General features: G+C 72.8%; 43 protein-coding genes (1 of these 43 only partly in view). 20 read left to right on the top strand and 23 right to left on the bottom strand.

Going from position 1 to position 51,654, the window contains the following annotated elements; all coding sequences use genetic code 11:
- Window positions 1-183 precede the first annotated feature (183 nt).
- On the top strand, window positions 184-1,047 hold the full coding sequence (locus SMA5143A_RS01700) for a phosphotransferase enzyme family protein (protein ID WP_107461023.1): 864 nt from the start codon (window positions 184-186) through the stop codon (window positions 1,045-1,047).
- Window positions 1,048-1,104: 57 nt separating this feature from the next.
- Here SMA5143A_RS01700 and SMA5143A_RS01695 read toward each other — a convergent pair whose 3' ends face one another.
- From SMA5143A_RS01695 to SMA5143A_RS01685, 3 genes are all read right to left on the bottom strand, one after another.
- A complete protein-coding gene (locus tag SMA5143A_RS01695) occupies window positions 1,105-1,572 on the bottom strand; it encodes a GNAT family N-acetyltransferase (RefSeq protein WP_107461022.1) in 468 nt (155 codons plus the stop codon).
- Window positions 1,573-1,695: 123 nt separating this feature from the next.
- Complete coding sequence (locus SMA5143A_RS01690; protein ID WP_107461021.1) at window positions 1,696-2,421, bottom strand: 3'-5' exonuclease; 726 nt, start codon at window positions 2,419-2,421, stop codon at window positions 1,696-1,698.
- A gap of 204 nt (window positions 2,422-2,625) precedes the next feature.
- Window positions 2,626-3,873 (bottom strand): SAV2148 family HEPN domain-containing protein, encoded by a 1,248-nt coding sequence (locus tag SMA5143A_RS01685; protein WP_107461020.1) that lies wholly within the window; start codon window positions 3,871-3,873, stop codon window positions 2,626-2,628.
- Window positions 3,874-4,172: 299 nt separating this feature from the next.
- On the opposite strand from SMA5143A_RS01685, the gene glgX reads away from it, so the two are divergent.
- The 3 genes from glgX to SMA5143A_RS01670 all read left to right on the top strand — a co-directional run bounded on the left by glgX (window position 4,173) and on the right by SMA5143A_RS01670 (window position 10,196).
- Window positions 4,173-6,347: a glycogen debranching protein GlgX gene (gene glgX / locus SMA5143A_RS01680; protein WP_107461019.1), complete on the top strand. Its 2,175-nt coding sequence runs from the start codon at window positions 4,173-4,175 to the stop codon at window positions 6,345-6,347.
- A gap of 70 nt (window positions 6,348-6,417) precedes the next feature.
- Window positions 6,418-8,751, top strand: coding sequence for a malto-oligosyltrehalose synthase (treY, locus tag SMA5143A_RS01675; RefSeq protein ID WP_107461018.1), 2,334 nt, complete (start codon window positions 6,418-6,420; stop codon window positions 8,749-8,751).
- 167 nt (window positions 8,752-8,918) lie between these two features.
- The gene (locus SMA5143A_RS01670) at window positions 8,919-10,196 is read left to right on the top strand and encodes a M14 family zinc carboxypeptidase (RefSeq protein ID WP_107461017.1); all 1,278 of its coding nucleotides are present in this window, start codon (window positions 8,919-8,921) and stop codon (window positions 10,194-10,196) included.
- Between the two features lie 18 nt (window positions 10,197-10,214).
- Here SMA5143A_RS01670 and SMA5143A_RS01665 read toward each other — a convergent pair whose 3' ends face one another.
- The 3 genes from SMA5143A_RS01665 to SMA5143A_RS01655 all read right to left on the bottom strand — a co-directional run bounded on the left by SMA5143A_RS01665 (window position 10,215) and on the right by SMA5143A_RS01655 (window position 12,717).
- Window positions 10,215-10,622: an SSI family serine proteinase inhibitor gene (locus tag SMA5143A_RS01665; protein ID WP_107461016.1), complete on the bottom strand. Its 408-nt coding sequence runs from the start codon at window positions 10,620-10,622 to the stop codon at window positions 10,215-10,217.
- Window positions 10,619-12,013: a M14 family zinc carboxypeptidase gene (locus SMA5143A_RS01660; RefSeq protein ID WP_107461032.1), complete on the bottom strand. Its 1,395-nt coding sequence runs from the start codon at window positions 12,011-12,013 to the stop codon at window positions 10,619-10,621. The genes SMA5143A_RS01665 and SMA5143A_RS01660 overlap by 4 nt, the downstream gene beginning before the upstream one ends.
- A gap of 152 nt (window positions 12,014-12,165) precedes the next feature.
- Entirely contained in the window at window positions 12,166-12,717 is a 552-nt protein-coding gene (locus SMA5143A_RS01655; RefSeq protein WP_107461015.1) for a DUF1707 and FHA domain-containing protein, read from the bottom strand.
- A 215-nt stretch (window positions 12,718-12,932) separates the two neighbouring features.
- Between SMA5143A_RS01655 and treZ the strand changes: the two genes are divergently transcribed.
- Window positions 12,933-14,678 (top strand): malto-oligosyltrehalose trehalohydrolase, encoded by a 1,746-nt coding sequence (treZ, locus tag SMA5143A_RS01650; RefSeq protein WP_107461014.1) that lies wholly within the window; start codon window positions 12,933-12,935, stop codon window positions 14,676-14,678.
- A 382-nt stretch (window positions 14,679-15,060) separates the two neighbouring features.
- On the opposite strand, the gene SMA5143A_RS01645 is transcribed toward treZ, so the two are convergent.
- Window positions 15,061-16,002: an aminoglycoside phosphotransferase family protein gene (locus SMA5143A_RS01645; protein WP_107461013.1), complete on the bottom strand. Its 942-nt coding sequence runs from the start codon at window positions 16,000-16,002 to the stop codon at window positions 15,061-15,063.
- Between the two features lie 53 nt (window positions 16,003-16,055).
- Window positions 16,056-17,225, bottom strand: coding sequence for a M24 family metallopeptidase (locus SMA5143A_RS01640; protein WP_375136443.1), 1,170 nt, complete (start codon window positions 17,223-17,225; stop codon window positions 16,056-16,058).
- Window positions 17,226-17,633: 408 nt separating this feature from the next.
- On the opposite strand from SMA5143A_RS01640, the gene SMA5143A_RS01635 reads away from it, so the two are divergent.
- Complete coding sequence (locus SMA5143A_RS01635) at window positions 17,634-18,389, top strand: phosphodiesterase (RefSeq protein WP_107461012.1); 756 nt, start codon at window positions 17,634-17,636, stop codon at window positions 18,387-18,389.
- Between the two features lie 90 nt (window positions 18,390-18,479).
- Here SMA5143A_RS01635 and SMA5143A_RS01630 read toward each other — a convergent pair whose 3' ends face one another.
- Window positions 18,480-19,157, bottom strand: coding sequence for a PDZ domain-containing protein (locus SMA5143A_RS01630; RefSeq protein ID WP_107461011.1), 678 nt, complete (start codon window positions 19,155-19,157; stop codon window positions 18,480-18,482).
- A gap of 269 nt (window positions 19,158-19,426) precedes the next feature.
- Window positions 19,427-20,299: a LysR family transcriptional regulator gene (locus SMA5143A_RS01625; protein ID WP_107461010.1), complete on the bottom strand. Its 873-nt coding sequence runs from the start codon at window positions 20,297-20,299 to the stop codon at window positions 19,427-19,429.
- Between the two features lie 117 nt (window positions 20,300-20,416).
- Between SMA5143A_RS01625 and SMA5143A_RS01620 the strand changes: the two genes are divergently transcribed.
- Window positions 20,417-21,175 (top strand): CTP synthase C-terminal region-related (seleno)protein, encoded by a 759-nt coding sequence (locus tag SMA5143A_RS01620; protein ID WP_107461009.1) that lies wholly within the window; start codon window positions 20,417-20,419, stop codon window positions 21,173-21,175.
- A 13-nt stretch (window positions 21,176-21,188) separates the two neighbouring features.
- On the opposite strand, the gene cyc2 is transcribed toward SMA5143A_RS01620, so the two are convergent.
- The 4 genes from cyc2 to SMA5143A_RS01600 form a co-directional block, all read right to left on the bottom strand.
- Complete coding sequence (gene cyc2, locus SMA5143A_RS01615) at window positions 21,189-23,396, bottom strand: germacradienol/geosmin synthase Cyc2 (RefSeq protein ID WP_107461008.1); 2,208 nt, start codon at window positions 23,394-23,396, stop codon at window positions 21,189-21,191.
- A gap of 101 nt (window positions 23,397-23,497) precedes the next feature.
- Window positions 23,498-24,640 (bottom strand): damage-control phosphatase ARMT1 family protein, encoded by a 1,143-nt coding sequence (locus SMA5143A_RS01610; protein ID WP_107461007.1) that lies wholly within the window; start codon window positions 24,638-24,640, stop codon window positions 23,498-23,500.
- Window positions 24,633-25,304, bottom strand: coding sequence for a hypothetical protein (locus tag SMA5143A_RS01605; protein ID WP_258193214.1), 672 nt, complete (start codon window positions 25,302-25,304; stop codon window positions 24,633-24,635). Before SMA5143A_RS01605 ends, SMA5143A_RS01610 begins: the two co-directional genes overlap by 8 nt.
- 115 nt (window positions 25,305-25,419) lie before the next feature.
- Window positions 25,420-27,243: a S8 family peptidase gene (locus SMA5143A_RS01600; protein WP_107461006.1), complete on the bottom strand. Its 1,824-nt coding sequence runs from the start codon at window positions 27,241-27,243 to the stop codon at window positions 25,420-25,422.
- A gap of 390 nt (window positions 27,244-27,633) precedes the next feature.
- On the opposite strand from SMA5143A_RS01600, the gene SMA5143A_RS01595 reads away from it, so the two are divergent.
- Window positions 27,634-28,611, top strand: a complete 978-nt coding sequence (locus tag SMA5143A_RS01595) for a lytic polysaccharide monooxygenase auxiliary activity family 9 protein (RefSeq protein ID WP_258193213.1) — start codon at window positions 27,634-27,636, stop codon at window positions 28,609-28,611.
- Between the two features lie 119 nt (window positions 28,612-28,730).
- Here SMA5143A_RS01595 and SMA5143A_RS01590 read toward each other — a convergent pair whose 3' ends face one another.
- Complete coding sequence (locus SMA5143A_RS01590) at window positions 28,731-29,384, bottom strand: Tat pathway signal sequence domain protein (RefSeq protein WP_107461005.1); 654 nt, start codon at window positions 29,382-29,384, stop codon at window positions 28,731-28,733.
- Between the two features lie 688 nt (window positions 29,385-30,072).
- On the opposite strand from SMA5143A_RS01590, the gene SMA5143A_RS01585 reads away from it, so the two are divergent.
- Both SMA5143A_RS01585 and SMA5143A_RS01580 read left to right on the top strand, forming a co-directional pair.
- Entirely contained in the window at window positions 30,073-30,735 is a 663-nt protein-coding gene (locus tag SMA5143A_RS01585) for a DUF6230 family protein (protein ID WP_107461004.1), read from the top strand.
- Entirely contained in the window at window positions 30,732-31,148 is a 417-nt protein-coding gene (locus SMA5143A_RS01580; RefSeq protein ID WP_107461003.1) for a DUF6114 domain-containing protein, read from the top strand. The genes SMA5143A_RS01585 and SMA5143A_RS01580 overlap by 4 nt, the downstream gene beginning before the upstream one ends.
- Window positions 31,149-31,254: 106 nt before the next feature.
- Here the strand turns inward: SMA5143A_RS01580 and SMA5143A_RS01575 are convergent, their stop codons facing one another.
- Window positions 31,255-31,647, bottom strand: coding sequence for a hypothetical protein (locus tag SMA5143A_RS01575; protein ID WP_107461002.1), 393 nt, complete (start codon window positions 31,645-31,647; stop codon window positions 31,255-31,257).
- A 199-nt stretch (window positions 31,648-31,846) separates the two neighbouring features.
- On the opposite strand from SMA5143A_RS01575, the gene SMA5143A_RS01570 reads away from it, so the two are divergent.
- Window positions 31,847-33,094, top strand: coding sequence for a cytochrome P450 family protein (locus SMA5143A_RS01570; protein ID WP_107461001.1), 1,248 nt, complete (start codon window positions 31,847-31,849; stop codon window positions 33,092-33,094).
- Window positions 33,095-33,365: 271 nt separating this feature from the next.
- Here SMA5143A_RS01570 and SMA5143A_RS01560 read toward each other — a convergent pair whose 3' ends face one another.
- Genes SMA5143A_RS01560 through SMA5143A_RS01540 form a run of 5 tightly spaced genes read right to left on the bottom strand, consistent with a single transcriptional unit; the run spans window position 33,366 to window position 37,419 of the window.
- A complete protein-coding gene (locus SMA5143A_RS01560; RefSeq protein ID WP_107460999.1) occupies window positions 33,366-34,721 on the bottom strand; it encodes a cytochrome P450 in 1,356 nt (451 codons plus the stop codon).
- Window positions 34,718-35,320: a GTP-binding protein gene (locus tag SMA5143A_RS01555; RefSeq protein WP_107460998.1), complete on the bottom strand. Its 603-nt coding sequence runs from the start codon at window positions 35,318-35,320 to the stop codon at window positions 34,718-34,720. The genes SMA5143A_RS01560 and SMA5143A_RS01555 overlap by 4 nt, the downstream gene beginning before the upstream one ends.
- Complete coding sequence (locus tag SMA5143A_RS01550; RefSeq protein WP_107460997.1) at window positions 35,298-35,696, bottom strand: DUF742 domain-containing protein; 399 nt, start codon at window positions 35,694-35,696, stop codon at window positions 35,298-35,300. Before SMA5143A_RS01550 ends, SMA5143A_RS01555 begins: the two co-directional genes overlap by 23 nt.
- Complete coding sequence (locus SMA5143A_RS01545; protein ID WP_107460996.1) at window positions 35,693-36,106, bottom strand: roadblock/LC7 domain-containing protein; 414 nt, start codon at window positions 36,104-36,106, stop codon at window positions 35,693-35,695. Before SMA5143A_RS01545 ends, SMA5143A_RS01550 begins: the two co-directional genes overlap by 4 nt.
- Window positions 36,103-37,419: an ATP-binding protein gene (locus SMA5143A_RS01540; RefSeq protein WP_107460995.1), complete on the bottom strand. Its 1,317-nt coding sequence runs from the start codon at window positions 37,417-37,419 to the stop codon at window positions 36,103-36,105. The genes SMA5143A_RS01545 and SMA5143A_RS01540 overlap by 4 nt, the downstream gene beginning before the upstream one ends.
- Window positions 37,420-37,779: 360 nt before the next feature.
- Here SMA5143A_RS01540 and SMA5143A_RS01535 point away from each other — a divergent pair, with 360 nt between their 5' ends.
- Entirely contained in the window at window positions 37,780-38,736 is a 957-nt protein-coding gene (locus SMA5143A_RS01535; RefSeq protein ID WP_107461028.1) for an AraC family transcriptional regulator, read from the top strand.
- 360 nt (window positions 38,737-39,096) lie between these two features.
- Here the strand turns inward: SMA5143A_RS01535 and SMA5143A_RS01530 are convergent, their stop codons facing one another.
- A complete protein-coding gene (locus tag SMA5143A_RS01530) occupies window positions 39,097-40,140 on the bottom strand; it encodes a GAF domain-containing protein (RefSeq protein WP_107460994.1) in 1,044 nt (347 codons plus the stop codon).
- 709 nt (window positions 40,141-40,849) lie between these two features.
- Between SMA5143A_RS01530 and SMA5143A_RS01525 the strand changes: the two genes are divergently transcribed.
- From SMA5143A_RS01525 to SMA5143A_RS01495, 7 genes are all read left to right on the top strand, one after another.
- On the top strand, window positions 40,850-42,820 hold the full coding sequence (locus SMA5143A_RS01525) for a type I polyketide synthase (RefSeq protein ID WP_107460993.1): 1,971 nt from the start codon (window positions 40,850-40,852) through the stop codon (window positions 42,818-42,820).
- Window positions 42,817-44,448 (top strand): amino acid adenylation domain-containing protein, encoded by a 1,632-nt coding sequence (locus tag SMA5143A_RS01520; protein ID WP_107460992.1) that lies wholly within the window; start codon window positions 42,817-42,819, stop codon window positions 44,446-44,448. Before SMA5143A_RS01525 ends, SMA5143A_RS01520 begins: the two co-directional genes overlap by 4 nt.
- Before the next feature lie 458 nt (window positions 44,449-44,906).
- Window positions 44,907-46,091 carry an NAD(P)/FAD-dependent oxidoreductase gene (locus SMA5143A_RS01515; protein ID WP_107460991.1) on the top strand — a complete coding sequence of 395 codons (1,185 nt, stop codon included), beginning with the start codon at window positions 44,907-44,909 and terminating at the stop codon, window positions 46,089-46,091.
- 267 nt (window positions 46,092-46,358) lie between these two features.
- Window positions 46,359-49,088 carry a sensor histidine kinase gene (locus SMA5143A_RS01510; RefSeq protein ID WP_181361674.1) on the top strand — a complete coding sequence of 910 codons (2,730 nt, stop codon included), beginning with the start codon at window positions 46,359-46,361 and terminating at the stop codon, window positions 49,086-49,088.
- Window positions 49,089-49,187: 99 nt separating this feature from the next.
- Entirely contained in the window at window positions 49,188-49,616 is a 429-nt protein-coding gene (locus SMA5143A_RS01505; RefSeq protein WP_107460989.1) for a roadblock/LC7 domain-containing protein, read from the top strand.
- Window positions 49,609-49,983, top strand: coding sequence for a DUF742 domain-containing protein (locus SMA5143A_RS01500; protein ID WP_099967948.1), 375 nt, complete (start codon window positions 49,609-49,611; stop codon window positions 49,981-49,983). The genes SMA5143A_RS01505 and SMA5143A_RS01500 overlap by 8 nt, the downstream gene beginning before the upstream one ends.
- Complete coding sequence (locus tag SMA5143A_RS01495) at window positions 49,964-50,560, top strand: GTP-binding protein (protein WP_099967949.1); 597 nt, start codon at window positions 49,964-49,966, stop codon at window positions 50,558-50,560. Before SMA5143A_RS01500 ends, SMA5143A_RS01495 begins: the two co-directional genes overlap by 20 nt.
- A 113-nt stretch (window positions 50,561-50,673) precedes the next feature.
- Here SMA5143A_RS01495 and SMA5143A_RS01490 read toward each other — a convergent pair whose 3' ends face one another.
- Window positions 50,674-51,138 carry an ATP-binding protein gene (locus SMA5143A_RS01490; RefSeq protein WP_107460988.1) on the bottom strand — a complete coding sequence of 155 codons (465 nt, stop codon included), beginning with the start codon at window positions 51,136-51,138 and terminating at the stop codon, window positions 50,674-50,676.
- Between the two features lie 347 nt (window positions 51,139-51,485).
- Here SMA5143A_RS01490 and SMA5143A_RS01485 point away from each other — a divergent pair, with 347 nt between their 5' ends.
- On the top strand, window positions 51,486-51,654 hold the 5' end (the start) of the coding sequence (locus SMA5143A_RS01485) for a helix-turn-helix domain-containing protein (RefSeq protein ID WP_107460987.1). It continues 707 nt past the right edge of the window; only the first 169 of its 876 coding nucleotides appear in the window; the start codon lies at window positions 51,486-51,488; its stop codon lies off the right edge, out of view.

The following is a 51,654-nucleotide window of genomic DNA, read 5'->3' as shown; positions in this document are numbered from 1 at the left end:
GACGCTTCGGCGTCGCGGTCGCCACGGTCATGTCCGTCAGGGCTGAGGGCATGACAGGCCGTCAAGACACCGCGCACACGGTCCGACCTGTGCGAATGCGAGACTGACCCGGCAATGGCGTGAACCCGACCTCCCGCGGGGGAGCGTCGGCCGTACGGGCGGGGCCGGACACGGAGGCGACGGATGGACGAGGCACGGGCACGGGACGTACTGGTGGCGTCGGGCGTACTGCCCGGCGCGGCCCGGGACGCGCGGCTGCTCGCGCTGGGCGAGAACGCGGTGTTCGCCGCCGGTGACCTGGTGGTCAAGGTGGGCCGCGACGCCGAGCTCCTCGACCGGGCCCGGCGTGAGCTGCGGATCGCGGCCTGGCTCGCCGGGGCGGGTGTCCCGGCGGTGCGGGCGGCCGAGGCCGAGGCGCTGCTCGTGGAGGGGCACCCGGTGACGGTGTGGCACCGGCTGCCCGACCCCGTACGGCCCGCGGGCGCCCGTGATGTGGCCGAACTGCTGCGGTTGGTCCACTCGCTGCCCTCCCCCGAGGTCGACCTTCCGCGCCGGGAACTGCTGGGCGGGGTCGAGCGCTGGCTGCGTCTCGCGGGCGACGCCGTCGACCCGGCCGACGCCGCGTATCTGCGGGAGCGCCGCGACGGCTTCGCGGCGGCCGCGGCAGCCCTCGTCCCCCATCTGCCGCCGGGGCCCATCCACGGCGACGCCCTGCCCCGCAACGTCCATGTCGGGCCCGACGGCCCGCTCCTGGTCGACCTGGAGACCTTCTCCGGCGATCTGCGCGAGCACGACCTCGTCGTCATGGCGCTGTCCCACGACCGCTACGGGCTGCCGACCGAGGAGTACGACGCCTTCACCGACGCCTACGGCTGGGACGTGCGCGCGTGGGAGGGCTGTTCCGTGCTGCGCGGTGCCCGGGAGACGGCCAGCTGTGCCTGGGTGGCCCAGCACGCGCCGAGCAACCCCAAGGCGCTGGCGGAGTTCGAACGCCGGGTCGCCTCCCTGCGCGACGGGGACGAGACCGTGCGCTGGTATCCCTTCTGACCGCGGGTCTGACCGCGGGTCTGACCACGGGTCTGACCACGGGTCTGACCGCGGGACTCAGGTCAGGGTGAGGGTCACTTCGTCGATCTCGGCCGCTCTCGCCAGGGCGAAGCCCCGGTCGTGTCCGGTGACGGCGAAGCCGCACTTCTCCAGGACCCGGATCGAGCCGGTGTTGTCGGCGGCCGCGTGGGCGTACAGCGGCCGCTCCGGGACGAGGTCCACCAAAGCGGTCAGCGCGGCGGTGGCCATGCCCCGGCCCCAGTGGGCGCGGTCGATCCAGTAGGTGACCTCGCGTTCGTCCGGCGGGCCGAAGACCGCGATCTGGCCGACCACCTCGCCGTCGGCCAGGATCGTTCGCTGCACGATGCCGGTGTCGGCGCGGATCCGCGCCCAATGGGCGTCGAACTCGGCCCGGTCGTAGTGGTACTTGCCGGTGAAGGCGGCGGCGTACTGCGCGTCCGGGTCGGACTGGTGCGCCCAGAAGTGGGGCACGTCGCTGTCATGTGTCTGGCGCAGAGAGATCACCGGCTGCTCGCTCTCCAGGTCGGTCCGTGGTCGATCGGTGCGTCGATCGGTGCGTCGATCGGTGGTGCGTCCGTGTGTCGATCCGTGGTGCGTCCGTGATCGGTCCGTCGGGAGGGAGCGTTCCTAGCGGACCGTCTCGTCCGCCGGCTCGCGCAGGGGCCAGGTCGCGTCCACCACCGCGTCCGCGTTGCCCTTGCGGCGGAGGAAGTCCTGGAAGTCGGCCGCCCATGCGGCATACCACTCGATCTGACGGCGGTGCAGCTCGGCGGGGCCGAGGGCGGCCACCTTGGGGTGGCGGCCGGCTATCGCCCGGGCGAGCCGGGCGGCGGCCAGGGCGTCCGCGGAGGCGTCGTGCGCGGCGTCGAGGGGGACGCCGTACTCGGCACAGACCGCTTCGAGGTTGCGTTTGCCCCGGCGGTAGCGGTCCACGGAGCGGTCGATGGTGTACGGGTCGATGACGGGGGCGGGGTCCTGGCCGCCCAGGCGGTCCCGCAGGGACGGCAGCCCGTGGCGGCGCAACTCCGCGGAGAGCAGGGTGAGGTCGAAGGCCGCGTTGTACGCCACGACCGGGACGCCGGTCTTCCAGTAGGAGACGAGGACGTCGGCGATGGCGTCGGCGACCTGGTCGGCGGGTCTGCCCTCGGCCGTCGCACGGGCGTTGGTGATGCCGTGCACCGCCACCGCCTCCTCCGGGATCTCGATGCCCGGGTCGGCGAGCCACTCCCGGTGGCCGACCGGCTCCCCGTCCTTGACCTCGATCACCGCCCCGGTGACGATGCGCGCCTCGCGCGGGTCCGTCCCGGTGGTCTCCAGGTCGAAGCCGATCAGCAGTTGCCGGTGCCAACCCATGCTGGCCCCCCTTCTTGGTGGTGCTTTCCCCCAGTGGTCACCACCATCGCATGCGCCACTGACAATCCGAGGACCGCGTTCCGCCTACCGCCACCCGGCAGCCGCTCCGGGAGCCGACGCGGGAGCCGACGCGGGAGCCGACGCAGGCCGCTGCGGTGCCGCCGCGAGGGCCGGTACAGGGCCCGTCCGGGGGCGCGGCACGGGTCAGGACACCGGGCGCGAGTCGGCCCAGGCCACTTCGAACTCCTCGCGATACGTATCGAAAAGCCCGACTTCGCCGTTCTCATCCGCCTTGAGCACCCGGTTGCCGCCGCGCAGCACCAGCACCGGCGCCTCCATGCCGCGGGTACGGCGCAGATAGGTCTGGACGACGGCGACGCCGTCCGAACCGTCGCCGTCCACGAGGTAGGCGGTGAAGCGGGGCGTCTCGTCGAAGACCTGGATCTCGAAGGCCCCGGGGTCGCGCAGCCGGGAGCGGACCCGGCGCATGTGCAGGATGTTCATCTCGACGGCCCGGCTGAGTTCGCCCCGCTTTATACCGAGTTCCCGCTCCCGGCGCTTGACCGCGCTGGAGGCCGGGTTGAGGAACAGCAGCCTGACCCGGCATCCGGACTCGGCGAGCCGGACCAGCCGCCGCCCGGAGAAGTTCTGCACCAGCAGATTGAGGCCTATGCCGATGGCGTCGAGGCGGCGGGCGCCACCGAAGAGGTCCTCGGCGGGGAACTGCCGCAGCAGCCGCACCCGGTCGGGGTGGACGGCGACGACGTCGGCGTACCGGTCGCCGATCAGGTCCTCCACCGCGTCGACGGGCAGCCGGCGCGCCGAGGGGACGTCACTGCCCGCGCCGAGTATCTCCAGCAGCTTCGCCGAGGCCCGCTCGGCCTGGGCGAGCACGGCCTCGGACAGGGCCCGGTTGCGGGAGACGACGTTGCGGGTGACCTCCAGCTCGTCGAGGGCCAGTTCCACGTCGCGCCGCTCGTCGACGTACGGCTCGAAGCAGGGCCAGTGCTGGACCATCAGCTCGCGCAGCTGGGGCAGCGTGAGGAAGCTGAGGACGTTGTCGTCGGCCGGGTCCAGCAGATAGCCCTTGCGGCGGCTGACCTCGCGGACCGCGACGGCGCGCTGCACCCACTCCTGTCCGGCGGGGCCCGCGGCGGCCACGACCCAGTCGTCGCCGTGCACCGGTTCGTAGATGGGGCGCAGCACGGCGGCCACGACGGCGCGCAGCCGCTGTTCGACGAGGTTCAGCCAGATGTAGGCGCGGCCGGCCCGCTGGGCGCGGGTACGCACCTCGAGCCAGGCCTCGGCGTTCCAGTCCAGTTCCGGGCCGATGGATCCCGTCTCCATCGGCCGTGCCAGGGACACCGCGCCGGGCGGGACATCTGTGGAGTTCCCCTCGTGACCCGTGTCGCCCGCGTCACCAGGAGGCAGCTCCAGCCCTCCCGAGCCCACCCACGCACCGCCTTCCGCTCCCCCGAGCTCACCCCTACTCAACGATCAAGGAAGGGTACTCCGGGAGCGGGGGGCGGTGCAGCCGGATGGACAGGTCGTTTCTCAACCACCGCATGTCGTACGACGGTTCCGTTTCGTGGGCGGGCCGGGAGCGAGCCGACGGAGATTCTCGCCCCGAGGAGGGGTGACGCACGGCGTCGCGGCAAGAAAGACATATGCCGTCGATGGTTCCCCACTTTGGGGGAGACTCCCATCGACAGTCGCCCCGGCGGCGCGCGACAACGGGAAGAGTCGTATCCATGCAGGTCTGGCCTGGACAGGCGTATCCGCTCGGTGCCACATACGACGGCGCCGGCACCAACTTCGCGGTCTTCTCGGAGGCCGCGGACCGAGTCGAGCTGTGTCTGCTGCACGACGACGGCTCCGAGACGGCGGTGGAACTGCGCGAGACGGACGCGTTCGTGCGGCACGCGTATCTGCCGGGCGTGATGCCCGGGCAACGGTACGGGTTCCGTGTGCACGGCCCGTACGCACCGGAGCGGGGGCTGCGCTGCAACTCCGCGAAGCTGCTCCTCGACCCGTACGCGCGTGCGATCAGCGGCTCCATCGGCTGGGGCGAGGAGGTGTACGGCTACCACTTCGGAGCGCCCGAGCGGCGCAACGACCTGGACTCCGCCCCGCACATGATGACGTCGGTCGTGGTCAACCCCTACTTCGACTGGGGCGACGACCGGCGGCCCCGCACCGAGTACCACCACACGGTGATCTACGAGGCGCACGTCAAGGGACTGACCATGCGGCACCCGGGGCTCCCCGAGGAACTGCGCGGTACGTACGCGGCGCTCGCCCACCCGGCGGTCATCGAGCACCTGACCGAGCTGGGTGTGACGGCGCTGGAGATGATGCCCGTCCACCAGTTCGTGAACGACCACCGGCTGGTCGACATGGGCCTCAACAACTACTGGGGCTACAACACGATCGGCTTCTTCGCCCCGCACAACGCGTACGCCTCCTGGGGCGACCGGGGGCAGCAGGTGCTGGAGTTCAAGTCGGCGGTGCGCGCGCTGCACGAGGCGGGGATCGAGGTGATCCTCGACGTGGTCTACAACCACACGGCCGAGGGCAACCACCTTGGTCCGACGTTGTCGTTCCGGGGCCTCGACAATCCGTCGTACTACCGGCTGACGGACGACCCCCGCTACTACATGGACACGACGGGGACCGGGAACTCGCTGCTGATGCGGTCCCCGCACGTCCTCCAGCTGATCATGGACTCGCTGCGGTACTGGGTCACCGAGATGCATGTGGACGGGTTCCGCTTCGACCTGGCCGCCACGCTGGCCCGGCAGTTCCACGAGGTGGACCGGCTGTCGTCGTTCTTCGACCTGGTCCAGCAGGACCCGGTGGTCTCCCAGGTGAAGCTGATCGCCGAGCCCTGGGACGTCGGCGAGGGCGGCTACCAGGTGGGGAACTTCCCGCCGCTGTGGACCGAGTGGAACGGCAAGTACCGGGACACCGTGCGAGACCTGTGGCGCGGTGAGCCGCGCACCCTCGCCGAGTTCGCGTCGCGGCTGACCGGCTCGTCCGACCTGTACCAGGACGACGGGCGGCGCCCGCTGGCCTCCATCAACTTCGTGACCTGTCACGACGGCTTCACGATGCGGGACCTGGTCTCCTACAACGAGAAGCACAACGACGCGAACGGCGAGGACAACCGGGACGGCGAGAGCCACAACCGGTCGTGGAACTGCGGCGCCGAGGGCGAGACCGACGATCCCGAGGTGCTCGCGCTGCGGGTCCGCCAGATGCGGAACTTCATCGCCACGCTGATGCTGTCTCAGGGCGTGCCGATGCTCAGCCACGGCGACGAGTTCGGCCGTACGCAGCGGGGCAACAACAACGCGTACTGCCAGGACAACGAGCTGTCCTGGGTGCCCTGGCCGTCCGCCGGCGGCGGCGGAGGCGACAGCGCCGGTGGCGGCGGCGAGGGCGAGAGGGGCGACGGGAGCGCCGACGCCTTCGCCGATCTGCCGGCCTTCACCCGCGCGATGGTCTGGCTGCGGAAGGACCACCCCGTCTTCCGGCGGCGGCGGTTCTTCCACGGGCGGGCCGTGGAGGGCACGCACGACGAGCTGTCGGACATCGCCTGGTTCACCCCGGAGGGCCGGGAGATGACCCAGCGGGACTGGGACTCGGCCCGCGCGGGGGCGCTGACCGTGTTCCTCAACGGCAACGCGATCTCCGAGCCGGGCGCGCGCGGGGAGCGGATCACCGACGACTCGTTCCTGCTGATGGTGAACGCCTCGGCCGAGCCGCTGGAGTTCGTGGTGCCCGTCAACCACGGGCGGCAGTGGCAGGTGGTCGTGGACACGGGGCGGGACGACGCGGTTCCCGAGGACGGGCCGAAGGTGGGCGCCGGGGAGCGGGTGACGCTGGTGGACCGGAGTCTCGCGGTGCTGCGCCGGCCGGCGTAGCCGCGGGAAAACCATGTCTCCTCGCGTGTCAGGGTGCTCCGATCCGCCAGGGGCGGGTACGTAGGTCCCTATGACGTCTGTCGTGCCTTCGGCCACTTACCGGCTTCAGCTCCAGCCCGCGTTCCCGTTCGCCGCCGCGGCGGACGCCGTGCCGTACGTCGCCTCGCTCGGCGTGTCGCATCTGCATCTGTCCCCGGTACTGGAGGCGGTACCGGGGTCGGCGCACGGGTACGACGTCGTCGATCACGGGCGGGTGCGCGGCGAGCTGGGGGGTGAGGCGGGCCTCCGGGAGCTGGCGCGGGTCGCCCGGGAGCACGGGCTGGGGCTGGTCGTGGACATCGTGCCGAACCACATGGCGATGGCACCCCGGCACAACCGGCCGCTGTGGGAGGTGCTGCGGGAGGGGCCGGGGTCGCCGTACGCGCGGTGGTTCGACATCGACTGGGAGGCGCGGGGCGGGCAGGTGCTGCTGCCGGTGCTCGGGGGGCCGCTGGGCGAGGAGATCGACCAGTTCGTCGTCGACGGGCAGGAGCTGCGCTACTACGACCACGTCCTGCCCCTGCGTGAGGGCACCGAGAAGCTGCCGCTGCCGCGGCTGCTGGACGCCCAGTGGTACCGGCCGGTGTGGTGGCGGCTGGCCCGTACGGAGCTGAACTACCGGCGGTTCTTCAGCATCTCGGAGCTGATCGGGGTGCGTGTGGAGGAGCCGGAGGTGTTCGACGCGACCCACGCGAAGATCCTGGAGCTGCTGCACGACGGTGTCGTCGACGGGCTGCGGGTCGACCACCCCGACGGGCTCGCCGACCCCGACGCCTATCTGCGGCGGCTGCACGAGGCCACCGGCGGCCGGTGGACCGTCGTCGAGAAGATCCTCGGCGACGGCGAGGCCCTGCCGGCGGCCTGGCCCGTCGCCGGGACCACCGGCTACGACGCGCTGCGGCACGTCGACGGGCTGTTCACCGACCCGGGGGGCGCGGGCGAGCTGCTGGACCGGTACCGGCGGTTCACGGCCGCCGAGCCCGACCGGGGCGGCGACTGGGCGGCGACCGCGCGGCGCGCCGCGTACGAGGTGCTCACCCACGAACTGGCGGCGGAGGTGGACCGGCTCACCCGGGTGGCGCACGGGCTGTGCGAGCGCTCCCCGGAGCTGGTGCTGCGCGACCGCGCGCCGTGGGCGCTGCGCACCGCGCTGTGCGAGCTGCTCGTGCGGATGGAGGTCTATCGGCCGTACGCCTGCGAGAACGCCTCCCTGGTCGTCACGGAGGAGGCCGCCGCCGAGGCGCGGGCGGCGTTCGTGGTGCCCGAGGAGGCGCGGGCGGTCGACGTGGTACGGGATCTGGTGCTGGGGCGGTTCGGGGACGGGCCGGAGCAGGTGGAGTTCCGGTCGCGGTTCGCGCAGACGTCGTCGGCGTTGCGGGCCAAGTCGGTGGAGGACACGGCGTTCTACCGCCATGTGCCGCTGCTGTCCGCGAACGAGGTGGGCGGGAATCCGGGGAGCCCCGCCGTCTCCCCGGAGGACTTCCACGCCTACTGCGCGCGCGTGCAGCGGGACTGGCCGGTCACCGGCACCGTGCTGTCGACGCACGACACCAAGCGCAGCGCCGATGTCCGGGCGGCGGTCGCGGTGCTCGGCGAATGCCCCGGGCGGTGGGCCGACACGCTGGCGGAGGTGACGCGGGACGGGGCCGGGGCGCCGGACGCACAGCTGGCGTGGGCCGCGTGGCAGACCGCGTTCGGGCTCGGGCCCGCCGACGCGGAGCGCCTGGAGGGGGCACTGCTCAAGCATGTGCGGGAGGCCGGGCTGCACACCTCCTGGACCGAGCAGAACCCGGCGTACGAACGGGCGGTCGCCGAGTTCGTGGCGCGGGGGCCGGGGGCGGACACGGAGGTCACCGGGCGCCTGCGCACCGAACTGGAGCCGTACATTCGCGCGAACGCCCTCGGTGCGGCCCTGGTGCAGCTGACCATGCCGGGGGTACCGGACGTCTACCAGGGCACGGAGGGCGAGTACCGGGCGCTGGTGGACCCGGACAACCGGGCGCCGTTCGCGGCGCGGGGCGGGGACTCGGACAAGCACCGGGTCACCGTGGCCGCGCTGCGGCTGCGGCGACGGCGACCGGAGGTGTTCGGTGACGCGGCGACCTACACGCCGCTCGCGGCGGCCGGGCCGGCGGCCGGGCACTGCGTGGCGTTCGCGCGGTCCGGCGCGGTGGTCACGGCGGTCACCCGGCTGTCGCTGCGGCTCGCCGGGGCCGGCGGCTGGGCGGACACCCGGCTGGCCCTTCCGGCCGGCCGGTGGTACGACATCCTCGGCGGGGAACGGGAGTTCGTGGGGGAGGTACCGGTGGCGGACCTGTTCGAGAGGCTGCCGGTGGCGCTGCTGGAGCGGGTCGACGGGGACTAGTCGGCGCGGAGTGGTCGGCGCGGAGTGGTCGGCGCGGATTGGTCGGCGCAGAGTAGCGGCGAGATCCGCACCGGTCGCCGTGAATGCCTCCGGGCGCCCCTGGGAGCCGCCCCGTGCGCCGACGGACACTGCATGCATCCTCGCGCTCGATCAGGTCGGACGCGGGGATGTGGACACAGGTGGACTGGACGGGGGTGGGTCTGCTGTTGGAGCCCGGTTATCCCACGGTGGCGGAGCTGGAGTCGCGCGCGCAGGAGCTGACGGTTCGCCGGCCGAGCCTGTGCGCCCTCAGAAGAATCGGTCTCTCGCGGGCCGGGCGGCCGCTGCGGCTGCTGTCCGTCGGTCATGCGAGACGTGCCGTCCTGGTCGTCGCGGGCGCCCACGCGAACGAGCCGACGGGCGGTTCGACGGTGCTGGCGCTCGCCGAGCGCGTGGCGCGGGACCGGGAGTTGCGGACCGGGGTCTCCTGGCACTTCGTGCTGTGCGCGGACCCGGACGGGGCGAGCCTGTACACGGCCCCGGCACCGCGCACCCTCCTCGACTACCACCTGGGATTCTTCCGGCCGGCCGCGCCGGAGCAGCCGGAGTGGTCGCCCGCGGTGCTGCCGCCGGACCGGCTGCCGCCCGAGACCCGGGCGCTACTGACGGTGCTCGACGAGCTGCGGCCCTACCTCCAGGTGACCCTGCACGGCACGGATCTCGGCGGCAGCTGGGTGCAGTTGACGAAGAACGTGCCGGGGCTGGCCGAGCCGTTCGCCAAGTCGGCGGCGGAGCTCGGCATACCGGTGGAGACGAGCGCCTCCGACGCGGCGGGCTGGTCCGCCTCGGGCCCCGGGGTGTTCGTGATGCCGGGCCCCGGACACGCGGCGTTCCCGAGCCTGCCCGACGACGCGCGGCACAGCACCTGGTACCACGCCCACCGGTACGGCGGGCTCACCGCGATCGTCGAGGTCCCGATGTGGGCGAGCGACCTGGTGGACGACACCGCCCCGCACCCGGCCCCGACGGCGGCGCTGCGGCAGCTGTCCCGGCGGCTGCTCGACGAGGCGGGCGAGGTGGAGCGGATCCTCGACGAGGCGCTGCCCCGGCTGCCGGGCCCCGAGGGGCCTCTTCTGCGGGCCGCCCGGTGGGCGCTGGCGCTGGTGCCGGGGCTGGCCCGCGACTGGGTGGCGGGGCCGCCGCCCGATGTGTCGCGGGCGTATGTGGGCAGCGTGGACGCCTTCGGGCGCCGGCTGCCGCTGCGGGCGGCGGCGATGCTGCGGCGGGTGCTGGTGGACGCCGGGGATCCGGGGGCGCCGCTGCTGGAGCAGCTCGTCGGCGAGTGGAGCGACTCGTTCGCCGACCGGTTCCGGGCGCGGTGGGTGCCGGTGCGCGACCAGGTGGAGCACCAGATGCGGACGGTGCTGGCGGCGGCTTCCCACGCCCGGGGTGACGACGGTCCCTGAGCACCCTGCGCGGTGCGGTCAGCTCGGCAGGGCGAACACCGAGCCCGTGCGGGCCGCCATCACGCAGCGGTTGGCGAAGGTGTGCCCGTAGGCGACGGGCCGGCCGTCCCACACGCCGCGCGCGGTGACCCGGACGGGGGCGTAGACCTGTACGCACATGCCGTTCTTCAGGGGGATGCGGCCGACGTCGCCGCCCGCCCTGTTCAGTTCCGCGCAGGCCTGGGCGGCGCGGGCGTGGCCCTGCGGCGGGTCGCACAGCAGCAGCGCGCCGCGGGTGTCGCCGGAGCGGGCGTCGCCACGGGTGACGGTGACGTAGAGCCAGTTGCCCGGGAGGGGGGCCTCGGCGGGCGCGGCGGCGCCGAGGGTGAGCAGGGCGAGGGCCGCGAGCAGGCCGCCGCGGACGGTGTGGAGGGTGGTGTGCGTCATTCCCGGTGCATCGGCACGGCGGGCTCGGAACTCCATTCCGGCTCACCCGAACGGGACTCGGCGTGCGGTTCACCGCGGGAGGGAGCGCCACGCTCCCGGCGGGCGGCCAGCTCGAACGCGGCGAGGACGACACGGGTCTGGTACTCCGTCTGGCGGGCCACCGGGATCCAGCGCGCCCCGTAGCGGTCGCGGTAGTCGGCACACCACTCGTCGAGGAGCCGGTTCAGCTCGGGCAGCGCGCCCGCCGGGTCGTGTCCGGCGCGGGTCACCAGCTGGTGCAGCAGCCCGGCGGTGCGCAGGGCGACCCGGCGGCCGGAGATGGCGAGGGTGGTGAGCCGGGCGGTGTCGAGCGGGGGCAGGGGGCGGGCGGTGCCGTCGTGGACGTCGGGGTCCCAGGCGTCGGCGAGGCCGGGTCCGACCAGTACGTAGTCGTCGACGGGGGCGAGGAGCCGGGCGGCGTCCGGGCCGCGGCTCACCGAGGGGCGGACGCGGGCGAGGATGCCCTCCAGGAGCCGGGTGTCGCGGCGCAGCGCCCGGCTGACGGTGCGCAGGACCGCGTGGGCGTCGGGTGAGGGCGAGCCGTCCTCCACGGCGGCCACACCCCACATGGGGGCTTCGACGACCGCGGTGAGGGTGCCGTAGCGGTGCGGGTGGTACCAGGTGGACTCGACGGCGGCCTCGGTGATCGCGGCGGCCAGGTCGCCGCGGCGCGGGGGCGGGATGCGGTACACGGCGGGGCCGAGGCGCGGCCAGTACAGGGTGTCGTACGGGCTCAGCTCGCGGGGCACGGCGAGGCGGCCGGCGATCCGGGCGACGCACTCGGCGAGGCCGGGCAGGTCGCGGGTGAGTTCGACGAAGCCGCCGCCGACGTCGACGCCGTGCAGGGAGCACTGGAAGAAGGGGCGCAGCTCGTCCTGGAGGGCGAGCAGGGCGCGGGTCTCGGGCAGGGCGGCGGCGGCCGCTCCGTCGGGCAGCCATTCGGGCTGCTCCAGGAAGCCGGGGCGGAAGAAGTGCCGGAAGTAGTGGCCGAGGGTGTAGGGGCCGGACAGCCAGTCCTCGTTGCGTCGGGAGCCGTCGGGGTCGAGGCAGAGCAGCAGGTTCCAGGTGGTGTCGACGTCCTCGGTGAACCGGGGGTCGGCCAGGGCGCGTTCGGCTATCCGCAGGACCGTGGCGCCGCCGACGGGTTCGTTGGGGTGCGGGCCGGCGACGACGAGGGCCTGGCGGGTGCCCCGGCCGACGGACAGCAGCCACATCGGTGTGCCCGCCCGTGAGGTGCCCACGCGGCGCAGTCGGGCGCGGTGCGGATGTCGGGTGACGAGGGTCGCGGCACGGGCGGACAGCTCGTCCACGGTCGGGTAGCGGAGGAGTGGCGGCAGGGCACACCTCCCCAGAGTGCGACGCCGTCGGTTCACCTGCTGTGCATGGTGTACGCACAGTCAGTCATGGCCGAGAACGTACGTCAACACCCCGGAACACAAGGCATGTTCGGAAACTCGCTGCGTAAATCCCAGGCCAGAGCTTTGCGGTGGCTCGGCCGGCGGGGTCACTCGGAGGAGAGGCGGAAGGTCATGCGGCCGAAACCGACCTGGTCCCCGTCACGGACGACGGCCGCTCCGATGACCCGACGTCCGTTGACGGTGGTGCCGTTGGTGGAGCCGAGGTCGCGCAGGATCCACATGCCGCCCTGCCGGGTCAGCTCGGCGTGCACCCGGGAGACCGTCTCGTGGCTGAGCCGCAGCCCGTTGGCGGGGTCGCGGCCGATGCGCAGGGCGTGGCCGCTCGCGGGGTGCGGCAGCTGGAGCTTGGGCAGCCGCTCGGCCTGCCAGGCCCGGCGGAGCTTCACCCCGAAGCCGGAGACCGCCCCGACGGTGCCGAGGACCAGCCGGGACCAGCGGCTCTCGACGGGCAGGTCGGCGGTGAGCGCGGCCAGCTCGTCGGAGCGGCGGGCGGTGAGCGCCAGCTCCATGCGCCGGATGAACGTGTCATGGGAGAGGCGGCCGAGGGCGACGCCGTCACGGAGCACCCTCAACGCGTGGTCGCGCTCGGCGTCCGACAGCCGCGCGGGGTAGGTGTTGAACTCGAAAGACGACGTCACGCGTGTGATTGTCGGTCAGTGAAGCCGGGGTGTCCAGAAAACCGGTAAACGGTGACGATCCTCGGACATGGCGAGCGAGAGTGCGACGCGCGGGGCAAACACGCCGATCCGAGGGCGCCTTGATCTCGTTTGTCGCACGATGGACGGGAAGGCTCCATGACGACTCCTGACCGTCCCCCGACCATCACGACCGGCAGCCGAGGGAGAACCGTTCCGTGCAGTTCGAGGTGTGGGCACCGCAAGCCGACCGGATGACGCTCCACTGTGAGGGCGCCACGCACGCGATGGAGCGCGATCCCGGGCGCCCGGGCTGGTGGACGGCCGACGCGGAGGCGACGGACGGCACGCGCTACGGGTTCGCCGTCGACGACGGGCCGGTCCGGCCCGACCCGCGCTCGCGCCGTCAGCCCGACGGCCCGGACGGACCGAGCGCGGTCGTGGACCACGGGCGGTACGCGTGGCGGGTGCCGTGGGAGGGGCGCGGACTGCCGGGTGCGGTGCTGTACGAGCTGCACGTGGGCACGTACACGCCCGAGGGCACGCTGGACGCGGCCGCCGAGCGGCTCGGGCATCTCGCGGAACTGGGCGTCACCCACGTCGAGTTGATGCCGCTGTGCCCGTTCCCGGGGACGCACGGCTGGGGGTACGAGGGGGTCTCGCTGTGGGCCGTGCACGAGCCGTACGGCGGTCCCGAGGCCCTCAAACGGTTCGTGGACGCGGCGCACGGGCTGGGCCTCGGGGTCGTGCTCGACGTGGTCCACAACCACCTGGGCCCGTCCGGCAACTACCTGCCCGTCTTCGGCCCGTACTTCACCGAGCGGCACCACACGCCCTGGGGTGCCGCGGTCAACCTGGACGCGCCCGGCTCGGACGAGGTGCGGGCCTACTTCCTCGGCAGCGCGCTGGCGTGGCTGCGGGACTACCGGCTCGACGGGCTGCGCCTGGACGCGGTGCACGCGTTGCGCGACACGCGCGCGTGCCACTTCCTGGAGGAGCTGTCGACGGCCGTGGACGCGTTCGGCGCCGAGGTGGGGCGGCCGTTGTTCCTGATCGCCGAGTCCGATCTGAACGACCCTCGGCTCGTCACCCCGCGCGCGGAGGGCGGCACCGGGCTGCACGCGCAGTGGAACGACGACTTCCACCACACGCTGCACACGACCCTGACCGGCGAATCGCAGGGCTACTACGCGGACTTCGCGCGGGCGGGGCTCGCCGGACTGGCGAAGACCCTCACCGGCGGGTACTTCCACGACGGCACGTACTCGTCGTTCCGTGGCCGGTCCCACGGCCGGCCCCTGGACCGTACGCGGGTCTCCGCGCACCGGCTGCTCGGCTACACCCAGACCCACGACCAGGTCGGCAACCGGGCCCAGGGCGACCGGCTGTCGGCGACGCTCTCCCCCGGTCTGCTGGCGTGCGCGGCGGCGCTGACGCTCACGGGGCCGTTCACGCCGATGCTGTTCATGGGCGAGGAGTGGGCGGCGGGCACGCCCTGGCAGTTCTTCACCGACCACACCGATCCGGAGCTGGCCGAGGCGGTACGGCGGGGGCGGCGCCGGGAGTTCGCGGAGCACGGCTGGGCGGAGGAGGACGTGCCGGACCCGCAGGACCCGGCGACGCGTGACCGCTCGTGCCTGGACTGGTCCGAGCCGTCGGTCGAGCCCCACGCGCGGATGCTGGCCTGGTACCGCGACCTGATCGCCCTGCGCCGCTCCCACCCCGACCTCTCCGACCCGGACCTGTCCGACGTCAAGGTCGCGTACGACGAGGACGCCCGCTGGTTCGGCTTCCGCCGCGGCGACGTCCGGGTGGCCCTGAACCTCGGCAAGGAGCCGGCGGCCATCCCCCTGGGCACGGCGCAGGCCCGGATCCTGGCCGCGTGGGACCCGGTGAACCCCCCGGGCCCGGACGGCCTCCTGACCCTGCCGGCCGAGTCCTGCGTGGTACTGACGGTGCCGTGACGCTGCCGCGGACGGCCGGGGGCGGGGGCTGCTCGACGGGTCGACGCCCTACGCCGGGCCTGCACGGCGGGGGCCGGCGCGCGGCGGGCGGCTGCGGGTCCGTCGGGGCCGGTCGCGCAGTTCCCCGCGCCCCTGGAAAGCGACCGGGGCTGCGCCCCGTGCTCTTCGACGGCGACACCTGCTGACGCCTCGCCGCAGGCCGCACCCTTTCGGGGGGAGGGCGGGCGGCAGGCCCGTTTCTCCAGGGGCGCGGGGAGCTGCGCGAGCGACCACGGACCAGCCGCGGTCGCCGTGCCACGCCCGCCCCGAGCTCCTGCGCGACCCTCGGCCCGCGCCCCCGGACGCTCCCCGCGGTGAGCGGCCCCGCCACTCCGCACGACCCTCAGTCCTCCCCCCGCAGATCGGTCACCCGCTCCAGCAGGATCGGCTCCCACGCCCGCCGCAGCCGCTCCCGCAGCGCGGGGAGCGGCGCGGCCGCGCCCCGCCCCTGCGCGGCCGCCGCGAGAGCGACGACCGTGTCGCAGCGGGCCAGCCAGAGCCCCCGCAGACAGGGCCGCGCCCCGTACCCGGCGAGGGTCGCCGCGCGGACCGCCGCGGGCGCGCCGACCGCCGTCGCGAGGCGCGCGATGTCCTCGGCGGGGTCACCGACCGCCGCGTCGCTCCAGTCCAGTACCCCCCGCACCCGTCCGTCGGCGCCGACCAGCAGGTGTTCGCCGGTCAGCGCGTGGTGGACGAGCACGGCCGCGGGAGCGGTGAGCTGCGCGGCGTTGGGCGCGGTGAGCTGCCCCAGCCGCGCCGGATCGAACTCGTCCGCTCCGGCGAGCTGCTTGGCGGCCCGTCCCGCCGCCGTCCGCAGGGCCTCCAGTGAACGCGCCGGCAGCCGGGGCACCCCGAGCGCCTCCGCCTGCCGCTGCGGCACCTCGCGCAGTCCGGCGAGGAGCCCGGCCAGGTCGTCCTCGCCCACGGCGGACACGTCGTGCACGGCGGCGGCGGTGCCGGGGACGCGCGTGTCGAGCGTGTAGGTGAGGCCGCCGGACCATTCGCCGTGCGCGACGCTCACCGGGACGGCGACGCCGACGTGCGGCCGGACCAGGTCGCGCAGCCGCAGCTCGCGCCGCTGCCGTACGACGGCGTGCCGGTCGGGGGCGAGGCGCAGCACATGGCGGGTGCCGACCCACCAGGTCCACGGACCGCTCTCCTCGGTGACGGGCCGTACGTCGGGGCCGTCGCCGCCCGCGCCGCCGGCCCTCCCCCCGCCGTTCTTCATCAGGGAACGGACCAGTCGGCGGACGGTGTCCGCGGTGGGTTTCGGTGCCTGGGTCATGGTCGCGCCGTTGTCGTCCGGAGGGGAGGGGGTTCTGGGGCTCCTCGGAGGGGTCAGTGCACTGTCGCCATGTCGCGCGGGGTGGTGTTGAGGCGTCGCCCGCCGTCCTCGGTGACGGTCACGATGTCCTCGATCCGCACCCCGAAGCGGCCCGGCAGATAGACGCCGGGTTCGACGGAGAAGCACATGCCGGGCACGAGGGGGCGTTCCTCGCCCTCGACCATGTACGGCGGCTCGTGGGTGGTGACCCCGATGCCGTGGCCGGTGCGGTGGATGAAGCGGTCGCCGTACCCGGCGTCGGCGATGACGGCGCGGGCCGCCCGGTCGACGTCCTGGCAGGCGGCGCCGGGCCGGACCGCGCGGAACCCGGCCTCCTGGGCGGCGCGTACGACGTCGTGGACCTCGCGTTCCTCGGCGTCGGGTTCGCCGACGTGGACGGTGCGGGAGGTGTCGGAGCCGTAGCCGTCCTTGAGTCCGCCGAAGTCGAGGACGACCATGTCGCCGTCGGTGATGACGCGGTCGCCGGCCTCGTGGTGCGGGTTGGCGCCGTTCGGCCCGGAGGCGACGATCGTGAAGTCGACCTGGGAGTGCCCGAACCGCCGCAGCAGGTCGGCGAGATCGGCGGCGACCTCGGTCTCCCGGCGCCCGGCGAACCGGACCCGCAGGATCTCCTCGTACGCCCGGTCGGCGGCCGCGCCCGCCGCCGCCATCCGCTCCAGCTCCGCCGCGTCCTTGACGGCGCGCAGCATCGGCAGGGCCTCGGACAGCCCGACGTACGCCGTGCCGGGCAGTCGCCCCTGCAGGCCGAGCAGGTGCAGCGCCCAGGTGTTGTCGCTGACGCCGAAACGGCCGCGCGGCCCGAGGAGGGGCACGGCCGGGTCGTAGGGATCCTTGCCGTCGGTCCAGTCGCGCAGGTCCAGCGCGGGGCCGCCGGGGGCCTCCGCGGCGTCCGGGGCCTCCAGGGCGGGCACCACCAGCACCGGGTTCTCGCCGTCCCGCAGCACCAGCAGGGTGAGCCGCTCGGTCTCCGGCGGCCGGTACCCCGTCAGCCACACCAGGTCGGGGCCCGGCGCCACCAACAGCCCGTCGAGGCCCGCGTCGGCGGCGGCGCGGGCGGCCCGCCGCATCCGGGCGCGGTAGTCGTCGACGGTGAAGGGCGTCAGGGGGCCGGACGGGCCGTCGGCGGTCAGTGGCGCGGATCCATGGCCAGACGTGCCGGTCATCCATGCCTCCGTGTGCTCGGAGTTCCCTGGGGCAGGGCGCGGCACGCCCTACGGGCAGCATCCTGCCCGCCCGCGGCAGCGCACGCGACCCCATTGCCGCAGGGTGTCGGCGCGCGTGCGCTCCGGGGCGCCCGTAGACAGGGCCGCGCCGAGAGCTCTCCAGGGCGAGGTGGGCGCCGAGGAGCGGCAGCACGCCGCCGGGTCGCCCTTCGCTCGGCGCGCCTGCCACAGGGTCTGCACGCCGAACACGACGAGGACCACCGCGCCCCGCGCGCCTGCCGCGCGGCGACTCCTTGATGATCAGCACGACGCTGGGGCGTTAATGGTTGCCGATTGCCCATCCGTTAGCACTAATGCTTAGATTCCTCTGTTCCATTAAGTCAGTGGGCCCAAGGGAGGCGTACGGCGATGCTCGTACTCGCGCACATCAGTGATCTGCATCTGGACGGGACGGACCGGGCCACCCGGCGGGCCGAGCGGGTGCGGGACCTGCTGTGGGGCCTGCCCGGCCGGGTGGACGCGCTGCTGGTGACCGGGGACATCGCGGACCACGGCACCGAGGCCGAGTACGAGGAGGCGGCGCGCCTGCTGGGGCTACGGGACGGGGACGCGCCGTTCCCGGTGCTCACCTGCCCGGGCAACCACGACAGCCGGGGGCCCTACCGCAAGGCGCTGCTCGGCGAGCCGCCCGCCGACGGGCCCGTCAACAGCGTGCGTCTCTTCGACGACGCGGCGGTGCTGATGTGCGACTCCAGCGTGCCGGGGCGGGACGAGGGCGAGCTGGACGCGCAGACGTACGCCTGGATCGAGGAGACCCTCGACGACCTCGACGGGGACCGGCCGGCGCTGCTGGCCTTCCACCACCCGCCGGTGGCGCTGCACCACCCGCTGCCGGACGCGTACCGACTGGGCCGGCCCTCCGCGCTGGCCCGGCTGCTGGAGCGCCGGACCGAGATCGCGGGGATCGTCACCGGGCACGCCCACACGCCCGCCGCGACCGTGTTCGCGGGGCGGCCGCTGGTCGTCGGGCCGGGGGTGACATGGACGCTCCGGCTGCCCTGGGAGGGCGACCCGGTCGCCGACCGGGAGGCGCCGCCCGGACTGGCGTTCCATGTGCTGGACGACGAGGGCCGCCTGACCAGCCACTTCCGGGTGGCGCCGTAGGGCCGGTTCCCGTCGGTGAGGGCCGGTGGGTGCGGCTGCCGTCGAGGGTCGGCCGCCCGGTGCCGGCCACCGGGGAGCGCTCGGCGCGGCTCAGACGGCCACCCCCGGTACGGCCACCAGGTAGCGGCGGGTGCCGTTCGCGTGGCGTACCAGGAGTCTCGCCGGGCTGCCGGGGCGCGCGGCGGCGATCGCCCGCGCGAGGTCGGCCGCCGATCCGGTGCGGGTGCCCCCGACGGCGAGGACGACATCACCCCGGACCAGGCCCGCGCCGTAGCCGGGGCCGGGCACATGCACGCCGACGACGAGCGCGCCCGTACCCCCGGGGGCGTCGACGGCCTCGACACCGAGGGTCGCGCGGGCGGGGGCCGAACCGCCCATGGTTGAACCGCCGATGGCCGGGGCCTGGCCGGGGGCCGCGGCCAGCGCCGGTACGGGGGTGGTCGGCAGCACCCCACCGCTGACGGGGCGCGGGGAGGCGGCCGGGTTCCGCCGGGCCTCGGCGAGGGCGCCCACACCGGTCGCCGTGAGGCCCAGCGCGCCGAGTCCGACGCCCGACAGGACCAGGACCACACAGGTGACCAGGGCGAACACCAGGGTGACCACCCGCTGCCACGCACGGCGGGGCGCGGCATGCGGTCGCCGGGCCGGGCCGGACGGCCGGTCCTCGTCGGGCGCCTGGTCGGGCACCTGGTCCGGAACCTGGTCGGGTACGTCGCCGCCGGGCCCGTCGCCGGGCCTGGCCTTGGGGCTCAACGCGGTCTGCTCCATGGTGCGCGCCTCCGGTCCGCGGTTCGGTCGGGCGGACATCTACCCGGCGCACGACGGCGCGACGAGCCACGAAAGAGTGAGACTGACACCCCATCAGCGCCGCGCACATCCATCAGCGCCGCACACACCCATCAGCGCCGCTCGCGCCGGTCACCGCGCCTCACGCCGGTCACCGCGCCCCACGGAGGCGCCACCCCTCGCCGCCGTCTCCACCCCTCGCCGCCTCGCCGCCAGCGGGTCACCCCTCTCCCCGCGCGCGTGCCCCGCCCTCACTCCCCGTGCCGCTCCGTCAGTTCGCGGGCCAGGGTCGCCGCCGGGCCGCGCAGGGCCGCGCCGTGGATCAGTTCCGTGCGGTGCACCAGGCGGGGCTCGACGAGGGGGACGGCGACCGCGCCCGGTACGTCCGTCGTGAAGCTGCGGGGCAGGACCGTCAGGCCGTGCCCGGCGGCGGCGAGGGTCGTGAGCGTCCGCAGGTCGGTGCCCTCGTAGCGCAGGGCGGTGCGGACGCCCCCTACCCCGCCCGCGGTGTGGAGGCGGTCCAGGGGCAGGCCCGCGCCGGGCGCGTCCAGCCAGCGGGCGTCGACGAGGTCGGCGAGGCGCAGTCCGGGGCGCCGGGCGAGGGGGTGGGCGGCCGGGAGGAGGACACAGACGGGTTCCTCGGCGACGCCGTACGTGGTCAGCGGCGCGACGTCGGGCAGCCGCAACGGGTCGCTGGGCGCGGCGAGCCCGTCGACGAGGCCGAGGTCGGCGGCGCCGGTGGCGACCGCCGCCGGGATGTCGGCGCGGCCGAGGGCCCGCAGGGTCACACCGGCGGCGGGCAGCGCGGCGACGGTCCGGGGGCCGAGGGCGGTCGGGGTCACGGCGAGGGTCAGCCCGTGCTCGGGCGCGGACGCCATCCGGACCACGTCGGCGCGGGCCGCGTCGAGCCGCAGCAGCAGCGGCCCGGCGTGTTCGAGGAGCCGCTCCCCGGCGGCCGTGGGCGTCACCGGACGCCGGGTCAGCAGGGCGGCGCCGAGGTCCTGTTCCAGCGCGGCGATGTGCTGGGACACCGCGGACTGCGTGTAGCCCAGCTCGCGCGCGGCCTCGGAGAAGGAGGCGAGGCGCGCCACGGCGACATAGGTGCGGAGCAGATGCGGATCCATGGCCGCCATGATCCCGCGACGCGCCCGAGACGCACCCGAGCAGCATCAGCATTGCTTATCGCGGGTCCGGAAATCATCGTTGGACGTGAACGCGGGCCCGCGCCGAGGATGGCGGACATGACGAACAGCCCGGCGCAGGCCGCCTCCTCCGCTTCCCGTTCCGCCCGGCTCGCCCTGGTCGGCGACCGCTCCCCCGACGTGGTGTCGCACATCCGGATCCCGCGGTTCCTCGACTCCCTCGCGGAGCGGGACCGGCTCGTCGTGGACGCCTACTGGATCCACTCCGAGGACGCCGCGGCGGACCCGGCGGTCGTGCGCGGCTTCGACGCGGTGTGGGTGGTGCCCGGCAGCCCCTACCGCAGCGAGGCGGGCGTGCTGTCCGCGATCCGCACGGCCCGTGAGGAGGGCATCCCGTTCCTCGGCACCTGCGGCGGCTTCCAGCACGCGCTGCTGGAGTACGCGCGCACGGTGTGCGGGCTCACCGGGGTCGCGCACGCCGAGAACGACCCCGACGCCGAGGACTTCCTGATCGAGCCGCTCGCCTGCTCCCTGGCCGGCCACGAGGCGGCCGTGCGCGTCGAGCCCGGTTCGCTCGCGCAGTCCGTGCTGGGCGCCGAGCGGAGCGTCGAGCGGTACTCCTGCCGGTACGGCCCCTCCGCGCACCTCGACACCCTGCGGGCGCACGGGCTGCGCTTCTCCGGGCACGACGAGGACGGCCAGGTCCGGATCGTCGAACTGCCGGGCCACCCCTTCTTCCTGGCCACCCTCTTCCAGCCCGAGCTTTCCGGCGACGGCAGCCGCCCGCACCCGTTCGTGCGCGGGCTGGCCCGGGCCGCGGTCGATCACGCGGCCCGGGCGGCACACCTGCCGGTGTGAGCCGTGCGGGGCGTCAGCCGACCGGGGCCGGGGCGAACGGCGGGGCCGGGGCCCGGCCGGGGACGAAGCCGTGGGCGCGGCGGGCCAGGAAGGCGGGCTTGTAGCGGTCGACCTGCCGGTGCCAGTTCAGGATGCCGGCGAGCCAGTTCCGCAGGTCGTCCACATAGCCGTCCATGATGTCGCGCGCCTCCCGCGACAGCTCGAAGTCGTCGTAGACGACGGGGAGTTCATGGGCGACGACATGCTCGAACTGCCGCATGCGCTGGGTCATCAGGTCGTGGACCACGCCCAGCGCGGTCGGGTAGTCGCAGCCGAAGAAGTTCTGCACGACGAGGATCGCGTTGTGGACCTCGCCCTCGTACTCGATCTCCTTCTGGTACGAGAACACGTCGTTGATGAGGCACCCGTAGTCGATGGCCGCGTTCTCCAGGGAGCGGACGGGGCCGCTGCGGTAGACCTCGGGCGGGATCTGCGGGCCGTGGCCCATCCGGCACATGCTCAGGGTGAGGTCGGAGCCGAAGGTGGCGCGCCGCATCTCCAGGTAGTCGACCGGGTCGGGGACCCGGTTCTGGAGCTGGTTGAACACCTCCCACACCCAGCTCTCGGTCATGACGTCGACGGACGCCTTCAGGGTGCGCCGCTCGTCGGGGGTCATCTCCGCGGTGGTCCGCGCCCACAGGTCGATCAGGCCCCGTTCCATCCCGTTCATCGGGACGGGCACCGCCTCCCCCTCGACGGGCATGCAGTCGGAGAGCCGGGCGGTCGTGAGGCGCGCGGCGGCCACATCGCGGCGGTGGCCGAAGACGAGGGGGTAGTAGTCGTCGCCGTAGGTGCCCCAGGCCAGCCACTGGGAGCTGAGGTCCAGTTCCTCGGGGGTGGCGTCCGGGTCGAGGCCGGCCGCGCACAGGGGCAGGTCGGCGGCGGCCAGCCGCTCCTCGTCCCAGACGCCCTCGCTCAGGATGCCCACCGCGTGCGACCAGGCCGTCAGGCGCGGGCGGGCGGCGTCCAGGTGCGGGCACAGCTCCACCTGGAACGGCATGTGGAAGTCGGGGATCAGGGAGGGTCCGACCTTCTGGTACGGCAGGTGCGCGCGGGTGCGCAGCCGTTCGGCGGCGGCGGAGGCGAACAGCGCCCCCACGTCGGCGGCGGACGTGCCGAACCCCGCCCCGCTGACCAGGGCCGGGCCGGACAGGAGCGCGCCGCCGAGGTCGAGCGGGCCGCGCGAGGAGGTCGCCCCGTCGTTCATGTAGCGGCTGGACCGCATGTGCCACTCGTGGCCGCCGGCCTGCCAGTCCTGGAGGCCCTTGGTGTACGCGGCGACGGCGGCGACCTCGGGCGGGGTGAGTCCCTTCTCCAGGGCCAGCGCGGGGACCTCGGTGAGCGCGGTGTCCTCGAACTGGTGCAGCCGTGAGGTGAGGATGTCGTTGACGGTCTCGGCGGCCTGCTGCGTGTCGCAGCCGAAGAACGTCTCCAGGACGAGCACGCCGTTGCTGTTCTCCCCCTCGTCCTCGACCTCCCGCTGGTAGGAGAACAGGTCGTTGCGCAGGTGGACGGCGTCCGAGAACGTCTCCATCAGGACCCGCAGGGGCCTCGACCCGGCGACCGCGGCGGGCACCTCCGCGGTCGCGTACTCGACGAGACCGGCGGACCAGGGGGCGCCGCCGACCTTCCGGCGCATCTCGATGTACTCGACGGGGTTGGCGATCCGCCCCTCGTTGATGTTGGACAGCTCCCACAGCGACTCGTTGAGCAGATGCTCGGTCGCCACGGCGAAGCGACGGCGCCAGTCCATCGACATCGCCGGCACCGTGCGCGCCCAGAGGTCGGCGAGCCCGGCCTCCACCGGGTTCCGCGGCTCGGGGACGGGGGTGGCCAGGTCCAGCGGCATGAACAGCGGGAGCCGGTCGAGGTGGGCCTTGCCGCCGGCGCGGTCCTGGGAGCGCTTGAAGAGTTCCAGGAAGTGGTCGTCGAAGAAGAACACCCACACGTACCAGTCGGTGATGAGCGAGAGTGCCGGGCCGTCGCAGTCGGGGTGCGTGTACGCGCACAGCAACCCGTAGTCGTGCGCGTCGAGGTCCGCCTGTTCCCAGACGCCGGAGCCCTCCAGCATGCCCATCTCCCGCGCCCACGCGCTGGTGTGGGCACGGGCCTCGTCGAGGTGGGGGTTCAGCCGCGCGGGGTACGGCAGATAGAAGTGCGGGAGTTGGAACGGCTGCGTCATGGCCGGGCCCTACCCGTGGCCCCCACCCGGCATCCGGGCGGCGGAACATGATCACACCATCGCGTGAATCCCGGGCGCTTTCGTCGCGGCGCCCGGATCTCTCAGTTCGTACCGGCGTTCACCTGGATCACCGCGTGGGCTCCGCCGGTGCGCCACCGCTGCCCCTCCGCGGCCACCAGCGCGGCCTCGGTGGCGGCGTCCAGGCCCACGATCACGTCGGACTTGAGGGTGCGCAGGGCCGCCACCGGACCGGGGAAGTACGCGGTGACCGAGGCGAAGGACGTGGTCGGCGGCCAGAGCCGGTCGCCCACCAGGCGCCGGTAGTTGAGGTCGCCCTTGAAAAGGGTGAGGTCGGCGGAGGCGAACTCCTCGCGCAGGTCGTCCGGCATGTCCGCGTACGGCAGCGGGGCGCAGGAGAAGGGGTGGGCCCGCAGCACGAGCCGGCCGTCGGTGAGGGCGGACCACAGCCGTCGCCCGGCGGCGTTCTCCGCGGCGACGAGGTGGCGTACGGCGTCGAGGGCGTCGGCGGTGGTGGCGTCCGAGACGAAGTACGGGTACGGCTTCAGATGCAGCAGGGCGCGCTCGACGCTGCCCCGGGCGAGGAGGTCGTCGACGAGGAGGAGGTCGGGGATCAGTTCGCGGCCCGCGTTGTCGGCGACCAGGCAGAGCGTTTTGCCGCCGGACAGCAGGGACAGCAGTTCCTCGCTGTCGTCCGCGAGCAGCCGGGAGTCCGCCGCGGACTCGGCGGTCTGGATGCGGAAACCGAGGTCGGCCCGGTTGCCCCAGAGCGAGCCGTGCAGCAGGGCGGACAGCCGTTCGCGCGGGGGCCGTTCGGCGAGGGCGTCGGCGGCGGTGAGTTCGGCCGCCGCCTCGGGGGTGTCCAGCTCCGCGAGCTTGAAGGGGCGGAACGGGTCGACGCCCTGCCAGGGGCCGGGGCCGAAGAAGCCGACGGCGTGCAGGAGCCGGCGGTAGAAGCAGCTCTCGGCGACGAGGAACGGCAGGTCGAACCAGGACCGGCCGGCGTGGCGGCGTACGTCCCAGGTGTCCCACCAGGGGTCGTCGTCCGGGGGTGCGAGGACGCCCTCGGTCGCGTCGCGCAGCAGGGCCGCGAGGGCGTGGCGCTGCTCGGGGCCGTAGGGGGTGGCGTCGAGGACCTTGCGGATGAGGGCGGGGTGCCGTTCGGCGAGGACGGCGTGCGCGAAGGAGGCCGGGTCGGTGCCGTGGATCAGGGAGGCGTCAGGCATGGTCGTGGGTCCCTCCGGGGCCGGTGGGCGCCGCGGACGGCAGGGCGACGTCCTTGACCTTCTTGTCGAGCTGCCGGCCGTAACCTGCCTCGGTCCACACGTACTTCTGGAACTGCTCGGGGGTCAGGGCGCCCTGCCACGGGGTGCCCGCCGGGTAGAAGACGGCGCCGCAGGCGGAGCAGTGGTGGGCGGGCCGCCAGAGGACTTCGGCGCGGGGCTCTCCCCGCGTGACGGCTTTCCGCTCGCGCAGCTCGCCCCGGACCACGGCGAGGGTGCCGACGAACAGCGCGACGGCGAGCAGGGAACCGGCGATCGTGTGGACGGGCTTGTCGTTCTGGAGGCCGCTGCGGGCGAGATAGGCGCCCATGGCGACGAGGATCATGCCCTCGATGAAGTGCAGGACGGTGTCGAAGCGGGACGGTACCCCCGGGGAGCGCGCCAGCCGGTCGGTCAGTCCCGCGGTCCGGGACTCAGGGTCGGCGCAGGTCTCGGCGACCGTGCGCACCGAAGGGCCGGACCCGCCGCAGCCGGGGCACACCGCCGCGACCGGTGCCGGGCCCTCGCCGGTCCGCTCCGGCCGGGTCCCGTCGAACCTCCGCGAGGGGGCCCCCTCGGTCTGCTCCGGGTGGGTGCCGTCGGGCTTCTCGGTCTTCTTCGTCGACATGCGCCTACGCTAACGGCCCGCCGACGGCACGCCGGAAAAGGGCCGGCGGCCGACCGATGCCCGCTCGCATCGGTCGGCCGCCGGCAGTGGGGGGTGGCGGTCGGTGGGGCTGACGTCAGAAGGTCAGCTTCCAGCTGTTGAGCCGGCCGGTGTCGGAGGACGCCACGTCCTGGACACGCAGCTTCCAGGTGCCGTTGGCGACCTCGCTGGACGCGTTCACCGTGTAGGTGGTGTTCACGTTGTCGGCGGAGTCCGAGGAGCTGGAGGCCTTCAGACGGTAGGTCGAACCGTCCGGGGCCACCAGGTCCAGGACCAGGTCACCGCGGTAGGTGTGGGTGATGTCCACACCGACCTGGAGGGTGGAGGGCGCGTTGCCGCTGCGCCCGGTGACGGAGATCGAGGACTCGATCGCCGAGCCGTTGTCCGGAATGGAGACGGCGGTGGTGTTGGTGAAGGTGGTGCCCCCCGTGGAGCCCCCGCCGGAGCCTCCGGACACCGCCTGCACCGTCTTGGCCGCGTCGGCCAGACCCGCGCCGCAGCCGCCGGAGCAGGAGCCGGGCAGAGCGCGGGCGTTGGCCTTGATCGCGGACTCGATCTGGGCCGGGGTCAGCGAGGAGTTCGCCGACTTCAGCAGCGCGGCGAGGCCCGCGATGTGCGGGGTGGCCATGCTGGTGCCCTGGTAGTAGGCGTACGACTCCGAGGTGGGCGTCTTCGTGCCCGCGTTCAGCGTGGACAGGATGCCGTTGGCGGTGCCGGTGCTGGTCTGGCCGCCGGGCGCCGAGATGTCCACGAGGGAACCGAAGTTGGAGTACGAGGCCTTGGCGCCCGTGCGGTTGGTCGCCGCGACCGAGATGACGTTGTTGCAGTTGCCGGGCGAGTGGTTCGCCACGTTGTCGTTCTCGTTGCCGGCGGCCACGACGACGGTCGTGCCGCGGTTCACGGCGGCGGTGATGGCGCTCTGGGTCGCCGTGGTGCAGGCGCCGTCGCCACCGAGGCTCATGTTGATGACCTTGGCGACGTTGGTGTTGGCCGGGACGCCGGAGACGGTGCCGCCGGAGGCCCAGGTGATGGCGTCGATGATGTCCGAGTCGTAGCCACCGCACTTGCCGAGGACGCGGATCGGGGAGATCTTCGCGCCGTACGCGATGCCGGCGATGCCCTTGCCGTTGTTGGTGGCGGCGGCGATGGTGCCCGCGACGTGCGTGCCGTGCCACGAGGAAGTACTGGCGGCAATGCCGGAACCGCACTCGTTGGCGTTGTACCAGTCGCCCGGGTCGGCCGGGTTGCTGTCGCGGCCGTCGCCGTCCACGGAGACCGCCGTGTCGGCGATGAAGTCGTAGCCGCCGACGATGTTCGCGGCGAGGTCGGAGTGGGCGACGTAGCCGGTGTCGATGACGGCGACGGTCACACCGGTGCCGGTGGTGACGTCCCAGGCGCCCGGCACGCGCATGCCCGCCGTGGACTCGAAGAGGTCCCACTGCTTGCCGTACTCGGTGTCGTTCGGGTCCGCCTTGGGCTTGTTCAGGCGGTCGGGGACGACATAGGCGACCTGCGGGTCGGACCGGTACTCGGCGATGACGTCGGCGACGTCCGTCCGGGTGAGGTCCTCGCCCAGGTCGACGAGGGCGGCACCCGTGCCGAGGCGGCGCTGGAAGTCGAGGTTCTCGCCGGCTTCCTTGCCCTTGGCCTCGGCGTCGGCGGAGGCGGCCTTGTTCGACGTGGCCTCGGCCGCACCGGACTTGTAGCCGACGATCAGGCGCTCGGCGACGGTGCCGGGGGCGGCCTCGGTGGCTCCGGCGAGGGCCGGGGCGGTGTCGGCCTTGGCGGAGGGGGCCTGGGCGACGGCGACGGAGGTGGTCATGCCGGCCACCAGGGCGACGGAGACCGCGGCGACGGATATGAGCTTCCGTCCGGTGGTGCGTGGGGTGGAGGTACGCAAGGGCTTCGCCTTTCGTGGCCTGCTCATGTCAGGGGAGGAGCGGCAGCGTGTCGCTTCTTCGTCGAAGCGGCGGGGGGTCCAGAAAGGGGGTGTGGCGCAGAGGCCGGCCAGGCGCAAGCTGTTCACCAGGGGTTACCTGTGGTTCAGCTGTGGCAGCACAGTAGGCAAAGCACTGGTCATGGGGATACGGGGAAAACCCTCGACCCCCCTGAGGAACTCCCCTATCCCGCAGGGCAGTCGGGGCGGATATGCCGCTTCGCCGGGTTTGCCGAGGCGATGTCGGGAGCTCCACGGATGGCTGGATCCGACCGGTCGAACAGGGTCGGGTCCCGTTGAACGCGCTCCCGCCCGGTCCCGTACGACTCGGTGGACCACCCACCACCGAACCCCATGGATCGGACGTACCGGATGTACCGCTTGTCCGCCCACCGCGCCGCCGCTCTGCTCGTGGCGGCCCCCCTGCTCATGACGGCGGCGGCCGTCACCCCCGCGTCCGCGCACGGCGCGCCGACCGATCCGGTGAGCCGGGTGTCGGCGTGCTCGCCCGCGGGCGGCGCCCGGGCGAACTCGGCGGCGTGCCGGGCGGCGATCGCCGCGAACGGGGCGCCCTTCACCGCGTGGGACAACCTGCGGGTCGCCGGGGTGAACGGCCGTGACCGGCAGGTCGTCCCCGACGGGAAGCTGTGCAGCGGAGGGCTCGCGGCCTACCGGGGGCTGGACCTGGCCCGCTCCGACTGGCCCTCGACACGCCTGGCCCCCGGCGGCACGCTGAAGCTGACGTACCGGACGACGATCCCCCACACGGGGACGTTCAAGCTGTTCCTGACGAAGCCGGGATACGACCCGAAGAAGCCGCTCACCTGGGCCGATCTGCCCGAGCAGCCGTTCGCCTCGGTCACCGACCCACCGCTGCGGGACGGCTCGTACCGCTTCTCGGCGAAACTGCCGGCCGACCGCTCCGGCCACCATGTGCTGTACACGATCTGGCAGAACACGAGCACGGTGGACACGTATTACTCGTGCTCGGACGTGGTGTTCCCGGCGGCCGCGAAGGCAGACCCGGACGCCGGTGGGAAGCGGGCGGAGCGGACGCCGGACGCCCCGGACGCCGCCGGGGAGTCCGCGCCGGGCGGGAAGCCGAAGGCCGGGAAGGCCGGGCAGCCCACCCCCACGCCCACTCCCTCCCGCGAGCCGTCCTCGGCGGCCGGGGAGGTCGCGGCCGACGGCGGGGCGGAGGTGCCCGGCAGCCCCGTGGCCTCCACGACCGACGACAGCGGCACCTCCGTTCCGCTGGTGGCGGGGGGCGCCGCGGCGATGGTGCTCGCCGCGGGCGCCGCCCTCTTCCTCCGCGGACGCAGGCGCCGCTGACGGTGGCCGTGTCGGCCGGTGAGTACTCGGTCGGTCGGCCGGATCGGTGAGTACTCGGGGGTCCGGCCGGTCAGTGAGTACTCGGCCGGCCGGACCGGGTGGGTGTGCGCGGGTCGGCGTCAGTTGACGAAGACGGTGGCGCCGCCCTGGTCGCCGTCGGTGACGGGCGAGTACTTCGCGGTGAAGTAGCCGGTGCTGAAGCACAGCGACGAGCCCGAGGTCCGGGTGAACGGCTGGGCGGTGAAGTTGATGCTGTTGTCGGTGTTGCTGGCCGTGCCGCTGATGCTGGGCGCCTGGTACACGCAGTTGATGGTGCCCAGCAGGGTGCGCAGGACGACGGTGGTCTGGATGACCGAGCCGGCCTGCGGGCTGACGGTGACGACACCGTCCGAGGTCACGGTCGTCGTGTAGGGCAGGTTGTTGACCGTGATGCCGTTGACGCCGGTCACACCGAAGACGTTGCTGGTGCAGCCGCCGAAGGTGTGCGCGGTGACGGACTCGGTGGCCGTGCCGGGCGCCGCCGGGTTGTCGGTGACGGTGGCGGTGAAGGCCGACTGGCCACAGGAGATGCCGCTCGTGCCGGTGGCGCTGGAGCGGAACGTGGCGGCCGTGCCGGAGGCGAGGGTGGCGTTGAGGACGTCGCCGACCGCGACCGCGTCACCGGCGAGACCGCCGGTGGTCAGCACGGTGTCGGCGGCGGAGGCGGGGCTGACGGCCGCGACCATCAGGGCGGCGGTGCTTCCGACGAGGGCAAGGAGGGATCGCGTACGCATGGGGAGTGCCTCTTCTCAGGAGGATGAGAACTGCGGGTGAGTGCGCGCGGGTGGACACCGTTCGCGCGGGGGAACGCGGCGATGCCGCTCGGCGCCGTTCGGTCGCTGCCGATCCGTGACACGCCTTCTCCGTACGTGACGGATCGACAGCGACGGGTCCGGGATCCGGGCACGGCCCAGTGGAGGGGAAGGCGACCGTGCCCGGCACCGGCGAGGGGTGGTACCGCGTCGGGCCGCGCAGCGCTTTCCGTGTCACCCGCACCCCGTCGGCGACGGGGGCTCGGGACGGTGACGTGCGCTGCGCGTCGGATCCGGCGCCACGGATCCGTTGGGGGAAACCCGGGAGAGTTGTAGACCTGAGCGAGAGTCAACGTCAAGGCATCGTAAGGAAGTTGGGTGCCGGGAAACGCCGCCGGACATGCGGCGGGGAAGATCGGGGAAGGACAAAACCAAAGGTGAGAGATGTTCACCTTTCACAGGGGCGGCACAACCAACATCCTTTTGCCACAAGCACCTTGACCCTTGAATGTAACCACCGGTAACTTCCGGATTGGCTACTGCGGCGTAGCAAGTAAGCCCTTGCACCCTCGGGAGGTGTGCTCAGGCGTGCGCCGCAACCGCTGTCCGCGCCAGGACAACGTGCCGTCGAAGCCCCATCTGCAATGACTTAAAGGTCCAGGGAGCACACATGGCCTCGTCCTCGGACGCCACGGCGTCCACCAACGAAAGACCCGAGGGTTCCGAAACATCCGGCAGACGTGGGCGGGTGCGCCTCAAGCGCGCCGCCGTGATGGCGGTGCCGGCCACCGCGGTCGCCGCCGGTCTGATGATCCTCACCGCGCAGGGCGCCCTGGGCGTCCAGTTCGCCATCTCCGGCATGCCGTTCGTCGTCACCGCCGACAAGCTCGAAGGTGAGGGCTTCGCCCAGTTCGGCGCGCTGGACCACATGATCGAGAACAGCCCCAACGAGGGCGACACCGGCGGCCAGGTGCTCGTCGTGACCTCGGTCGTCAAGAACGGCAAGCTCACCAACCTGTGCCAGAGCGTCGACCTCGGCGGCATCCAGCTCGTCCTCACCGCGGGCAACAAGTCCACGCCGGTGAGCGTGAAGAACCTGGCGATCGACTCCGACGACATCAGCGGCGACGCCTCGTTCAACAACATCGAGATCGGCCGTGACTCCAGCACGTTCGACAAGGTCGGACAGCAGGGTCCCCCCGGTGTCTACGGCCAGCAGGCCGACTCGGTCACCATCACCGACCTGTACCAGCACAACTACGCCGCCACCGCCGCCGTCTTCAAGCTGCCCGACCTGCACATGAGCTTCAAGAGCGAGGGCTGCCCGAAGTGAGCGCGTTCCGGGAGTGGAGAGGACACCGGCCCTTCGCGGGCGGACTGCTGCTGTTCCTGGGCGGCGCGGAGATCCTGCTGACCATGAAGGCACCGCTCCCCGTCATCCTCAAGGTCGGAATGCAGGGCCTGGCGGGTTATCTGCTGCCCTCGCTGATGATCGTGTGCGGGCTGCTGATCATCTTCAACCCGTCCCAGCGGCTGTTCTACTCCATCCTCGGGATCCTTCTCTCCCTGGGCACCTGGCTCACGTCCAACATCGGCGGGTTCGTCGTCGGCCTGCTGATGGGCGCCATCGGCAGCACGCTCGCCTTCGGGTGGCTGCCGGACCAGGAACCCCGGCGCACCCGCAAGGACCGCGCCCGCGACCGGGCCGCGAAGCTGCACCAGCAGGAGCAGCCCGCCGAGGCGTGACACCCGCGGTACGAGAACCCCGCGTCTCCAGGGTCTGTCGTTTGGATCATGCCGGCTCCGGGCCACGGCACCCATGCCGGCCCAGGCGTGATCCAGACGACAGGCCCTAAAGGGGCGCGGGGAACTGCGCTGCCGAGGTCAGGGCCGCGCCCAGACGGGCCGTGTCGGTCCAGTAGCGGTCGTGGGAGAGCGGCACCCGCCAGTAGAGGCCGGGGCCCGAGGTACGGCGCAGGGGCGGGACCGCCACATGGCAGCCCGCTCCGAGGACCTGGACGCCCGCCATCCGCCAGTCGGCCCCGTCGCCGGGCGGCACCAGCCAGTACATGATCCCGCCGAAGCCGTCCTTGATGACGGCTCCCGTGGCGTCCCCGAGGGCCGTCAGCGCCGGTGCGCCGAGGGCGACCGGCACCCGGACCGCGTTCCACCAGCGCCCGGCGGGCACCGTACGCACCTCGGGGCTGTACGAGCACATCCAGCGCGGGGCCCAGCTGACAGTCATGGCACTCACCGGCTCTTCAAGGGGGGGGTGGGCCCGATCCTAGGAGCCGCTCCCGCACCCGACTTGCGGGAACGCGCAGGGAAGTTGTGCGCGTACGCAGCGCGTCGCCCGTGAACTCGCCCCGCGACACCGCGGAGCCGTAGCGTGACCGGGTTTCCACGGTGCGCCGTGGCAGTGTTCCCGACCGCAGGAGGGCCCGATGGGCAACCCCAGCCCGTTAGTCATTGACGCGTCCGGCCGTGACGTCCACGGCGAGGCCGACCGGATCCGCGCGCACGGTCCGGCGACCCGTGTGGTGCTCCCCGGGCCGCCCGCCGTCGAGGCGTGGGCGGTCAGCAGCCCCGAACTGCTCAAGCGGCTGCTCACCGACCCCCGTGTGTCGAAGGACGCGCGGCGCCACTGGCCGCGGTTCGCGGCCGGTGAGATCACCCCGGAGTGGCCGCTGTTCACCTGGGTCGCCGTGCAGAACATGTTCACCGCGTACGGCGGCGACCACAAGCGGCTGCGGACCCTGGTCGCCAAGGCGTTCACCGCGCGCCGGACGTCCGCGATGCGGCCCCGCATCGAGAGGATCACCGAGGAACTGCTCGACCACGTCGAGGACGGGCTGCGCGGCGGCGGAAGCGTCGACCTGCGGGAGGAGTTCTGCTACCCCCTGCCGATCCGGGTGATCAGCGAGCTGTTCGGGCTGCCCGAGGAGCGGGCGCCGGAACTGCGGGAGTTGGTGGACCGCCTCTTCGACACGTCCGCCGACCCCGGTGAGATGACCGCGGCCTACGAACGGCTCTACGGCGTCCTCGGCGAACTCGTCGCCGCGAAGCGGGCCACGCCCGGCGACGACCTGACCACCGGGCTGATCGCGGCCCGCGACGAGGACGACGCGCGGCTCAGCGAGCAGGAACTCCTGGACACGCTGGTGCTGATGATCAGCGCCGGTCACGAGACCACGGTGAACCTCCTCGACCAGGCCGTGCACTCCCTGCTCACCCACCCCGAGCAGCTCGCGCACGTCCGTGAGGGCCGGGCGACCTGGGACGACGTGGTGGAGGAGACCCTGCGGTACGAGGCGCCGGTGGCGAGCCTGCCGCTGCGGTACGCGGTGGAGGACCTGGACCTCGCCGCGTTCGGCGGGCCGCAGGGGGTGGTGATCGGCAAGGGCGAGGCGATCCTCGCGGCGTACGCCGCCGCCGGGCGCGATCCCGAACGGCACGGGAAGGACGCGGGCGTCTTCGACGTCACCCGCGTCGACAAGGAGCACCTCGCGTTCGGGCACGGGGTGCACTTCTGCGTGGGCGCTCCGCTGGGGCGGATGGAGGCCCGCATCGCGCTGCCGGCGCTGTTCGAGAGGTTCCCGGCGCTGCGGTTGGGGGCGGAGGGGGACGCGTTGGGGTACGTGGAGTCGTTCATCTCCAACGGGCATCGGCGGTTGCCTGTACGGGCTGGGTGAGGGCCGGGCGCGGTTCGTAGGTGCGGGGTGGGGGGTGCGTGGGCGGCTGAGGGTGAGTGGGGGCTGGTCGCGCAGTTCCCCGCGCCCCTGGAGGGACGGGCCTGCGGGCCCGCCCTCCCCCGGAAGGCGTGGGCCTGCGGCCCACCCTTCGGCCTGAAAAGCACGGGGCGCAGCCCCGGGCGCTTTTCAGGGGCGCGGGGAACTGCGCGACCGGCCACGACGGACCCGCAGACGCCAACGCACCCCGCGCCCCCGAGCTATGAGGCGCCCCCTACTCCCCCCGCCACCAGGACAACAACCGCGCCCACCCGTTCCTCCGCCCCGCACCCCCGCGCTCCGTCGCCGCACCCGCCGCAGGCGGGCCGGGCGGCATCGGCGGGACGGCGCGCGCCGACGCTGCCCGCACCGCCGCCGGGGTCGGCGGGAACGTGACCGGCAGGGCCGTGAGCGCCCGGTGGAACGGGCCCGGGCGCCACTCCAACTGATCCGCGCGCACCGCGAGTTCGAGGTCCGGCAAGCGGTCGAGGAGCTTCTCCACCGCGACCGAGGCGATCAGCCGGGCCTCGCTCTGCGCGGGACAGTTGTGCGGGCCGGCGCTCCACGCCAGATGGGCCCGGTTGCCCGCCCGCCGGTCCCCCGTCAGCGCGGGATCCGTGTTCGCGGCGGCCAGCGACACCACCACGGGGTCCCCGGCCCGCAGCGCCGCGCCCTCGTACACGACGTCCCGGACCGGGTAGTGCACCGCGTAGTTGGCCATCGGCGGGTCGGTCCACAGCACTTCGTCGAGCGCGTCCTCGACAGGCAGGCTGCCGCCGGACAGCTCGCCCGCGAAGCGGTCGTCGGAGAGCAGCAGCCGCAGGGCGCCCGCGATCAGGTTCTGCTGCGGCTCGGTTCCGCCGCCCATGAGCACGACGAGGCTGTGCACCATCTCCTCGTCGGTGAGCGCCGCCGGGTGCGCCAGCAGCCAGGAGGTGACATCGGGGCCGGGGGTGCGCCGCTTGAGGTGGACCAGGTCGAACAGGGTGGTGGTGAGCAGTTCGTCGGCCCGCTCGGCGTCCACCCCGTCGAAGATCCCGGACATGCCCTCGACCAGCCTCAGCCCGTGGTCGGCGGGGCAGCCGAAGAGGTGGTTGAAGACGAGCAGGGGGATGACCTGCGCGTACTCGCCCAGCAGATCGGCCTTTCCGGTGGGCGCGAACCGGTCGACGAGGGTGTCGGCGCTGCTCTCGACGTAACCGCGCAGGGTGTGCGGCTCCACACGGGCGAGGCTGTCGGTGATGGCGCCCCGCAGCCGCCGGTGCTCCTCGCCGTCGGTGAACAGGGCGTTGGGCCGGTACATCATCATCGGGACGACGGGGCTGTCCATGGGGACGGTGCCGTCGGCGAGGTCGTTCCAGCGGCGCGGGTCCTTGGAGAAGGTCTCGGTGCTGCGCAGCACGTGCAGGGCGGCGTCGTACGAGGTGACGAGGGTGGCCCGGACCCCGGGGGCGAGTTCGACGGGTGCGGTGGGGCCGTGTGCGCGCAGCCGCCGGTAGGCGGCGGCCGGGTCGGCGGCGAAGTCGGGGCCGTAGAGGGGCTCGTGGGCCGGGCAGCCCGGGGGCGGGCCGGGCGGCGTCTCGGGGGTCACGCGTGCTCCAGTTCGGCGTCGCGGCTCAGCAGGTACGCGGCGAGCGCGATCAGCGCCCGGGTGGAGGAGTCCGGATCGCGGGCGTCGCAGCGGACGAGCGGGGTCTCGGGCAGCAGGTCGAGGGCCTCGCGCACCTCGGCCAGGTCGTGCACCGGGGCGCCGTCGAAGTCGTTGACGGCGACGGCGTACGGCAGGCCCAGGTCCTCCAGGGTGCCCATCACCTCGAAGGAGTCGGACAGCCGTCGGGTGTCGGCGAGGACCAGCGCGCCGAGGGCGCCGCTCGTCATGTCCTCCCAGAGCCGGGTGAAGCGCCGCTGTCCCGGAGTGCCGAACAGGTAGAGGACCAGGGACGGGTTGAGGGTGAGACGGCCGAAGTCCAGCGCGACCGTGGTGGTGGTCTTGTCGCGGGTGCCGGCGAGATCGTCGACGAGGGCGCCGGCCTGCGTCAGGACCTCCTCGGTGCGCAGCGGCCGTATCTCGGAGAGCGTGCCGACGAACGTGGTCTTGCCGACCGCGAAGTGCCCGACCACGAGCACCTTGAGCGCGCGCCGCACCGTCGGCCGCAGATACACGTCGTCAGAGGCGGGCGCGAAGCCCATCGATGACCTCCTGGAGGATGCCGGCGTCGAACCGCCGGACGGCCGAGGGGCGTTCCCCCTGCTCGAAGGGGTTGCGGAACCCGGGGGACGGTGTGCGGGTGACGATGTGGCCGCTGTCCATGAGGTCGGCGACCAGCACCTTGGTGACGCTGACCGGAAGCGCGAGGTGCCCGGCGACCTCGCCCAGGGAGAGCGCGCCGTGCCGGCACAGCTCCGTCACCCGGCGCTTCTCCGGGGTCAGCCCGGTCGGCGGCAGGTCGTCGGCGGCGGTCAGCAGGGTGATCAGGTCCAGGGTGTTGCGGGTGGGGCGGGCGCGGCCGTCGGTGACGACGTACGACCGCACCAGGCGCCCGCCGGGCCGGGGGCGGGGCGTCATGTCCGGCTGCCCGTGGCCGGCCTGGCCGGGGTGGACAGCTCCTTGCCGAGCCGGTCGACGAGTTTGTGCATGCGGTAGGTGACGGCCTCCATGTCCACCTCGACGCCGGTGGAGACGGCGAGGTAGGCGCCCTCGCCTGCCGCGACGAGGAAGACGTAGCCGTGCCCGAACTCGATCAGGGTCTGCCGCCAGGGGCTGGTGGACGGGCCGCAGAACTCGGCGGTGCTGCGGCTGATCGACTGGAGGCCGGAGAGGCCGGCGGCGAGGCGTTCGGCGTCGTCGCGTTCGATGCCGGCGGAGTGGGCGCGGAGCATGCCGTCGGCGGAGAGCAGGATCGCGTTCCGTGCCTCGGGCACCTTCAGCACGTCGTCGAGCATCCAGCCCAGCTCGTTGGTCATGGGCTCGCTCATGCGCGGGGGGTCCCTTCGTTGTCGTGGGGGGTGGAGGGCTCGGGGGCGAGGATGTCGTCGTCGAGGATGCGCCCGGCGGCCCGGCCGAAGCGGGTGCCGCGGGCGAAGGCGCCCATGATGCGGGCGTTCTCCTCGGGTGACCGGCCGGGCGGCTCCTCGGTGTCGAAGAACTCCGGCTCGGGGACCACGTGCCGTCTGGGGGTACGGCGGCGGCGTTTGGGGAGGCCGCCCTCGGTGGTGCCCTCGGTGACCGCCGGGCGGGGGGCGTCCTCAGGGGCGGGCGCCGGGCGGGCCGGGGCCTCGGGGGCGGCGGGCTCCAGGTGGGTGAGCAGCGCGGCCGGCAGGAGTGCCACGGCGCGGACGCCGCCGTAGGGGGAGCGGGTGTCCACGGAGACGCTGAACCCGTAGCGCCGGGCGAGCACCCCGATGACGGCGAAGCCGAACCGGGGCGGGTCGCCGAGGCGGGTGACGTCCACGGCCCGGGCTCCGTCGAGCAGCCGGCCGGCGCTCTCGACGGCCTGGGCGTCCATGCCGACGCCGGCGTCGTCGACGATGACGCAGGCGCCGTTGTGCACGGTCTGCACGGTGACCTCGACGGTGGTGTCGGGCTGCGAGTGGCGGGCGGCGTTGTCGAGCAGTTCGGCGAGGGCGAGGACGACGGGTTCCACGGCGCGGCTCTCGACCGCGATGTCGACCTGGCCGTTGACCCGGATCCGCCGGTAGTCGCGAATGCGGGAGGTGGCGCCGCGGACGACGTCGATCAGCGGGGAGGTGGCGCGCTGGCGGCCCGGCCAGGATCCGCACAGGACGGCGATGGCCTGGGCGCGGCGGCCGAACTGGGCGTTGGTGTGGTCGACCTCCAGCAGATCGCGCAGGACGTCGGGGTCGTCGTGCCGGTCCTGCATCTCGGCGATGGAGATCTGCTGCTCGTTGGCGAGGGCCTGGAGGGAGCGCATCGACGCCTGGAGGGCGGCCTTGGCGGAGCGGTCGGCGCGGGAGCGGGCGTGGTCGACGGCGACGGAGAACAGGGCGAGGACCCGCTCCAGGTGTTTGCCGTACTCGGTGGCGGCGATCCGGGCGTCGCGCGGTCCGATGCCGGGGACGTCCTGGCCGGGGTGGTCGGCGAGCGCGGGCAGCCGGACCGAGACCAGATGGCGCAGCTCCTCCTCACGCGCCCGGACCTCGCGGACCAGGTCGGCGTTCCGTCTGCGCTGCCGCGCGGTGATCCCGTGCTGGCGCAGCAGGAGCACGGCGGTGGCGAGCAGGGCCGCGGCCAGGCCCCAGGTCACCGCCTGGGGTATCTGATCGGTCATGAAAGTCCACGAGTCCTTACGTCCTCAAGTCCCGGAACGTCCTCAGGTCCCGGACGGTGAACGCGGGTTGACGGAGCGCCCGACGTTAGTGATGCGGCCCCGGCGTGTCTTCCCGTGGCGCGCAGGGAAGTTGTCACAGGGCGCACGAGTGGCGCAAGGGGTGTGAAGGGGCCTGTGACCTTCCCTTCCGCATGATCGACCGACCGCACGGCACGGCAATCGCTTGCCGCGTTAGGGTGCGTCCACGGCCCGATCGGACTCCGAATCGTCTTTGATCATGCACCAGTTGAAGCTTTCGCGGTCAGGAATCGTATGAGATCGCAAGGAAGCCGTCGGGATCGATGAACGGGAGGAGTGGCGTTGCCCGCGGGAAGCTATGCCGTCGACGCGCTGAACACCGAGGAGTTGGAGCCGCGGGAGCGGGCCGACTTCTGGACCGAGCACATCGGCACGTACCACTCCCGGATGGGTTTCAGATACGCCCGCGCGGAGAACTTCCGCGGGCGGACGGTCCGGCAGCGCACCGACACGTATCAACTGGTCAAGTACCGCTCGGACCGGATCGAGTACAGCCGGACCCCGCACCAGGTGCGGCAGGACCCGGACGAGGACTACCGGCTGCTGCTGCCGCTGGGCGGGGAGATCGTGCTGCGGCAGGACGGCGAGGAGGCGCGGCTGACGCCGGGCACCGGGGCGCTGGTCTCCTTCGCTTCGCCGTTCCAGTGTCTCCAGAGCGACGCCGTCGACGCGTTCATCCTCACCGTTCCCGCCCGTGAGGTGAACGGCCGGCTGGGCTGCCGGTCGCCGGTGTCGGCCGGGCTGGACCTGACCCGGGGGCTGGGGCGGATCGTGGGCGGGATGCTGACCGCTCTGCACGAGGAGCGGGAGCATCTGACGGACCCCGAGTTCGACGCCGTCTCCGACCGGGTGGTGGAGCTGGTGTGCATGCTGGCCGCCGGGGACGACCGCCCCGATGTGCCGGGGCAGTTGGGTGAGGTGGAGGCGATGGTGCGCCGCTATGTGCGCGACCACGTGGCCGACCCGGGGCTCACGGGGACGACGGTGGCGCGTGCCCTCGGCTGGTCGCTGCGGCAGATACAGCTCGCGTTGCAGCAGGCGGGGACCACGCCCCGTGAGCTGATCCGCGAGGAGCGGCTGCGGCTGGTGCGGGACCGGTTGCTGTGCGCGGAGTGCGAGCACCAGTCGATCACGGACCTGGCCTATTCCGCCGGTTTCTCCTCCGCGAGCGCTCTCAGCACGGCCTTCCGGCGGCGCTACGGGGTGAGCCCGCGGGAGATGCGGCAGAGCCCGCGCTGACCGTGCGGCGGTGGAGGCGGCCCGGCGAGCGGCCTTCTGGAGGTCCTCGGACCGTCCGGTGACAGGTCGCTCACAAGCCACACGGCACGGACACGGAATGTGCGAGATGCCGGACGTCTCCCGTCAGATGTCCGGATTCCGGGGTTGCGGAACTTGGCCGAGATTGCCCGTATGTGGCCCATACAGCTTCCGGATTTCTTCGCCGATGACCGGACCGGGCCATGTGAGGTACGTCTCACCATGCGCCCGGTCCGTCGACGGGGATCCGGCCACCGAGCGGAGCCCGGCCCGTCGCCTGCCGGTGCGGCGAGGGTGCGTGCCGGGCGCCGCGGGTGCTGTGCGGGACTTTCACAACACCGCCTACGGCCGCTGTCCCGGGAACGCGCCCGCGCCGAGCTGCTCGAAGCGCTCCTGCACGTTGGCGGCGAAGGCCTGCTGCTCGGGACCGGCGAAGCCCTGCTGCTCGGGACCGGCGAAGGCCTGCCCGGTCACGTTCATGGCGACCGTCAGCACACCGCTGATGGGCGCGCCGGGCGAGGTGCGCACGGGGGTGCACAGGAAGTCGAACTCCTGGGGCTGCGGGTAGTCGTACGTGCCGAGACGCGCGCGGGAGAGGGTGACCGCGCGGCCGCTGTGGAAGGCGTCGTCCATGGCGCTGAAGACGCCGACGGCGTCCAGGTGCGGCAGGGCGAGCCGGCCCGGACTGAACTGCGGGACCATGCCGAAGGCCTGGCCCTGCCTGCCGTTGGCGTAGCGCAGCAGGTGGCTGGGCCCCTCGGTGAGCATGATGGGGAAGGGGGCACCGTCGAACACCGCGAACAGCTCCTGCTGCTGGGCGAGCAGGCTGTCGCGCAGCTTGAAGTCGGCGAGCAGGGTCTCGGAGAGCTCCTGCATGGCCTCGCGTATCCGACGGTCCCACTGGCGGGGCTCGAAGTCGGCGACGCAGAGGGTGCCGAGGATCATGCCGGTGTTGTCGCGCAGGGGGGTGCCGAGGTACGAGCGGACGCCCAGGTCGTTGACGAGGGGGTTGCCCTTGAACCTGGGGTAGTCGAAGACGTCGTCCAGGGCGAGCTGGGACCCCTGGGCGACCACATGGGGGCAGAAGCCGTAGTCGCCGGGCGCCTCACGGGACAGTTCGCTCAGGTCGAAGGGGACGGCCGGGCTGTCCGGGCCGACCTTCTCACCGGGGGACGAGGGCGGGATGTACATGCCGCGGAACATCTGCCGCTCGTCGTTGATGAAGTTCACCATGGCCAGGGGCGAGCGGGTGAAGCTCGCGGCGAGCCGGGCCACCCGGTCGAAGGTGGCTTCCGCTTCCACGCTGTTGAGGCCGAGCACCTGCAGCCGGAGCCTGCGCTGTTCGCTCGCGCGGAGTGCCTGGTCGGACGAGGTCTGGGGATCCATACCGCAGATGAAAGCAGAATCCAGGACTCCGCGGCTCACCACGGCCGTTAATTTCTGTCCCGGATGCCTCACAGACAACGGTGGTGGCTCTAGGCTGACTTGATGGACAGTGCCACGGACGGCCCTGACGGACCCCCTGCCTCACGGGCCCCGCCCTGTCGGCCAACCCGGGATCCTGTCCAAATTTCTCCAAGTTTCAACCTTCGGCGATCACTTCCCGCCAAACCTTGAACGACAATCGAGCGGAAACGATTTTGCGTACGACAATCGTGCGATGGTCCGGTTTTCGACGGTCGTGCGTGCGCTTCCGGCTGAACGAGAGGGTGTCGAGCGGTGGGGCGAGTGCGGTTCGGGCTGCGGACCCCCGGTCTCACATGTGGGCTGGAACACCCTTCCGCCTACGACGTTTTCACGCCAAGATCCACTGAGCGCACAGCGCAGCAGTACAGCATCCGGGGCGGTCGGCCACCGTTCCGGTTAGGGACCTGTCAACGACAGGTTCCGGGGCCTGTCGTCGACAGGCCTGAGTGAGGGCGCCCTGCCCCGCTGTTCCACGGGGGACCCGGTACGAGGACGTCCGGGTGGCCACTTCAGACTCGTGAACCTGAAACATGCTCACCATCCGCCGGACTCGGCGCCCCCGGGGCCACGTGGAGGTCGAGCGCGCCATCACACAGGCACATCGACGCAACTGCGAAGGAGAGGTCCGTTGAAGAAGTCGGACGTGGACGCACGGTCCGTGGCAGTGATCGGCATGGCCTGCCGACTCCCGGGGGCCGCCGGGACCGATGAACTGTGGAAGCTGCTGCGCGACGGCGTGGACGCCACCAGCGAGACCCCACCGGAACGTTACGACGTGGACGCCCTGCACGATCCCCGGCCGGGCCCCGGCAAGCTGGCCAGCAGGCGGGCCGGGTATGTGGAGGCGGCGGAGTTCGACGCCGAGTTCTTCGGACTGTCCGCCACCGAGGCGGTGGAACTCGACCCGCAGCAGCGCCTGTTGCTGATGACCACCTGGGAGGCGCTGGAGGACGCGGGCCAGCGGCCGGACGCCCTGGCGGGCAGCCGTACCGGCGTCTTCGTGGGCAACACCCGCGCCGATTACCTGGAGCGTGCCCTGCGGCTCGGCGCCGACGGGGCGACCGCCGCCCAGTTGCACAACTTCCGCTCGCTGCTGCCGGCCCGGCTCTCCCACTTCTTCGACCTCCGCGGCCCCAGCCTGGTCGTGGACACGGCGTGCTCGTCCTCGCTCACCGCCGTGCACAGCGCCGTGCAGAGCCTGCGCGCCAAGGAGATCCCGCTCGCCGTGGTCGCCGGTGTGAACCTCAAACTCCGCCCCGACGAGGGCCAGGTGATGACCGCGGCCGGGGGCATGTCCGCGGACGGGCGCAGCAGGTTCGGTGACGCGAGCGCCGACGGGCACGCGCCCAGCGACGCCGTCGCCGTCGTCGTGCTGAAGCCCCTCGCCGACGCGGTCGCCGACGGGGACCGGATCCGCGCCGTCATCCAGGGCAGCGCCGTCGGCAACGACGGCGGCACCAGCGACTCGGTGCTCGTCCCCTCCCTCACGGGCCAGCTCGACGTGCTGCGCTGGGCGTACGAGGACGCCGGGATCGACCCCGCCGACGTCGACTACGTCGAGGCGCACGGCTCCGGCTCTCCCGTGTTCGACCCGCTGGAGCTGACCGCGCTCGGCACGGTGCTGGGCGAGGGGCGCCCGGCGGAGCGGCCGCTGCTCGTCGGCTCGGTGAAGTCGAACATCGGTCACGCGGAGGCGGCGGGCGGACTGGCCGGGCTGATCAAGGCGGTGCTCTGCCTGGAGCACGGCGAGATCCCGGCCAGCCTCCATGTGGAGACCCCCAACCCCGCGGTCGCCTGGGACGAACTGCCGCTGGAGATACCCCGCTCGCCGCGCCCCCTGGGAGACCACGGCCGTCCGGCTGTCATGGGCATATCCGGTCAGGGTTCCTCCGCGCTCAACGCCCATGTCGTCCTGCGCCAGGCCGAACCCGCCAAGGAGACCTTCAAGGAACGGCTCATGGCGGCGCTGTCGATCACCACCTATGTGCTCCCGCTCTCCGCCCGGACGCCCGCCGCGCTGGACGCGCTGGCCCGGTCGTACGCGGAGTACCTCGACACCGGCGGGGCGGGCGCCGGGTACCCGGTGCGGGACATCTGCTTCAGCGCCGCGCTGCGCCGCCGCCACCACGAGCACCGGATGGCGGTGTCCGGTGCCACGCACGCGGAACTGGTGGCCGCGCTCACCGGAACGCCGGGCGCGCACGCCGCGCACTCCACCCGTGAGGTCGCCGACCGCTACCGGGCGGGCGAGGAGGTGGACTGGGAGAAGGAGTTCAAGGAGTTCAAGAAGGGCGCCCACTTCGTCCCCCTCCCCCACTACCCGTGGCAGACCAAGCGGTACTGGCCCGGTGAGAGCGCCCGCGGCGGGGACCTGGAGAGCGATCTGTCGTCCTGGCTGCTGCGGGAGCACGCCCGCACCGGCTTCGACGACGGCTCCACCCTCACCGAGATCGGCATCGACTCGCTCGCCCGGCTCCGTATCGTGGTGGAGCTGACCAGACGCTCCGGCCAGGAGGTCGACCCGGAGGAGTTCGGCCGCCTGCGCACGGTCGGCGAACTGCGCGAGTGGACCCGCGAGTTGGAGGCCGCGGCCCGATGAGCGCCCGCCCCGGGGTCGGCACGCCCGCCCCGAACAGACCCGGCGGCCCGGCGGCGCCCGGGCCGAGCACCGACCCGCAGACCCTGTACGGCTGGTTCGCCCGCTCCGCCGAGGAGTTCGCGGACGAGGTCGCGCTGGAGGTCGAGGACCGGCGGCTGACCTACGCCGGACTGCGGCGGCTCGCCGAGGGGATCGCCGCCCGGCTGCTCACGGCGGCGGGGGGTGAGCGGCCCCGGCGGATCGGGCTGCTGGCGAGCCGCTCGGTCGCCGCGTACGCCGGGTATCTCGCGATCCAGCGGGCGGGGGCCACCGCCGTCACCCTCAACCCGGAGTACCCGGCGGGCCGCACCGCCGGGATCGTCCGGGCGGCGGAGCTGGACCTGGTCATCACCGACACCGAGGACACGGACCCGGGGGTGCCTCGGCTCGTCCTGGACGAGCCGGCGCTGGCGGCGATCGCCGCGGAGCCCCGCCCGGACGGGGAGTGGCCCCGCGTGGGCCCGGACGATCTGGCGTACATCGTCTTCACCTCCGGTTCGACCGGGGCGCCGAAGGGCGTGCCGATCACTCACCGGAACATCTCCGCCAACCTCGGTCATGTGGCGCCCCGGTACGGTGTCGGGCCCGGCAGCCGGATGTCACAGACGTTCGAGCTGACCTTCGACGCCTCGGTGCACGATCTGTTCGTGGCCTGGGCGGGCGGGGCGACCCTGGTGGTGCCGGCCCGCAGTCAGCTGCTGTCACCGGTGAAGACCGTCAACGCCCTGCGGCTGACGCACTGGTTCTCGGTGCCCTCGCTCATCACGTTCGCCTCCCGCCTCGGCACCCTGAAGCCGGGCAGCATGCCCACCCTGCGGTGGACAATCTTCGGGGGCGAACCGCTGTCGCTGGCCGCGGCCCGCGAGTGGCGGGAGGCCGCCCCGAACAGCGAGCTCGACGTGCTGTACGGGCCGACGGAGCTGACCATCTCCTGCACCGGCTACCGCTTCCCCGCGAACCTCGCCGACTGGCCGGAGACCCCGAACGGCACGGCGCCGATCGGCCGGTGCTTCCCCACCCTGGACTTCCTGCTCCTGGACGAGGACGGCGAGCCCGCCGACACCGGGGAGCTGTGCATGCGCGGCCCGCAGCGCTTCCCCGGCTATCTCGACCCGGCGAACGACGCGGGCCGTTTCCTCCCCGCCGACAACGGCACCGGCGCAAGCACGGGAACGGGCACGGGCACAAGCACCGGCACCGGCCCGGTCACCGAGGCCGACTGGTACCGCACCGGCGACCGGGTCGCCCTGCGGGACGGGCAGCTGATCCACCTCGGGCGCACCGACCACCAGGTGAAGATCCGCGGCCATCGCATCGAGCTCGGTGAGATCGAGGCGATGCTGCGGGAGCAGGACGGAGTGCGCGAGGCCGTCGTGCTCGCGGTGCCGGCCGCCGACGGCGAACCGGAGCTGGAGGCCGCCGTCAGCGGCACCGGCTGCGCCCCCGACCGGCTGTTCGCCGGACTGGGTTCCCGGCTCCCTCCCTATATGCTGCCGCGCCGGATCACCGTCCTCGACGAACTGCCGCTCAACCCCAACGGCAAGATCGACCGCCGGGCCCTCCTCACCGAACTCACCCGCCCCCGCTGACCCTTCCCCGACCCCTCACGACATCTCCCCGCCCTCCTCAAAACCCTCACCCGAACCGGAAGCGACCGCGCCACCCCGTTGGGGAGCGATGAAGGGGACGCTCCCCTTCCGGCCTCCTCCCGTCTCCCGCCGCTCGACCCCCGCCCACCCCGACCGCACGAACCGTCCACCCACCCCTGGGGCCGGCTTGACCCCCGGCCCCGACCTCACCCGACTCTCCGATCCCGTCACCCATGAACCCCCGAAGTCGCCCGATCCCCCCACCCGCCGCGCACCGCCCCCTTCCCCGGGGCGTCCGCACGCGGCCCGGGGGTGTCCGCACGCGCTTCTCGGGGGTTCTCGCGTTCCCGGAGGGACCGGCCGCTCCCGGCGTGCCGGTCCCGCACCTCGCCGGTGCCCCCTCCCACCGCCGGCCCGTCCGCTCCCCTTCCGACATTCACCCATGTAGTGAGGCCCACATGTTCGACGCCATCGTGGTAGGGGCGCGCTGCGCCGGAGCCCCGACCGCCATGCTGCTGGCCCGCGCGGGCCACCGCGTCCTCCTGCTCGACAAGGGGGCCTTCGGCTCGGACACCCTGTCCACCCACCTCATCCACCAGCCGGGGGTCGCCGCCCTCGCCCGCTGGGGCCTCCTCGACGCCGTCCGCGCCACCGGCTGCCCACCGCTCGACCGGGTGAGTTACGAGGTGGCGGACATACGGCTGGAGGGCTGCGCCCGCGGTGTGGAGGGACAGCGCGCCGCGTACGCGCCCCGGCGCCGGGTCCTCGACCCGGTCCTGGTGGAGGCGGCGGTCACGGCCGGGGTCGAGTACCGGGAGAAGTGCGTGGTCACCGGCCTGCTGCACGACACCTCCGGCCGGGTCGTCGGTGTGGAGGGCGCACACGACGGACGGCCCTTCAGCGAACGCGCCCACCTGGTCGTCGGCGCCGACGGCATGCGCTCCACCGTCGCCGATCTCGCGAAGGCCCCGTTCACCGTCGAGGACGCGCGGCTGACCTGCGCGTACTACGCCTACTACACCGACGTTCCGGCCTCGCTGGAGCTGTACGAGAGCACGGGGTCCTGGGTGGCGGCCGTCGCCACCAACGACGACGCGACCCTCGTCCTCGCCTACTTCCCGCAGGCCCGCTTCGACGAGATCCGCTCCGACGCCTGCTCGGCTTACCGGGAGCAGGTCCGCACCACCGCGCCCACCCTGTACGAACGGATCGCGGACCGGGAGCCGGTGGAGCGACTGCGCGGAACGGGCGACCAGCGGAACTTCTTCCGGCAGGCGGCCGGGCCCGGCTGGGCGCTGGTCGGGGACGCCGGCCACCACAAGGACTCGATCACCGCCCGCGGCATCACTGACGCGTTTCAACAAGCGGAATCCCTGGCGAAGCACGCCGGCCCCCGTCTCGGCGGCGACCTGGCGGCCCTCGACGCGGCACTCGACGCGTACGCCGAGGAACGTGACGCCGCTCTCACTCCGGGGTACGAGGCGACCCTGGGGGTTGCCCGACTGGAGCCCAACGAGCAACGCTTGTCCCTGTTGCGGGCCGTGCGACAGGACCCGGAACTGACGTCCATCTACTTCGACACGGTGGCCGGTATCGGCACGGCGAGCGCCTTGTACACCCCCAAGCTGCTCACCCTTTTGTGATCTTCGTCAACTCGCGCCCACGAGCGGTTGGTTGCGGTCAAGCGGATGCTGACGGCCAGGCACGGGGCCTGATACGGTTCCCCACGGCCGCTGACATTTGCCGACGGCGTGTCAAGTCGGCGCACAGGGGGGATGTCGGACACCACGCGCCACCCCTGACCGCCATCGGATTTTCGCTGTCGTACGAGGAATCAGATGCCAGGCACCCGCGACCGGCGGACACGTCATCGGTCCGCCTCTCGCACATCCCTCCGGTACTCGTTCGTCGTGCCGTTCGTCGTCCCCGCGGTCCTCGCCACGGGAATCTGGGGCTACACGGCGGCCGGACTCGTCGACGAGCAGATCCAGTTGTGGGCCGAGTCGGACCGGGCCACCTCCGTCGCCGCGCCCGCGCAGACCGTGCTGTCCCGGCTCCAGGAGGAGCGCCGACTCACCGCCGTGTGGCAGACGAGCCGGGCCGGGTCGGACCGTTCGAAGCTGGACGATGCCCGCGAGAAGACGGACACCGCGGTCACCTCGTACCGCAAGGCGTCCATGTCCGCGTTCGACACCCACCGGTTGCGGAACCTGGCGGAGAAGCTCGACGACGCGCTGGACGACCTGGCGGCCCGGCGTTCCGCGATCGACGACCGTGAGCTCGGCGGCGACGGCGCCTTCCAGTACTTCACCGGTGCCGTGCAGGCCGGGGTGAACCTGTTCGGCGCGGCCGTGAGCAGCGAAGACGGCAGCCGCGCGCACTCCGCCGAGGCCACCACGGCGGTCGTACGGCTCACCGAGATGCTCTCCCGCGAGGACGCGCTGATCTCCGGCGCGCTGCCCTCGCGCAAGCTGACCCCGCAGGCACGCACCCGGTTCTCCCAGTACCTGGCGATCCAGCAGGAGATCCGCGCGGCGCTCAACGCCCGTGATCTGCCCGTCGGCGGCGCCGCCTCCTACGGGGAGATCACCGACAGCGCACAGTGGACCACCATCGGCGTCGTCGAGGACGCCATGACCAACGGCGAGGGCACCGCACTGCCCCGGCAGGCACCGACCTGGCCCGGTGCGAGCGAGGGTGTCATCGGCGATCTCCAGTCGCTGGGCGCCGAGTCCGTCCGGGGCGTCGCCGCCGCCGGTTCGCAGCGTGCCGACGACCTGCTCCTCGCCACCCTTCTGGGGTCCGCCGCCACCCTGGTCGCCCTGACCGCCGGGGCGCTGCTGGCCGCCCGCGGCCGGCGCTCCACGCTGCGCCGGATCGCCGACCTCCAGCGCAGGACCGAGGAGCTGTCGGACGTCTGGCTGCCGCAACTGCTGGCCCGAATAGAGCGCGGCGAGCGGATAGAACCCGAGTCCCTCGCCGCCGGCCGGCAGCCGTCGGCGGACGAGATGGAGCGGCTCGCCGGCGCCATCGAGCACCTGGGGCGGGTCGCCGCCGAGAGCGCGGTGCGCCAGAGCCTCGGCCGGGAGGGCTCCGAGAAGGTCTTCGCCCAGCTGATCCGCCGGACGCAGATCCTGATCCACCGCCTGATCTCCCTCCTGGACGACCTGGAGCGCAAGCACGAGGACTCCGACCTGCTGAAGGACATCTTCAAGGTCGACCATCTCGCCACCCGTGTCCGCCGGCACGCGGAGAACCTGGTGATCCTCTCCGGGTCGCCGCCCACCCGCCGGATGACGGCGCCCGTCTCCATCACCGACGTGATGCGCAGCGCGGTCGCGGAGACCGAGGCGTACACCCGCGTCAAGATCAAGAACCAGCCGGCCGACCGTCGGCTCGCCCTGACCGGGCGGGCCGTGTCGGACGTGACGCATCTGCTCGCCGAACTCATCGAGAACGGCACCAGCTTCTCGCCGCCGGACACCCAGGTGTTCATCAGCGCCACCAAGGTCGCCAAGGGCCTGGCCATCCATGTCGAGGACCACGGCCTGGGTATGCCGGAGGAGTTGCGGCACAAGGCGAACCACCTCCTCGCCCACCCGCCGAAGCTCGACATGACCGCCCTGGGCGCGGACCCGCGCCTCGGGCACTTCGTGGTGGCGCGGCTCGCCGAGCGCAACAACATCAAGGTGGAGCTGCGCGAGTCGGTGTACGGCGGCACGCTCGTCGTCGTACTGCTTCCGGCGGACCTCCTGGAAGAGGTGGACTCGCCGGTCCTCGACCAGCTCACGTCGGCGGTGGCCGCGTCGAACATGGCGGCGGTGTCCTCCGATACGGGCGAGCGGAGGGGGCTCGGCGGGGGCGGGCGCGCCGTCTCCGACGTGTCGGAGCCGCAGAGTGCCGGGGTGCTCGCCGGGGTGGGCGCCGGCGCCCTCTCCGGTGGCGCCGACCCGCTGGCGGCCCCCGGGAGCCTGCTGACGGACACCCGGATGCCGGACCACAGCGGATTCCCCGATTACGGAGGTGCCGGACTGCTGCCCCCCGAGTCGGCGCCCCCGGTGCCCTCGTCCCCGGGCACCCCCGACTGGGCTCCCCCGCAGGAGCCCGCCACGCACCACACCGCGCCCGCGGGGCAGACCACCGCGCCGCTCACCACCATGACCAGTGGTGGCGGCACGCCCGGCGCGGCGCACCAGGGTCCGGGCGCCGGATACGGCGGCGGATCCGAGTACGGCTCCGGCACCCGGACGAGTGCCGGAACGGAGTACGGGACCGGAAGCGGACCCCAGTACGGAAGCGGAGGCGGTGCCGGGCTCGGGCCCGCCACCTCCGGGTCGGGTGCCATGACCGGGCACTCCTCCCCCGCCGCGTCCGGCCGGGGCACCTCCTCCGGTCCCCTGACCACACCCCAGGTCCTGCCCCAGCGGACCCGGGGTGCGAGCCTCGCACAGCAGCTCCGCAAGGAGGCAGCGGACGGTCTGCGGAAAGGCGACACCGAGGCGGGACTCTCCCCCGACGCCTCGGCACGCGCCATGATCGCAATCCAGCAGGGGCTGAAGCGGGCCCGGCTCTCCGAGCCGGGCGGGCCGGACGGCAACGACGACCGGCAGGCACCACCGCGCGGCCCCGGCGCCACATGACGGGTGCTCCCCCGGCGCCCCACCCCCCGGCGCAACCCCCCTGGCGCCACCTGACCGGCGCTTCCCCTGGCGCCGACTAACTGTGAGGAACATTCAGCAATGACTGAGCAGGTACAACCCGGTCCCCAGCTGGACTGGCTCCTGGACGGACTCGTCGAGCGGATTCCGGAGATCCGCTGCGCCGTGGTGCTGTCCGGGGACGGCCTTCTCATCGGGAAGTCGAGGGACATCCGGCGTGACGACGCCGAGCACCTGTCCGCCGTCGGTTCCGGCATGCACAGCCTCGCCCGGGGCGTGGCACGCCACTTCCACGGCGGCGAGGTGCAGCAGACCGTCATCCAGATGGAGCGGGCCTTCCTCTTCGTGACGGCCGCCGGCCGGGGCGCGCGGCTGGCCGCGATCGCCTCGGAGGAGGTGGACGTCGGCATGATGGCGTTCGAGATGGGAACTCTGGTCAAGCAGGTCGGCAAGTACCTGAGTGCCGCACCACGAGTGGATGCCTCGTCCGGTTACGTCCAGGATGCGTGAGCCGCGATGGCTCGACGATGAGCAGGCCGGACGTCATGTCCGGCCGTACGCCATCACCGGTGGCCGTACTCGCCACAGCAGACATCACTTCACGCTGATCACGCTGGTGGTCTCCCGGTTCACGCATGAGTCGGAGCAGGACCAGTTGGAGCCGGAGGCCATGGCGATCCTCGCGCTGTGCCGCGAACGTGCCGTCGCGGTGGCCGAGATCGCGGGGACCCTGGATCTGCCGGTGAGCGTGGTGAAGGTGCTCTGTGGCGACCTCCTCAACGCCGAGCTGATCATTGTCCAGGCCCCGCCCGCGCTGACCGAGCAGCCGAGCGTGGATCTCATCGAAAGGGTGATGGATGGTATCCGTCAGCTCTGAGCCGCTCCTCCCCACCGCCTTGAAGATCCTCATCGCGGGCGGCTTCGGCGTCGGCAAGACCACGATGGTGGGCTCGGTGAGTGAGGTCGCCCCGCTGGAGACCGAGGAGCGCATCACCGCGGCGAGCGTGGGCGTGGACGACCTCGCGGGCGTCGAGAAGAAGACCTCGACCACGGTCGCCATGGACTTCGGCCGTATCACCATCTCACCGGAGCTGGTGCTCTACCTCTTCGGTACGCCGGGCCAGGACCGCTTCTGGTTCATGTGGGACGACCTGTCGACGGGCGCGCTGGGGGCCGTGGTCCTCGCCGACACCCGCCGTCTGGACGCGTCGTTCGCCTCGATCGACTTCTTCGAGTCCCGTGACATCCCGTTCGCCGTGGGCGTCAACTGCTTCGACGGCCGCAGGGAGGCGACCGCCGAGCAGGTCCGTCAGGCCCTCGACCTCGACCCGTCGACGCCGGTCGTGCTGTGCGACGTGCGCGAGCGCCAGTCCAGCAAGACGGTCCTGCTGGCCGTGCTGGAAGCGGCCCGCGCCCAGGCGGAGGCCCGACTGGCGGCGAGCGGACAGCTCTGACCGGGACCCTGCCGGGACACCGCTGAGCACAACGCCCAGGTGTGCTCACCGTGCTTCCCTCTCGCCGTGCGGAGAGGGAAGCGTGGACCCGGTCGTGCGGTCCCGGTGGAAGGTCACGCCGTCGGAGGGGCGGGCTCGGCGGTTTCCCGGCCCTCCGACGGCAGTTCTGCCCAGACGACGCGACCGGACCGTTGTGGGGCCTCGCCGACCCCCCAGTCGCTGCTGAGCATGCCGACCAGCATGAGCCCGCGTCCGTTCTGGTCGTCGGGTCCGGGTCGGCGTCGGGCGGGCTGGGCGTGACCGCGGTTCTGGTCCTCGACCTCGATGCGGAGCCGCTGCCCGGTGAGGTGCAGCCGACACACGATCCACTCGCTCGTGGTGTGGGTCAGCGCGTTGGTGACGAGTTCGGAGGTGATGAGCAGGGCGTCCTCGCGGAGGTCCGGAGTCACTCCCCACTCTTCGAGCAGTTCACGGACCGTTCTGCGTGCCTCACCCGCCGAGGCGGGCACCGCGGGCAGTCCGAGGACGCCCGCCCTGTGGGGCTCGTAGGCGGCCGCCCGCCGGGCGGGTGGACACATGGCCGGCGGTAACCGGTCCGACGACTGGGGGAGGAGGGGCGGAGCCATCGCCGTACGCCTTTCGTGGGCCCTTCGCACCGTCAGTGGTGCCGGTGCCACGGCCGGCCTCGCTGTACACCGCGAGGGTCGTGCAACTCGCTGCAAACAGCGCTGAGTTGCGGCCACATCTCCCCCAACCTGGCCGCGCAGCCCCAGGGTTCACCGAAGCCGTGACGGTGGTCCCACTCTGGCATCCGTGAACAACACCTCGCAACCAGCAAGTTGAAATTTGCAATTCGTCGATCGCAGGATGTCATTCTTCGCGCCAAGATCGTGCCAGACTGCGTCATCGAGGCGAGGAGGTGGGCGTGAGCGCGGAGACCGACTGGGGCGGGGCCCCCTCCGTACTGCGCATGATCCTCGGGCGGCAACTGGAGGAACTGCGCACGCGCGCCGGCCTCACGTTCGAGCAGGCCGGTGACGCGATCGGGGTGAGTCACTCCACGATCCGCCGGATGGAGGCCGCCAAGGTCGCCC

It is taken from the genome of Streptomyces sp. MA5143a, assembly GCF_900290235.1.
Taxonomy (GTDB): Bacteria; Actinomycetota; Actinomycetes; order Streptomycetales; family Streptomycetaceae; genus Streptomyces.
The sequence above is the reverse complement of the archived record's forward strand: the minus strand, read 5'-3'. Positions and strand labels throughout refer to the sequence as shown.

Bases quoted from the DNA above. Each gene is read 5' to 3' on its own strand.
- SMA5143A_RS01665 (WP_107461016.1), bottom strand. From the start codon at position 10,622: ATGACGCACACCACCCTCCACACCGTCCGCGGCGGCCTGCTCGCGGCC.
- glgX (WP_107461019.1), top strand. From the start codon at position 4,173: ATGCAGGTCTGGCCTGGACAGGCGTATCCGCTCGGTGCCACATACGAC.
- SMA5143A_RS01630 (WP_107461011.1), bottom strand. From the start codon at position 19,157: ATGGAGCAGACCGCGTTGAGCCCCAAGGCCAGGCCCGGCGACGGGCCC.
- SMA5143A_RS01495 (WP_099967949.1), top strand. From the start codon at position 49,964: ATGGTATCCGTCAGCTCTGAGCCGCTCCTCCCCACCGCCTTGAAGATC.
- SMA5143A_RS01490 (WP_107460988.1), bottom strand. From the start codon at position 51,138: ATGTGTCCACCCGCCCGGCGGGCGGCCGCCTACGAGCCCCACAGGGCG.
- SMA5143A_RS01555 (WP_107460998.1), bottom strand. From the start codon at position 35,320: ATGGGCTTCGCGCCCGCCTCTGACGACGTGTATCTGCGGCCGACGGTG.
- SMA5143A_RS01605 (WP_258193214.1), bottom strand. From the start codon at position 25,304: ATGTCGACGAAGAAGACCGAGAAGCCCGACGGCACCCACCCGGAGCAG.
- SMA5143A_RS01590 (WP_107461005.1), bottom strand. From the start codon at position 29,384: ATGCGTACGCGATCCCTCCTTGCCCTCGTCGGAAGCACCGCCGCCCTG.
- SMA5143A_RS01670 (WP_107461017.1), top strand. From the start codon at position 8,919: ATGTGGACACAGGTGGACTGGACGGGGGTGGGTCTGCTGTTGGAGCCC.
- SMA5143A_RS01640 (WP_375136443.1), bottom strand. From the start codon at position 17,225: ATGACCGGCACGTCTGGCCATGGATCCGCGCCACTGACCGCCGACGGC.
- SMA5143A_RS01530 (WP_107460994.1), bottom strand. From the start codon at position 40,140: ATGGATCCCCAGACCTCGTCCGACCAGGCACTCCGCGCGAGCGAACAG.
- cyc2 (WP_107461008.1), bottom strand. From the start codon at position 23,396: ATGACGCAGCCGTTCCAACTCCCGCACTTCTATCTGCCGTACCCCGCG.
- SMA5143A_RS01585 (WP_107461004.1), top strand. From the start codon at position 30,073: ATGGCCTCGTCCTCGGACGCCACGGCGTCCACCAACGAAAGACCCGAG.
- SMA5143A_RS01700 (WP_107461023.1), top strand. From the start codon at position 184: ATGGACGAGGCACGGGCACGGGACGTACTGGTGGCGTCGGGCGTACTG.
- SMA5143A_RS01625 (WP_107461010.1), bottom strand. From the start codon at position 20,299: ATGGATCCGCATCTGCTCCGCACCTATGTCGCCGTGGCGCGCCTCGCC.
- SMA5143A_RS01620 (WP_107461009.1), top strand. From the start codon at position 20,417: ATGACGAACAGCCCGGCGCAGGCCGCCTCCTCCGCTTCCCGTTCCGCC.
- SMA5143A_RS01595 (WP_258193213.1), top strand. From the start codon at position 27,634: ATGGATCGGACGTACCGGATGTACCGCTTGTCCGCCCACCGCGCCGCC.
- SMA5143A_RS01575 (WP_107461002.1), bottom strand. From the start codon at position 31,647: ATGACTGTCAGCTGGGCCCCGCGCTGGATGTGCTCGTACAGCCCCGAG.
- SMA5143A_RS01550 (WP_107460997.1), bottom strand. From the start codon at position 35,696: ATGACGCCCCGCCCCCGGCCCGGCGGGCGCCTGGTGCGGTCGTACGTC.
- SMA5143A_RS01520 (WP_107460992.1), top strand. From the start codon at position 42,817: ATGAGCGCCCGCCCCGGGGTCGGCACGCCCGCCCCGAACAGACCCGGC.
- treY (WP_107461018.1), top strand. From the start codon at position 6,418: ATGACGTCTGTCGTGCCTTCGGCCACTTACCGGCTTCAGCTCCAGCCC.
- SMA5143A_RS01505 (WP_107460989.1), top strand. From the start codon at position 49,188: ATGACTGAGCAGGTACAACCCGGTCCCCAGCTGGACTGGCTCCTGGAC.
- SMA5143A_RS01500 (WP_099967948.1), top strand. From the start codon at position 49,609: ATGCGTGAGCCGCGATGGCTCGACGATGAGCAGGCCGGACGTCATGTC.
- SMA5143A_RS01515 (WP_107460991.1), top strand. From the start codon at position 44,907: ATGTTCGACGCCATCGTGGTAGGGGCGCGCTGCGCCGGAGCCCCGACC.
- SMA5143A_RS01635 (WP_107461012.1), top strand. From the start codon at position 17,634: ATGCTCGTACTCGCGCACATCAGTGATCTGCATCTGGACGGGACGGAC.
- SMA5143A_RS01645 (WP_107461013.1), bottom strand. From the start codon at position 16,002: ATGACCCAGGCACCGAAACCCACCGCGGACACCGTCCGCCGACTGGTC.
- SMA5143A_RS01540 (WP_107460995.1), bottom strand. From the start codon at position 37,419: ATGACCGATCAGATACCCCAGGCGGTGACCTGGGGCCTGGCCGCGGCC.
- SMA5143A_RS01610 (WP_107461007.1), bottom strand. From the start codon at position 24,640: ATGCCTGACGCCTCCCTGATCCACGGCACCGACCCGGCCTCCTTCGCG.
- SMA5143A_RS01690 (WP_107461021.1), bottom strand. From the start codon at position 2,421: ATGGGTTGGCACCGGCAACTGCTGATCGGCTTCGACCTGGAGACCACC.
- SMA5143A_RS01545 (WP_107460996.1), bottom strand. From the start codon at position 36,106: ATGAGCGAGCCCATGACCAACGAGCTGGGCTGGATGCTCGACGACGTG.
- SMA5143A_RS01570 (WP_107461001.1), top strand. From the start codon at position 31,847: ATGGGCAACCCCAGCCCGTTAGTCATTGACGCGTCCGGCCGTGACGTC.